Source organism: Ectopseudomonas alcaliphila, from assembly GCF_900101755.1.
Lineage (GTDB): Bacteria > Pseudomonadota > Gammaproteobacteria > Pseudomonadales > Pseudomonadaceae > Aquipseudomonas > Aquipseudomonas alcaliphila.
Genome location: NZ_FNAE01000011.1, coordinates 55475 through 99885 on the forward strand (window position 1 = coordinate 55475; position 44411 = coordinate 99885).

The 44411-nt window shown below is 63.3% G+C and carries 48 protein-coding genes and 1 rRNA gene (1 of these 49 cut by a window edge); 20 read left to right on the top strand and 29 right to left on the bottom strand.

Annotation, left to right across the window (positions count from 1 at the left end):
* The 3 genes from algC to BLR77_RS22910 all read left to right on the top strand — a co-directional run.
* Positions 1–518, top strand: the 3' end of a protein-coding gene (gene algC / locus BLR77_RS25630) for a phosphomannomutase/phosphoglucomutase (protein WP_202907462.1). Its footprint begins 877 nt before the window's first position; 518 of the gene's 1395 nt are visible here — the last part of the coding sequence; the start codon falls outside the window, past its left edge; it ends in the stop codon at positions 516–518.
* A gap of 24 nt (positions 519–542) precedes the next feature.
* Complete coding sequence (argB, locus tag BLR77_RS22905; protein ID WP_074682224.1) at positions 543–1448, top strand: acetylglutamate kinase; 906 nt, start codon at positions 543–545, stop codon at positions 1446–1448.
* 248 nt (positions 1449–1696) lie between these two features.
* The gene (locus tag BLR77_RS22910; RefSeq protein WP_074682226.1) at positions 1697–2143 is read left to right on the top strand and encodes an acyl-CoA thioesterase; all 447 of its coding nucleotides are present in this window, start codon (positions 1697–1699) and stop codon (positions 2141–2143) included.
* A gap of 1 nt (position 2144) precedes the next feature.
* Here the strand turns inward: BLR77_RS22910 and BLR77_RS22915 are convergent, their stop codons facing one another.
* Both BLR77_RS22915 and pyrE read right to left on the bottom strand, forming a co-directional pair.
* A complete protein-coding gene (locus BLR77_RS22915) occupies positions 2145–2747 on the bottom strand; it encodes a DUF4124 domain-containing protein (RefSeq protein ID WP_074682228.1) in 603 nt (200 codons plus the stop codon).
* A gap of 20 nt (positions 2748–2767) precedes the next feature.
* Positions 2768–3409: an orotate phosphoribosyltransferase gene (gene pyrE / locus BLR77_RS22920; RefSeq protein WP_013717752.1), complete on the bottom strand. Its 642-nt coding sequence runs from the start codon at positions 3407–3409 to the stop codon at positions 2768–2770.
* A gap of 80 nt (positions 3410–3489) precedes the next feature.
* Between pyrE and BLR77_RS22925 the strand changes: the two genes are divergently transcribed.
* On the top strand, positions 3490–4269 hold the full coding sequence (locus BLR77_RS22925; protein ID WP_074682230.1) for an exodeoxyribonuclease III: 780 nt from the start codon (positions 3490–3492) through the stop codon (positions 4267–4269).
* Between the two features lie 43 nt (positions 4270–4312).
* On the opposite strand, the gene BLR77_RS22930 is transcribed toward BLR77_RS22925, so the two are convergent.
* Genes BLR77_RS22930 through rph form a run of 3 tightly spaced genes read right to left on the bottom strand, consistent with a single transcriptional unit; the run spans position 4313 to position 6175 of the window.
* Positions 4313–4999, bottom strand: coding sequence for a tetratricopeptide repeat protein (locus BLR77_RS22930; RefSeq protein ID WP_238380613.1), 687 nt, complete (start codon positions 4997–4999; stop codon positions 4313–4315).
* A 57-nt stretch (positions 5000–5056) separates the two neighbouring features.
* Positions 5057–5428, bottom strand: coding sequence for a DUF4870 domain-containing protein (locus BLR77_RS22935; RefSeq protein ID WP_074682233.1), 372 nt, complete (start codon positions 5426–5428; stop codon positions 5057–5059).
* Between the two features lie 27 nt (positions 5429–5455).
* A complete protein-coding gene (rph, locus tag BLR77_RS22940) occupies positions 5456–6175 on the bottom strand; it encodes a ribonuclease PH (protein WP_074682235.1) in 720 nt (239 codons plus the stop codon).
* A 185-nt stretch (positions 6176–6360) separates the two neighbouring features.
* Here rph and BLR77_RS22945 point away from each other — a divergent pair, with 185 nt between their 5' ends.
* From BLR77_RS22945 to BLR77_RS22970, 6 genes are all read left to right on the top strand, one after another.
* Positions 6361–7224: a YicC/YloC family endoribonuclease gene (locus tag BLR77_RS22945; RefSeq protein ID WP_074682237.1), complete on the top strand. Its 864-nt coding sequence runs from the start codon at positions 6361–6363 to the stop codon at positions 7222–7224.
* Positions 7225–7372: 148 nt separating this feature from the next.
* Positions 7373–7990, top strand: a complete 618-nt coding sequence (gmk, locus tag BLR77_RS22950; RefSeq protein WP_074682238.1) for a guanylate kinase — start codon at positions 7373–7375, stop codon at positions 7988–7990.
* Between the two features lie 150 nt (positions 7991–8140).
* The gene (rpoZ, locus tag BLR77_RS22955) at positions 8141–8404 is read left to right on the top strand and encodes a DNA-directed RNA polymerase subunit omega (RefSeq protein ID WP_036998775.1); all 264 of its coding nucleotides are present in this window, start codon (positions 8141–8143) and stop codon (positions 8402–8404) included.
* Positions 8405–8467: 63 nt separating this feature from the next.
* Positions 8468–10579, top strand: a complete 2112-nt coding sequence (gene spoT / locus BLR77_RS22960; RefSeq protein ID WP_074682240.1) for a bifunctional GTP diphosphokinase/guanosine-3',5'-bis pyrophosphate 3'-pyrophosphohydrolase — start codon at positions 8468–8470, stop codon at positions 10577–10579.
* Between the two features lie 68 nt (positions 10580–10647).
* Positions 10648–11028, top strand: coding sequence for a RidA family protein (locus BLR77_RS22965; RefSeq protein WP_013717760.1), 381 nt, complete (start codon positions 10648–10650; stop codon positions 11026–11028).
* Between the two features lie 55 nt (positions 11029–11083).
* A complete protein-coding gene (locus BLR77_RS22970; protein WP_074682242.1) occupies positions 11084–11815 on the top strand; it encodes a hypothetical protein in 732 nt (243 codons plus the stop codon).
* Between the two features lie 36 nt (positions 11816–11851).
* Here BLR77_RS22970 and BLR77_RS22975 read toward each other — a convergent pair whose 3' ends face one another.
* From BLR77_RS22975 to BLR77_RS22985, 3 genes are all read right to left on the bottom strand, one after another.
* Positions 11852–12469: a LysE family translocator gene (locus BLR77_RS22975; protein ID WP_074682244.1), complete on the bottom strand. Its 618-nt coding sequence runs from the start codon at positions 12467–12469 to the stop codon at positions 11852–11854.
* A 138-nt stretch (positions 12470–12607) separates the two neighbouring features.
* Complete coding sequence (locus tag BLR77_RS22980; protein ID WP_074682246.1) at positions 12608–13408, bottom strand: AraC family transcriptional regulator; 801 nt, start codon at positions 13406–13408, stop codon at positions 12608–12610.
* 1 nt (position 13409) lies between these two features.
* On the bottom strand, positions 13410–14267 hold the full coding sequence (locus BLR77_RS22985) for an NAD-dependent epimerase/dehydratase family protein (RefSeq protein WP_074682248.1): 858 nt from the start codon (positions 14265–14267) through the stop codon (positions 13410–13412).
* Between the two features lie 98 nt (positions 14268–14365).
* Between BLR77_RS22985 and BLR77_RS22990 the strand changes: the two genes are divergently transcribed.
* The 3 genes from BLR77_RS22990 to BLR77_RS23000 all read left to right on the top strand — a co-directional run bounded on the left by BLR77_RS22990 (position 14366) and on the right by BLR77_RS23000 (position 18877).
* A complete protein-coding gene (locus tag BLR77_RS22990) occupies positions 14366–15295 on the top strand; it encodes a hydrogen peroxide-inducible genes activator (protein WP_024310059.1) in 930 nt (309 codons plus the stop codon).
* Positions 15296–15303: 8 nt separating this feature from the next.
* On the top strand, positions 15304–17379 hold the full coding sequence (gene recG, locus BLR77_RS22995) for an ATP-dependent DNA helicase RecG (RefSeq protein ID WP_074682250.1): 2076 nt from the start codon (positions 15304–15306) through the stop codon (positions 17377–17379).
* 91 nt (positions 17380–17470) lie between these two features.
* Complete coding sequence (locus BLR77_RS23000) at positions 17471–18877, top strand: aminoacyl-tRNA deacylase and HDOD domain-containing protein (protein WP_074682252.1); 1407 nt, start codon at positions 17471–17473, stop codon at positions 18875–18877.
* Positions 18878–18976: 99 nt separating this feature from the next.
* Here BLR77_RS23000 and BLR77_RS23005 read toward each other — a convergent pair whose 3' ends face one another.
* From BLR77_RS23005 to BLR77_RS23095, 19 genes are all read right to left on the bottom strand, one after another.
* Positions 18977–19729, bottom strand: coding sequence for a hypothetical protein (locus tag BLR77_RS23005; protein WP_174578069.1), 753 nt, complete (start codon positions 19727–19729; stop codon positions 18977–18979).
* Between the two features lie 81 nt (positions 19730–19810).
* Positions 19811–20206, bottom strand: a complete 396-nt coding sequence (locus tag BLR77_RS23010) for a helicase (RefSeq protein ID WP_074682256.1) — start codon at positions 20204–20206, stop codon at positions 19811–19813.
* 151 nt (positions 20207–20357) lie between these two features.
* On the bottom strand, positions 20358–20630 hold the full coding sequence (locus tag BLR77_RS23015) for an HU family DNA-binding protein (RefSeq protein WP_003242571.1): 273 nt from the start codon (positions 20628–20630) through the stop codon (positions 20358–20360).
* 188 nt (positions 20631–20818) lie between these two features.
* Positions 20819–21967 (bottom strand): NAD(P)/FAD-dependent oxidoreductase, encoded by a 1149-nt coding sequence (locus BLR77_RS23020; RefSeq protein WP_074682258.1) that lies wholly within the window; start codon positions 21965–21967, stop codon positions 20819–20821.
* 322 nt (positions 21968–22289) lie between these two features.
* A complete protein-coding gene (locus BLR77_RS23025) occupies positions 22290–23045 on the bottom strand; it encodes an outer membrane beta-barrel protein (RefSeq protein WP_074682260.1) in 756 nt (251 codons plus the stop codon).
* A gap of 250 nt (positions 23046–23295) precedes the next feature.
* Positions 23296–24636 (bottom strand): hemolysin family protein, encoded by a 1341-nt coding sequence (locus BLR77_RS23030; protein WP_074682262.1) that lies wholly within the window; start codon positions 24634–24636, stop codon positions 23296–23298.
* A 62-nt stretch (positions 24637–24698) separates the two neighbouring features.
* Entirely contained in the window at positions 24699–26018 is a 1320-nt protein-coding gene (phoR, locus tag BLR77_RS23035; RefSeq protein WP_074682264.1) for a phosphate regulon sensor histidine kinase PhoR, read from the bottom strand.
* Positions 26019–26182: 164 nt separating this feature from the next.
* Entirely contained in the window at positions 26183–26872 is a 690-nt protein-coding gene (phoB, locus tag BLR77_RS23040) for a phosphate regulon transcriptional regulator PhoB (RefSeq protein WP_072426159.1), read from the bottom strand.
* Between the two features lie 83 nt (positions 26873–26955).
* Positions 26956–27846, bottom strand: coding sequence for a 4-hydroxybenzoate octaprenyltransferase (gene ubiA / locus BLR77_RS23045; RefSeq protein WP_074682266.1), 891 nt, complete (start codon positions 27844–27846; stop codon positions 26956–26958).
* Positions 27847–28022: 176 nt separating this feature from the next.
* Entirely contained in the window at positions 28023–28574 is a 552-nt protein-coding gene (locus BLR77_RS23050; protein WP_074682268.1) for a chorismate--pyruvate lyase family protein, read from the bottom strand.
* A 247-nt stretch (positions 28575–28821) separates the two neighbouring features.
* Positions 28822–29268 (bottom strand): flagellar export chaperone FlgN, encoded by a 447-nt coding sequence (flgN, locus tag BLR77_RS23055; protein ID WP_074682270.1) that lies wholly within the window; start codon positions 29266–29268, stop codon positions 28822–28824.
* Positions 29265–29543 carry a flagellar biosynthesis anti-sigma factor FlgM gene (gene flgM, locus BLR77_RS23060; protein WP_074682272.1) on the bottom strand — a complete coding sequence of 93 codons (279 nt, stop codon included), beginning with the start codon at positions 29541–29543 and terminating at the stop codon, positions 29265–29267. The genes flgN and flgM overlap by 4 nt, the downstream gene beginning before the upstream one ends.
* Positions 29544–29621: 78 nt before the next feature.
* Complete coding sequence (locus BLR77_RS23065; protein WP_074682274.1) at positions 29622–30047, bottom strand: flagellar FliJ family protein; 426 nt, start codon at positions 30045–30047, stop codon at positions 29622–29624.
* The gene (gene fliI / locus BLR77_RS23070; protein ID WP_017676087.1) at positions 30044–31360 is read right to left on the bottom strand and encodes a flagellar protein export ATPase FliI; all 1317 of its coding nucleotides are present in this window, start codon (positions 31358–31360) and stop codon (positions 30044–30046) included. Before fliI ends, BLR77_RS23065 begins: the two co-directional genes overlap by 4 nt.
* A 16-nt stretch (positions 31361–31376) precedes the next feature.
* Positions 31377–32069: a flagellar assembly protein FliH gene (gene fliH / locus BLR77_RS23075; protein WP_074682276.1), complete on the bottom strand. Its 693-nt coding sequence runs from the start codon at positions 32067–32069 to the stop codon at positions 31377–31379.
* 1 nt (position 32070) lies between these two features.
* Complete coding sequence (locus BLR77_RS23080; RefSeq protein WP_021490730.1) at positions 32071–33135, bottom strand: FliG C-terminal domain-containing protein; 1065 nt, start codon at positions 33133–33135, stop codon at positions 32071–32073.
* Positions 33110–34795 (bottom strand): flagellar basal-body MS-ring/collar protein FliF, encoded by a 1686-nt coding sequence (fliF, locus tag BLR77_RS23085; RefSeq protein ID WP_074682278.1) that lies wholly within the window; start codon positions 34793–34795, stop codon positions 33110–33112. The genes BLR77_RS23080 and fliF overlap by 26 nt, the downstream gene beginning before the upstream one ends.
* A 19-nt stretch (positions 34796–34814) precedes the next feature.
* Positions 34815–35150, bottom strand: a complete 336-nt coding sequence (locus BLR77_RS23090; RefSeq protein WP_074682280.1) for a flagellar hook-basal body complex protein FliE — start codon at positions 35148–35150, stop codon at positions 34815–34817.
* A gap of 12 nt (positions 35151–35162) precedes the next feature.
* Entirely contained in the window at positions 35163–36572 is a 1410-nt protein-coding gene (locus BLR77_RS23095) for a sigma-54 interaction domain-containing protein (RefSeq protein ID WP_074682282.1), read from the bottom strand.
* Between the two features lie 479 nt (positions 36573–37051).
* On the opposite strand from BLR77_RS23095, the gene BLR77_RS23100 reads away from it, so the two are divergent.
* From BLR77_RS23100 to flhA, 7 genes are read left to right on the top strand one after another with little or no spacing between them, the layout of a single operon-like run.
* On the top strand, positions 37052–37891 hold the full coding sequence (locus tag BLR77_RS23100) for a FliM/FliN family flagellar motor switch protein (protein WP_074682284.1): 840 nt from the start codon (positions 37052–37054) through the stop codon (positions 37889–37891).
* Positions 37888–38259 carry a flagellar motor switch protein FliN gene (fliN, locus tag BLR77_RS23105; protein ID WP_021490734.1) on the top strand — a complete coding sequence of 124 codons (372 nt, stop codon included), beginning with the start codon at positions 37888–37890 and terminating at the stop codon, positions 38257–38259. The genes BLR77_RS23100 and fliN overlap by 4 nt, the downstream gene beginning before the upstream one ends.
* The gene (fliP, locus tag BLR77_RS23110; protein ID WP_074682286.1) at positions 38259–39011 is read left to right on the top strand and encodes a flagellar type III secretion system pore protein FliP; all 753 of its coding nucleotides are present in this window, start codon (positions 38259–38261) and stop codon (positions 39009–39011) included. Before fliN ends, fliP begins: the two co-directional genes overlap by 1 nt.
* 12 nt (positions 39012–39023) lie before the next feature.
* Positions 39024–39296, top strand: a complete 273-nt coding sequence (locus BLR77_RS23115) for a flagellar biosynthetic protein FliQ (RefSeq protein ID WP_017676096.1) — start codon at positions 39024–39026, stop codon at positions 39294–39296.
* Positions 39297–39299: 3 nt separating this feature from the next.
* A complete protein-coding gene (gene fliR / locus BLR77_RS23120) occupies positions 39300–40094 on the top strand; it encodes a flagellar biosynthetic protein FliR (protein ID WP_074682288.1) in 795 nt (264 codons plus the stop codon).
* Positions 40087–41220 (top strand): flagellar biosynthesis protein FlhB, encoded by a 1134-nt coding sequence (gene flhB, locus BLR77_RS23125; protein ID WP_074682290.1) that lies wholly within the window; start codon positions 40087–40089, stop codon positions 41218–41220. Before fliR ends, flhB begins: the two co-directional genes overlap by 8 nt.
* Positions 41221–41223: 3 nt before the next feature.
* A complete protein-coding gene (gene flhA / locus BLR77_RS23130) occupies positions 41224–43320 on the top strand; it encodes a flagellar biosynthesis protein FlhA (RefSeq protein WP_074682292.1) in 2097 nt (698 codons plus the stop codon).
* 100 nt (positions 43321–43420) lie between these two features.
* On the opposite strand, the gene BLR77_RS23135 is transcribed toward flhA, so the two are convergent.
* Positions 43421–43762 (bottom strand): PilZ domain-containing protein, encoded by a 342-nt coding sequence (locus tag BLR77_RS23135; RefSeq protein WP_074682294.1) that lies wholly within the window; start codon positions 43760–43762, stop codon positions 43421–43423.
* 346 nt (positions 43763–44108) lie between these two features.
* Positions 44109–44224, bottom strand: a 5S ribosomal RNA gene (gene rrf / locus BLR77_RS23140).
* Positions 44225–44411: the final 187 nt, after the last annotated feature.

Consider the following 44411-nt stretch of genomic DNA (forward strand, 5'->3'; position numbering starts at 1 on the left):
CGCTGATCAGCGGCTACGGTGGCCGCCCGGTGATGTGGAAGACTGGCCACTCGCTGATCAAGAAAAAGATGAAGGAAACCGGCGCCCTGCTGGCCGGCGAAATGAGCGGTCATATCTTCTTCAAGGAGCGCTGGTACGGTTTCGACGACGGCATCTACAGCGCCGCACGCCTGCTGGAGATTCTCAGCCTCGACAAGCGCAACGCCGAGCAGGTGTTCAGCGCCTTCCCCAGCGATATTTCCACACCGGAAATCAACATCAAGGTCACCGAACAGACCAAGTTCGGCATGATCGAGCGCCTGCAACGCGAAGGCCAATGGGGCGACGCGAACATCACCAGCATCGATGGCGTTCGCGTCGACTATCCCAAGGGCTGGGGCCTGATCCGTGCCTCCAACACCACACCGGTGCTGGTACTGCGCTTCGAGGCCGACACGCAGGAAGAACTGGAGCGTATCCAGAACGTCTTCCGCGCCCAACTGCTCAAGGTCGCACCTGACCTGCCACTCCCCTTTTGATCGACCTGTTCCAGGAGCCCCTGCATGACCCTCGAGCGTGACGCCGCCGCCCAGGTTGCCAAGGTACTGTCCGAAGCCCTGCCCTATATCCGCCGCTTCGTCGGCAAGACCCTGGTGATCAAGTACGGCGGCAACGCCATGGAAAGCGAGGAGCTCAAGCAGGGCTTCGCCCGCGACATCGTGCTGATGAAGGCTGTCGGCATCAATCCGGTGGTGGTGCACGGCGGCGGTCCGCAGATCGGCGATCTGCTCAAGCGCCTGTCCATCGAGAGCCACTTCATCGACGGCATGCGCGTCACCGATACCGCCACCATGGACGTGGTGGAAATGGTGCTCGGCGGTCAGGTCAACAAGAGCATCGTCAACCTGATCAACCAACACGGCGGCAGCGCCATCGGCCTGACCGGCAAGGACGCCTGCCTGATCCGCGCCAAGAAGCTCACGGTCAGCCGCCAGACCCCCGAGATGACTCAACCGGAGATCATCGACATCGGCCATGTCGGCGAGGTCATCGGGGTCAACACCGAGCTGCTGAACATGCTGGTCAAGGGCAACTTCATCCCGGTCATCGCCCCCATCGGCGTAGGGCCGGATGGCGAGTCCTACAACATCAACGCCGACCTGGTCGCTGGCAAGGTGGCCGAGGCGCTGAAAGCCGAAAAACTGATGCTGCTGACCAACATCGCCGGCCTGATGAACAAACAGGGTGAGGTGCTCACCGGCCTTACCACCGAGCAGGTCAACGACCTTATCGCCGACGGCACCATCTACGGCGGCATGCTGCCGAAAATCAAATGCGCCCTGGAGGCGGTGCAAGGTGGTGTGACCAGCTCGCACATCATCGATGGCCGCGTGCCGAATGCCGTTCTGCTGGAGATCTTCACTGACATTGGCAATGGCACCATGATCAGCAACCGCAAACGCCCTTGAACAGCGGCCGCTAGGCGGCCTTCTGACGCCTTTCTCCCGCACCGCGTGGATGCAGGAGGTAGAGCGACGCAGGAGGCCAAAGCCGAGGGTGCCCAGGGCGAGGGTTTGGCAAACATAGCGGTGCGCACAGCGCACCCAACCCGGGCCATAGAGCCGGCTTATCGCAGGCCATCCGCACACCAACTCGAACTTGCCGCAAGCCCTCTCAACAACCACGCTTACCCGGCAACCCTCATGACGGAGCGCCCGTGAGCAGCCTGCCTGAACCCAGCCAATTCACCTTCTTCCACACCTTGCGCGTGCGCTGGGCCGAAGTCGATCCGCAAAGCATCGTCTTCAACGGCCACTACCTGACCTACGCCGACGTCGCCATCACCGAATACTTCCGAGCCCTGGGCGTCGCCTACCCCAGCGATCTGGCTCGGGACGGCGGTGATTTCTTCGCCATCCGCTCCTTGCTCGAATACCGCGCCCCGGCGCGCTTCGACGATCAACTGCAAATTGGCATCCGCAGCGCTCGCCTGGGCCGCTCCAGCCTGACCTTCACCCTCGGCATCTGGCGCGACGGCGAGCTGCTGACCAGCGGTGAAATCGTTTACGTACACGCCAACAGCGCGACACGCGCCAGCGCACCGCTGCCGCAGTGGCTCAGAGAAAAAATCGAGAACTTCGAGAAGACCCTGCCGCAGGGCTGACTCAGGGTTTGCGCGGCGGCTCGCCGAACAGCTCGGCCAGGCGCGCGCGATCAGCGGCGAAACCGGCCTCGGCCTGGGTGCGCGTCTCCTTGTAGCGGGCGATGTCACGCTGCAGACGCTGCTGCTCTTCCTTGAGGTTGTTGATCTGCGCCAGCAAATGCGCCGGCACCTGGCGCCCGGCACGCTCGTGGTCGGCAGCCTGACTCTGCAGGTTGGCCTGCTGAGTGCGCACCGATTGCAGATTGCCACGAGCGACGTTGGTGACACTGTCGAGCTCGGCCAGCTTACGCTCACGGGCGCGGTCAACATCATCAAGATTGGTGTACAGCCGCAGTAACTGGGCATCGTTGCTGGCGCGGGCCTTGTCCGCCTGCATGCGGGCGAACTCTTCCGCCGTCGGCGCTGGCGGAATCACCCGCACCACACGGCCCTGGTCATTGAGCACTTCATAACCCTTGCCAATGAACTCGGGCGGCACACCCTGGCGACTGAGCACCGTCACGCCCTTGTCATCGACGTAGCGATACAGCTCGGCAGCCACCCCCGACAACGGCAGCAGCAGGCTACAGAGCAGCGTACAGCGGGTCAGGAGCGGTGCGGGCATAGGACTACCTTGTGCTAGGGCTAGATTCCGTACTCGGCGCGATAGGCCTCGACAGCCGGCAGATATTGCTTCAGTTCAGCATCCCCTGCCAGATATTCCAGTACCTGTTCGAGTGACACGATGCTCACTACGGGCATGCCGAAGTCACGCTCGACTTCCTGAATGGCGGAAAGCTCACCCTGACCCCGCTCCTGACGGTTGAGCGCGATCAATGTTCCGGCCGCCTGAGCGCCCTGACCCTGGATGATCTGCATCACTTCGCGGATCGCGGTGCCGGCGGTGATCACGTCATCGACGATCAGCACCCGTCCCTTGAGCGGCGCCCCGACCAGGGTACCGCCCTCGCCGTGGTCCTTGGCTTCCTTGCGGTTGAAGCACCAGGGCAGATCGCGCTGATGATGCTCGGCCAGCGCCACGGCAGTGGTCGCCGCCAGCGGAATGCCCTTGTAGGCCGGGCCGAACAGCACATCGAAGTCGATGCCGCTGTCGACGATGGCCGCGGCGTAGAAACGCCCCAGCTGAGCCAACGCAAGACCGCTGTCGAACAGGCCGGCATTGAAGAAATAGGGGCTGGTGCGCCCGGACTTGAGGGTGAACTGGCCAAAACGCAGAACACCGCGTTCGATGGCAAAGCGAATGAAATCGCGCTGATACGCTTGCATGAAAAGTCCCGGACGGCACGGATTTAGCTAAATGAGGTGAGCTCGGGTATCATACACGCACGTGTTTTTGGGGGCCATTTATGCGGATCATCAGTGTGAACGTGAATGGTATTCAGGCTGCGGCCGAGCGAGGTCTGCTCAGCTGGCTGCAAGCCCAGAATGCCGACGTGATCTGCCTGCAAGACACCCGTGCCTCCGCCTTTGAAATGGACGACCAAGCCTTCCAGCTGGATGGTTATTTCCTCTATGCATGCGACGGTGAAGTGCCCAGCCAAGGTGGCGTGGCGCTCTACTCGCGATTGCAACCCAAGGCGGTGATCAGCGGCCTCGGCTTCGAGATGGCCGATCGCTACGGGCGCTACCTGCAGGCCGATTTCGACAAGGTAAGTATCGCCACCCTGCTCCTGCCAAGCGGGCGGGACGGTGACGAGAGCTTGAATCAGAAATTCAAGTTCATGGACGACTTCACCCATTATCTGGACAAGCAACGCCGCAAGCGTCGTGAGTACATCTACTGCGGCTCGCTGCATGTGGCGCATCAGAAGCTGGACGTGAAGAACTGGCGTGACTGCCAGCAATCACCTGGTTTCCTGGCGCCCGAGCGCGCCTGGATGGATGAGGTGGTTGGCAATATGGGTTATGTCGATGCCCTGCGCGAAGTCAGCCGCGAAGGCGACCAGTTCAGCTGGTGGCCGGATAACGAGCAGGCGGAAATGCTCAATCTGGGTTATCGCTTCGACTACCGACTGCTTACGCCAGGCATGCGCCGTAGCGTTCGTAGCGCCCGCCTGCCACGTCAGCCGCGCTTCTCCCAGCATGCGCCGCTGATCGTCGATTACGACTGGATTCTCAGCATCTGATCGACAGGTACGAAAAAGCCGGCTTATCGCCGGCTTTTTCTTGTCACTCGCGAGCCTGTTTCAGACCATTCTCAGCCTGCTCCAACAGATCGCGCACAAGAATGTCATCGGCATAGCGCCGACTCAGATCGAGTAGATGAGACTGGGCCTGCTCGTATTCATGCAGAGCCAGGTAGTTACGCACCAAGGCGATCTCGGTAATACGCCCCGGCTCGATCTCGAAAGCCGCCCGATTGTAGACAAGCGCCTTGGGGTAATCGGAATACTGCTCACCGTTGTCACCCAGATAAAGCAGACCCAGCACGTTGTTGGCCGCCAGACCACGAGGCTCCATGGCCTGCGCCTGCTCCAGCTTGGCAGCGGCTTCAGCTACGCGCCCCTGCATGAGGTCGGCGTCAGCCATGTTCACCAGGTAATCGTAGGAGCCCTGCGGATAGTAGGCTGCAGCCTTGGCCGCGTACTCGCCTGAGCGCGGAAATTCATTCAGCTCGTAATAGCCCAGCGAGATGAAGCGAAGCGCATGAGCTTTCTCCGCATCCGTTGCGATCGGGCTATCGACTACCTTTTCGAACTTGGCAATCGCCTGCCGCGACTGCCCAGCGTCGTGCAATTGCGCAGCCTCGACCCTCAAAGCCTGCAGTTTCGCCTGCTCGGCCAGCGTCCGAGCAGCATCACCGCAGCCGACTAGCGCTGTCAGAAACAGAGCCAGCATCAACATTCGCACTTTCATCAAACTGTCCTTCCCTGGCATGGCGGAGGTCACCCCCGGCCGTCCAACTCCATTGAATTACTTGATCAGCCGCCAGCTGAACGGATAGCGATAAGACTGCCCCTCGTTGGCCTTGATCCCCGCGATAATGGTCAGCACCAGCGCGGCAATACCGAGCAGCACCAGCAGCGGGAAGCCGATGATCACCACCATCAGGATGAAGCAGACGATCGCCGCCAGTGCCACGCTGATCTGAAAGTTCAGCGCCTCCTTGCCTTGGGCATCGACGAAGGGGTCAAGGTCCTTCTTGATCTGCCAGACGATCAGCGGGCCAAGCAGATTGCCGAAGGGGAACACCAGCCCGAGAAACGCCGCGAAGTGGCAGAACATCGCCCACTGGCGGGCCTCCTGGCTGGGCGTCGGAAGCGGATTGTGCATATCGTCGTTCATGCTGGTGCTCCTTGCTCGGTTGAAGTCTCAGTCGACCAGAGCGGCCTTCTGCAGTTCAAAGATCTCGTTCATGCCCTTCTGCGCCAGCGCCAGCATGGCGTTGAACTCATCAGGCTGGAACGGCGCGCCTTCGGCGGTGCCCTGTACTTCGATGAAGCCGCCGGCGTTGGTCATGACCACGTTGAGGTCGGTCTCGGCGGCGGAGTCCTCCAGGTAATCCAGATCCAGCACTGGCTCGCCCTGATAGATGCCGACCGACACGGCAGCGATCATCTGCTTGAGCGGCTCGCCCTTGAGCGCACCACGCCTCTTCAGCACTTTCAGCGCATCGATCAGTGCCACCATGGCGCCGGTGATGGACGCGGTACGGGTACCACCGTCAGCCTGGATCACGTCGCAATCGACGTACAGGGTGTTCTCCCCCAGCTTGGTCATGTCCAGTGCAGCGCGCAGCGAACGACCGATCAGGCGCTGGATTTCCAGGGTACGACCGCCCTGTTTGCCACGACTGGCCTCACGCTGGTTACGCTCGCCGGTGGCGCGCGGCAGCATGCCGTACTCGGCAGTCAACCAGCCCTGGCCCTGGCCCTTGAGGAAGCGCGGCACACCCGACTCGACACTGACGGTGCAGATCACCTTGGTATCGCCGAACTCGACCAGCACCGAACCTTCGGCATGCTTGGTGTAGTTGCGGGTGATGCGAATCGAGCGCAACTGATCGGCGGCGCGGCCACTGGGACGTTTCATCGAGCGATACCTACTTCATTAAGTGAAAACAGCTCGCATTATAGGGGCCAGCCGCCGACAGGACACGACGATTTGCCACCGACTGACAGCAGGCAAGACCAAGAGCTGATCGCCGGCGCATGAAACAGGCGCTCTCCCTGGGCTACAATCCTGCGTTTTTCGAATCGACATCCGCGAGGTATCCCATGGTTCACAGCATGACGGCCTTTGCCCGCCACGAGCAGGCAACCGCCCACGGCACACTGAGCTGGGAGCTGCGCTCGGTCAATCACCGTTATCTCGAACCACACCTGCGCCTGCCGGAAGCCTTTCGCGATCTCGAGGGCGCAGTGCGTGAAGCACTGCGCCAGGGCTTATCGCGCGGCAAGGTGGAATGCACCCTGCGCTTCGCCGAGGAAACAGCCGGCAAGCCGCTGCAGGTCGATAGCGAACGCGCACGTCAACTGATCAATGCCGCCGAGCAGGTCGCCGCGCTGATCCAGCAACCGGCGCCCCTCAACCCGCTGGAAGTGCTGGCCTGGCCCGGCGTGCTGGTGGCCGACTCGGCCGACCCGCAAGCGCTCAACAGCGCGGCGCTGAAGCTGTTCGACCAGGCGCTGGGCGAGCTCAAGGCCGGTCGCGCCCGCGAGGGCGCCGAGCTGGCCAAGCTGCTCAACGATCGCCTCGACAGCATCCTCGACGAAGTCGCTGCCCTGCGCGAACTGGTGCCGCAAATGCTCGCCGGGCAGCGCGCCAAGATCGAAACCCGCTTCGCCGAGATGCAGGCCGAACTCGATCCACAGCGCCTGGAGCAGGAGCTGGTGCTTCTCGCGCAGAAGAGCGACGTGGCCGAGGAGCTGGATCGCCTCAGCACTCACGTCAGCGAAGTGCGTCGCGTGCTCAAGGCCGACGGCGCTGCCGGCAGGCGTCTGGACTTCCTGATGCAGGAGCTCAACCGCGAGGCCAACACCCTCGGCTCCAAGGCGTTCGACCCGCGCAGCACGCAGGCGGCCGTCAATCTGAAAGTGTTGATCGAACAGATGCGCGAGCAGGTTCAGAATATCGAGTGAAAACTGCTGCGCTAGGCTATACCGCGTTGAAATCAGGTTCGAAATGCTCATTTACAGTCGTAAACTCCGCTCTCTCACCTGATTTCGCCTTGTCTAGCCGTCGCTCGCTACGTTTCCAAGACCACCAAGATTTGCTCAGGAAGCTCTAATGGCCACCACCGGCACCCTCTACATCGTTTCCGCACCCTCCGGCGCCGGCAAGACCAGCCTGGTCAAGGCCCTGATCGACAGCGAGGCGCAGATTCGCGTCTCGGTCTCGCACACCACCCGCGCCATGCGCCCGGGCGAGGTGGACGGGGTCAACTACCACTTTGTCGACCACGCGCACTTTAGCGCCATGATCGAGCGCAGCGAGTTTCTCGAACACGCCCAGGTGTTCGACAACTTCTACGGCACCTCGCAGAAGTGGGTCGAGCAGACCCTGGCGGAAGGTTTCGACCTGATTCTGGAGATCGATTGGCAAGGCGCACAGCAAGTGCGCAAGCTGATGCCGCAGAGCAAATCCATCTTCATCCTGCCGCCGACCCAGGAGGCCCTGCGCCACCGCCTGACCAACCGCGGCCAGGACAGCGGCGAGATCATCGAACGGCGCATGCGCGAGGCCGTCAGCGAGATGAGCCACTATGTCGAGTACGACTACCTGGTGATCAACGACGACTTCGCCCACGCCTTGAGCGACCTGAAAGCGATCTTCCGCAGCAACCAGTTGTCGCAAACACAACAGCAGCAGCGCCATGCCGGGCTGCTCAGCGAACTGCTGGCATAAGAGCAGCCGCAGGCTTCAAGCCACAAGCTGCAAGTAAAAGCAAGGCCGGTTTGGCTCCTACTTGTAGCTTGAAGCTTGAAGCTGCTTTACAATATTCAGTCCGCTCGCCCGCTCGGGCCAAGCTTATCCGCACAAGTTACGAGGAACACCATGGCTCGCGTTACCGTCGAAGATTGCCTGGACAACGTTGATAACCGCTTCGAACTGGTCATGCTCGCGACCAAGCGTTCGCGCCAGCTGGCCACCGGCGGCAAAGAGCCGAAAGTGGCTTGGGAAAACGACAAGCCCACCGTAGTGGCCCTGCGCGAAATCGCTGCCGGCCTGGTGGACTACGAAGTGATCGCCCAGGAAGACATCGTCGAAGAAGAACCGCTGTTCGCTGCCTTCGAGGAAGAGGCCAACGAGCCTCTGTAAGTCGATGATGCCGGGTCGAAGTTGCGCGGCGGGGAGCCAAACTGGTCATGAGGGGAACACCCCATGGCTGGTATAGACGCTCTCGCCGACCGACTTTCGGCCTATCTCGGCCATGACCAGGTCAACCTGGTTCGCCGGGCCTACTTCTACGCCGAACAGGCGCACGATGGCCAACGCCGCCGCAGTGGCGAAGCCTACGTGACCCATCCGCTGGCCGTGGCCAGCATCCTCGCCGATATGCACATGGATCATCAGAGCCTGATGGCCGCCATGCTGCACGACGTCATCGAAGACACCGGCATCGCCAAGGAAGCGCTCAACGCGCAGTTCGGCGAAACCGTGGCCGAACTGGTCGACGGGGTCAGCAAACTGACCCAGATGAACTTCGAGACCAAGGCCGAGGCGCAGGCCGAGAACTTCCAGAAGATGGCCATGGCCATGGCCCGCGACATCCGCGTGATTCTGGTCAAGCTCGCCGACCGCCTGCACAACATGCGCACCCTCGATGCCATGCCGCATGAGAAGAGCCGGCGCATCGCCAAGGAAACCCTGGAAATCTACGCGCCCATCGCCAACCGGCTGGGCATGCACAACATGCGCGTGGAGTTCGAAGACCTGGGCTTCAAGGCCATGCACCCGATGCGCTCCGAGCGCATCCGCGCCGCCGTGCGCCGCGCTCGGGGCAACCGCAAGGAGATCGTGGCCAAGATCGAGGAATCGATCCAGATGTGCCTGCAGCGCGAAGGCATGGAAGGCGAAGTGATCGGCCGCGAGAAGCACCTCTACAGCATCTACCAGAAGATGCGCGGCAAACGTAAGGCGTTCAACGAGATCATGGATGTCTACGCCTTCCGCATCATCGTCGACAAGGTCGACACCTGCTACCGCGTGCTCGGCGCCGTACACAACCTCTACAAGCCGCTGCCCGGTCGCTTCAAGGATTACATCGCGATCCCCAAGGCCAACGGCTATCAGTCGCTGCACACCACGCTGTTCGGCATGCACGGCGTGCCCATCGAGATCCAGATCCGCACCCGCGAGATGGAAGAGATGGCCAACAACGGCATCGCCGCGCACTGGCTGTACAAGTCCAACGACGACGAAGCCCCGAAGGGCAACCACGCCCGGGCGCGGCAGTGGGTCAAAGGCGTGCTGGAGTTGCAGCAACGCGCCGGCAACTCGCTGGAATTCATCGAGAGCGTGAAGATCGACCTGTTCCCGGACGAGGTCTACGTGTTCACGCCCAAGGGCCGCATCATGGAGCTGCCGAAAGGCTCCACCGCGGTCGACTTCGCCTACGCGGTGCACACCGACGTCGGCAACACCTGCATCGCCTGCCGTATCAACCGTCGCCTGGCGCCCCTGTCGCAGGCGCTGGAAAGCGGCTCGACGGTGGAAATCGTCACCGCGCCGGGCGCCCGGCCGAATCCGGCCTGGCTCAACTTCGTGGTCACCGGCAAGGCACGCACGCATATCCGCCACGCCCTCAAGCAGCAGCGCCGCTCGGAGTCCATCAGCCTCGGCGAACGCCTGCTGAACAAGGTGCTGACCAGCTTCGATACGAACCTGGAGAAGATTTCCCCCGAGCGCGTGCAAGCAGTGCTGGGCGAGTACCGCCAGGAAGTCATCGAGGACCTGCTGGAGGACATCGGCCTGGGCAACCGCATGGCCTACGTCGTCGCCCGCCGTCTGCTGGCCGAAAGCGGCGACGAGACCCTGCCGAGCAGCGAAGGCCCGCTGGCAATTCGCGGCACCGAAGGCCTGGTGATGAGCTATGCCAAGTGCTGCACACCGATCCCGGGCGATCCCATCGTCGGCTACCTGTCTGCCGGCAAGGGCATGGTGGTGCACATGGAAAGCTGCCGGAACATCGTCGACATCCGCCACAACCCGGAAAAATGCATTCAGCTCAACTGGGCCAAGGACGTCACCGGCGAGTTCAATGTCGAGCTGCGCGTCGAGCTGGAGCACCAGCGCGGCCTGATCGCCCTGCTCGCCAGCAGCGTCAATGCCGCCGATGGCAACATCGAGAAGATCAGCATGGACGAGCGCGACGGCCGTATCAGTGTCGTGCAACTGGTGGTCAGCGTGCATGACCGCGTGCACCTAGCCCGCGTGATCAAGAAACTGCGTGCACTCAAGGGCGTGATGCGTATCACCCGAGTACGCGCCTGACACAATTCCCCTATTTCCAGTCTGTAGGCTGGGTGCTCGACCCAGCCAGTTCTCACAAGGAGCGATTCATGAGCAAGACCGTCATCACCAGCGACAAGGCCCCGGCCGCCATCGGCACCTACTCCCAGGCGATCAAGGCTGGCAACACCGTCTACATGTCCGGCCAGATTCCGCTGGACCCGGTGAGCATGGAGCTGGTCGAAGGTTTCGAAGCACAGACCGTGCAGGTGTTCGAGAACCTCAAGGCCGTGGCTGAAGCCGCCGGCGGCTCGTTCAAGGACATCGTCAAGCTGAACATCTTCCTCACCGACCTGTCGCACTTCGCCAAGGTCAACGAGGTCATGGGCCGCTACTTCGAACAGCCCTACCCGGCACGTGCCGCCATTGGCGTTGCCGCCCTGCCGCGCGGCGCGCAGGTGGAAATGGACGCTATTCTGGTCATCGAGTAAGTCGTTCGAGCGGGGCGTCACGCCCCGCTCTCCCTTCCCCGGCATGGAGATCGCCATGCGTCTGCTTCCTCTGCTGCTATGCGGCGCCCTGCTGAGCGGCTGCGCCAGCACGCCGAACAACGACCCGAGCGGTACCTGGATCAACCAGGCAGCCATCGATGCCGCCCGCGAAAGCGGTCGCCTGCGCGAAGCTTTACTCGCCTATGGGCCCAACCTCGAATGGCATATCGATCCTGAACGTCAGCAGGCCAGCTACAGCAACGGCTTCGAACTGGCCGAAGGCAGGCTGCAGAGCGCCGGCGAGGGACGCTGGCAGGTGACCTTCTACGGCGACTACAAGGAACAACTGGCCGTACAGAACGGCGAGCTGGTGCAGATTGCCAGCGGTTACTGGCCCGAGCAGCACTTCACTCGCGTCAACAGCACGGGCGAGCCCATGCCGCTGGGTAGCAGCTTCGAACAGGCGCTATATCGTGACTACCTGGGTGGCGACTGGCTGATCGAGGAAGGCCAGGGTCAGGGCGGCCTGGTACGCTTCAACAGCGACGGCCAGGTGCAAGGCCTGCCCGGCGCGGAACGCTTCGCCCTTTGCCTGGCGGGCGACTGCGCCGCCATGAGTGGCGAACACGACAGCCTCTGGCTGCAAGCTGGCGACCAGGGCAGCCCCTGGTTGTTCGTTCACGAGGGCAATCAGCTACGCATTTTTGCAGCGCAGAACCGCGCTCAGTTCGACGAGATGCCCGAGTACCAGCCCGGCCCGCAGCGCTGGTTGCTCAAGCGCCGCTGACCAGGATGCGCCGCTCCGGGCAGGAGCGGCGCCACACTACAGAGCGCCCAGCAACAGCCAGCCGCCCAGCGCCAGCAACAAGCCGCCGCAGCCGCGATCCAGCCAGCGCACCCTACGCTGCAACCAGCTGCGCCAACGCGCCTGATCGAGCAGGCGCACCAGCGCCAGATCCCAGAACAGCACCACCAGGGTCATCCACAGCATCGCCAGGCCCAACCCCCATGCCGGCATCGCCGACTCGCGCAGTACCCCGAACAGCCCGGCGTAGAACAGCGGTAATTTGGGGTTGAGGCTGCTGGCCAGAAGCCCCTGACGCATGCCCTTCCACACCCCGCCCAGCCTCAGCTGATCACCCTGCGGCAGGACCAGATCCCGCCGCGAGGCCAGCGCCTGCAGGCCGATCCAGGCGAAATACAGCCCGCCGACAACCTGCAGTCCGCGCCACAGCCAACTGCCCTCGGCGGGCAACAACGCCATGACGAACAACACCAGCAGCATGCTCAGCAGATTGGCCAGGGCAATGCCGCAGGCACAACCGTCGGCCTGCCGCCGGCCTTTGGTCAGCGCGGAGCGAATCAACAGAAAGAAGTCCGGCCCCGGCGAAAGCAGGGCCGCGAAATGAGTACCGGCAACCAGCAGAAACAGCGCGAACATGGAACCTCCTTTTGGCGGAGGCAGTGTCGGCAAAGGCAGATATCGCTGTATTGGAAAAAACTCAGAGTCAGCAGCGACGCAATCGCTGCCGCGTAAATCGGTGCGCACCGATTTGACTTCGCGCACAGCCCAGCAGAATCAGGCCTGTGCCAAGGCGCGAAAACGTCCTGGGGTGACGCCGGTGAAGCGGCGGAAGACGCCGTTGAAATGCGCCTGGTCATAGAAGCCCAGGCCCAGTGCGACATCGGCCAGGGCCTGGCCTTGCAACAACCTGCGCTTGGCTTCACGCACCCGGCGCTGCAGCTGATAGGTATGCGGTGGCACGCCATAGGCACGACGGAACGCGTCGATCAGGTGGCGTGGGTGACGCTGCACCAAGGCCCCCAAGTGCTCGAGGCGGACAGCCTCGGCGTAATGCGCTTCCAGATAATCACGCAGGTAGGCCGTCACGCCGCCATCGCGACAGGCCGGCCTGGCCTCGCGCAAACCGCCATGACGGACGAATACCAGCTCCAACAACGCCAGCAGTTCGCTCTCCAGCGCCAGCGCATCGCCACGCTCGAACTCGCCAGCCAGCTGCGCAAGACCTGCCGCGACGCGGCCGTCGTCATCCGGGTTGAGAGCGCGAAAGCCACTGGGCAGACGCTTGCGCCCGAGCAGAGCAGGTAACCGCGATTCCTCCACATACAGCATGCGGTAAACCAGGCGTGGCGACTCGGCATGCCCGGTGTGCGGCTCCTCGGGATTCATCAGCGACAGCGTACCGGCCGGCAGTGCGTGGCGCTGGCCACGGCACTGATAACCGCCGACGCCCTGGAGGATGGCACCGATGGCAAAAGCATCGTGACTGTGCCGGCCGAACGCCTGCCCGGAGAAGTCGGCATGAAACAGCTCAACCCCCGGCAGCCACGACTTGGCCAGCAGACGATTAGCGTCCATCTCAGCGCCCGGCGAGGATCGCCGCATAGCCCTCGCGGTAGCTCGGATACTGCGGCGCCCAGCCCAGCGCACGGGCGCGGGCATTGCTGCAACGCTTGCTGCCGGCGCGGCGTACGCGTTGCTCGTCGCTCCAGTGGCTTACGCCCAGCTGCTCACGCAGCCAGCTCACCACCTCGTGCAGTGGCGCCGGTTCATCGTCGACGCCCAGGTAGCAATCGGCCAATGGCACACCTGCGGCATCCGCCTGCAATAGCGTTGCGAACAGGCCGGCAGCATCATCGACATGGATACGGTTGCCATACAGCGGCGGCGTCTCGCTGACGCGATAGCCGCCGCGCACCTGGCTCAGCAACCATTCACGGCCGGGACCATAGAGACCGGTCAAGCGCACCGTGGTCGCCGGCAGGCCGCTGTCGAGCGCGACACGTTCGGCCTCGCGCATGATCACGGCAGAGAAGCTCTGCGCTGCGGCCACAGAGTCCTCGTCGACACACTCACCCTCCTGCTGCCCATACACCCCGCTGCTGGAGGCAAACAGGATGCGGCGCGGTCGCTGGCCATGCTGAGCCAGCCAGTTCAGCACACGGCGCAGCCCCTCGACATAGGCGGCGCGATAGCCGGCCTCATCGTGCTCGGTGGCCGCAGCGCAGTACACCAGGTAATCCAGCGGCCCCTGCGGCCAACCCGGCGGGCAGGCGTCGCTATGCAGATCGCCGGCCAACGGCTCGATGGCGGTCGGTAGCGCGGCCACGTTGCGGCGCATTCCCACCACGCGCCAGCCTTGTTCGGCCATACGCAGGCCGAGACGGGTACCGACGTCTCCACACCCGGCAATCAGCAGGCTGTTGCATCCCGACATGCTTTTCTCCAAGACATTTATGCAAAGGCGCAGTTTAGCCCGGTTGGTTCATCTGTTTGCAAAGGCTATGCTTGTCGGCAATTTAATGGATAAACACTATGACCCTCACCGAACTGCGGTACATCGTCACCCTCGCCCAGGAACAGCACTTCGGCCGCGCCGCCGAGCGCTGCCATGTCAGCCAGCCGACCCTGTCGGTCGGCGTGAAGAAGCTGGAGGACGAGCTCGGCGTACTGATCTTCGAGCGCAGCAAGAGCGCCGTGCGCCTGACTCCAGTCGGTGAGGGTATCGTCACCCAGGCGCAGAAGGTGCTGGAGCAGGCCCAGGGCATTCGTGAGTTGGCTCAGGCCGGCAAGAACCAGCTGACTGCACCGCTGAAGATCGGCGCCATCTACACCGTCGGTCCTTATCTGTTCCCGCATCTGATTCCGCAGTTGCACCGGGTTGCCCCGGACATGCCGCTGTACATCGAGGAAAACTTCACCCATATCCTGCGCGACAAACTGCGCACCGGTGAACTCGACGCCATCATCATCGCCCTGCCCTTCCAGGAGGCCGATGTACTGACCAAGCCGCTGTACGACGAGCCTTTCTACGCCCTGTTGCCCGCCGGTCACCCCTGGGCAGCGATGGAGACCATCGACACCAAGCTGCTCAACGACAAGAGCCTGCTATTGCTCGGCGAAGGCCACTGCTTCCGCGACCAGGTGCTGGAAGCCTGCCCGACCCTGCGCAAGGGCGGTGACGACCACGGCAAGCACACCACGGTGGAATCCAGCTCGCTGGAGACTATCCGCCATATGGTCGCCTCCGGTCTTGGCGTATCGATCCTGCCGTTCTCGGCAGTGGACAGCCACCACTACGCGCCGGGCGTGATCGAAGTGCGTCCGCTCAGTGCGCCGGTACCGTTCCGCACCGTGGCGATCGCCTGGCGCGCCAGCTTCCCGCGCCCCAACGCCATCGAGGTGCTGGCCGACTCCATCCGCCTCTGCTCGGTCGCCCGCAGCCCGCAGACCAAGGCCGTCTGAGGCTAGAAGTGAGCGAACTGGCAGCTGTCTCCGTCACCGCGCTCAAGGGCGTGGGCGCCGCGCTGGCCGAGAAACTGGCCAAGGTCGGCCTGGAAAACCTGCAAGACGTCCTCTTTCACCTGCCGCTGCGCTATCAGGATCGCACCCGCATCACGCCCATCGGCGCATTGCGCCCGGGGCAGGATGCCGTGGTCGAGGGCATCGTTGCCGGTGCCGACGTGGTCATGGGGCGGCGCCGCAGCCTGCTGGTGCGCCTGCAGGACGGCAGCGGCACGCTGAGCCTGCGCTTCTTCCACTTCAGCCAGGCGCAGAAGGAAGGCCTGAAACGCGGCACGGCGCTGCGCTGCTACGGCGAAGTGCGCCCTGGCGCTACCGGCCTGGAGATCTACCATCCGGAATACCGCGCGCAGAGCGGCGACGAACCGGCCCCGGTGGAGCAGAGCCTGACGCCCATCTACCCGACCACCGAGGGTCTGACCCAGCAACGTCTGCGCCAGCTCAGCCAGCAAGCACTGGCGCGCCTCGGCCCACGCAGCCTGCCAGACTGGCTGCCCGATGAGCTGGCCCGCGACTATCGCCTGGCGCCGCTGGACGAGGCTATCCGCTACCTGCACCGACCGCCGCCGGACGCCGATGTCGAAGAGCTCGCCGAGGGCCGCCACTGGGCCCAGCATCGCCTGGCCTTCGAAGAGCTGCTGACCCATCAATTGTCCCTGCAGCGCCTGCGCGAACAGGTGCGTGCGCAGCAGGCGCCGGCCCTGCCGCCAGCGAAGCAGCTGCCACAGCAATACCTCGCCAACCTCGGCTTTGCCCCGACTGGCGCGCAACAGCGCGTCGGCGCCGAGATCGCCTACGACCTGGCGCAGAGCGAGCCCATGCTGCGCCTGGTGCAGGGCGACGTTGGTGCCGGCAAGACCGTGGTCGCCGCCCTGGCCGCCCTGCAGGCGCTGGAGGCCGGTTATCAGGTGGCGCTGATGGCGCCGACCGAGATCCTTGCCGAGCAGCACTTTCTCAACTTCAGCAAATGGCTGGCACCGCTCGGCCTGGACGTCGCCTGGCTGGCCGGCAAGCTCAAGGGCAAGGCCCGCGCAGCCGCGCTGGAGCAGATCGCCGCCGGCTGCCCGATGGTGGTCGGCACCCATGCCCTGTTCCAGGGCGAAGTGAAGTTCAAGCGCCTGGCCCTGGTGATCATCGACGAGCAGCACCGCTTCGGCGTGCAGCAGCGCCTGGCGCTACGGCAGAAAGGCATCGACGGGCGCCTCAGCCCGCATCAGCTGATCATGACCGCCACGCCCATCCCGCGCACCCTGGCGATGAGCGCCTACGCCGACCTGGACACCTCGATCCTCGACGAACTGCCGCCGGGGCGCACCCCGGTCAATACCCTGGTGATCGCCGACAGCCGCCGCATCGAAGTGGTCGAGCGCGTACGCAATGCCTGCCAGCAGGGGCGCCAGGCCTATTGGGTGTGCACCCTGATCGAGGAATCCGAAGAGCTCACCTGCCAGGCCGCCGAGACCAGCTTCGAGGAGCTTTCCGCGGCACTGGGCGAGCTGCGCGTCGGCCTGATCCACGGGCGCATGAAGCCGGCCGAAAAGGCGGCAGTGATGGATGAGTTCAAGCAGGGCAAGCTGCAATTGCTGGTGGCCACCACGGTGATCGAGGTCGGTGTCGACGTGCCCAACGCCAGCCTGATGATCATCGAGAACCCCGAACGCCTGGGCCTGGCCCAGTTGCACCAGCTACGTGGCCGGGTCGGCCGTGGCAGCGCCGCCAGCCATTGCGTGCTGCTTTACCATGCGCCGCTGTCGCAACTGGGCCGCGAACGCCTGGCGATCATGCGCGAAACCACCGACGGCTTCGTCATCGCCGAGAAGGATCTCGAACTGCGCGGCCCCGGTGAAATGCTCGGCACCCGGCAGACCGGTCTGCTGCAATTCAAGGTCGCCGATCTGATGCGCGATGCCGACCTGTTACCCGCCGTGCGCGATGCCGCGCAAGCTCTTCTGGAACATTGGCCGCAACATGTGGCTCCATTGCTGGAACGCTGGTTGCGTCACGGCCAGCAATACGGTCAAGTGTGAACCTGTTCACAGGACAACCGTCGCCACGAACCTTTGCGCAAATCCTCGCTGGTTATACTCCGAGGCACATGCGCCAACGCTGGATATCGATATGACTGAAGCCGCCCTCGCCGCCAACGCCTCTGCGCAGCCGCCCGCCGTGATCGTGCAACTGCTGGAAAAACTCGCCATACCCTATCAGGTATGCGCTGAGCGCCCGGATCAGCCAAGCGAGGCACGTCTGCAGGCCGTGCTGGTGGACGATGCCATCGGTGCCCTGCTGGTGCTCTATCCGCGTAGCCATATGCTGGATCTGTCGCGCCTGGCCGAACTGACCGGGCGCCAGCTCACGGCGGTCAAGCCGGAACGCCTTGAGCGCATGCTCGGCAAGCACAATCTGGCCGCCCTGCCGGGTTTACCGCCCCTGACCAGCTCGCCCTGCCTGTACGAAGAGCGTCTGCTGCAGGTGCCCAGTCTGCTGATCGAGTCCGGCCAGCCCGGTGTCTTGCTGGAAATCCCCACCGAAGCCTTCAAGGCGCTGCTGAGCAAGGCCAGCGCTGCGCGTTTCGGTGAGCCGGTCAGCGCGATCAAACCGAACCTTGATCGCCCGCATGATGACCGCGCGGAAATCACCCAGGCCGTGCAGGCCTTCACTGCGCGCCGCATCCAGCAGCGCCTGGAAGAGACCATCGAGATTCCACCGCTGGCGGAAACCGCACAGAAGATCATCAAGCTGCGTGTCGACCCCAATGCCACCGTCGATGACATCACCGGCGTGGTCGAGACCGATCCTGCGCTGGCCGCCCAGGTAGTCAGTTGGGCAGCCTCGCCCTACTACGCGGCGCCCGGCAAGATCCGCTCGGTGGAAGATGCCATCGTACGTGTGCTGGGCTTCGACCTGGTGATCAACCTGGCGCTCGGCCTCGCACTGGGCAAGACTTTGAGCCTGCCCAAGGATCAGCCGCAGCACGCCACCCCTTACTGGCAGCAAGCGATCTATACCGCTGCAGTGATCGAGGGCCTGACCCGCGCCATGCCGCGCGCACAGCGCCCGGAAGCCGGCCTGACCTACCTGGCCGGTCTGCTGCACAACTTCGGTTACCTGGTCCTGGCGCACGTGTTCCCACCGCACTTCTCGTTGATCTGCCGTCACCTGGAGGTCAACCCGCACCTGCCTGCCGGGCATATCGAGCAGCACCTGCTGGGTATCACCCGCGAGCAGATCGGTGCCTGGCTGATGCGCCACTGGGATATGCCGGAAGAGCTGTCCAGCGCCCTGCGCTTTCAGCACGACCCGTCTTATGCCGGCGACAGCGCGGCCTTCCCCAACCTGGTGTGCCTGGCGGTCAGCCTGCTGCGCAACCGGGGTATCGGTGCCGGGCCGCAGAGCGAGATTCCTGATGAGCTGTTCGACGCCCTGGGGCTGACCCGGGAAAAAGCCGAGGACGCGGTGAGCAAGGTACTCAGTGCCGAGGTCGCCCTGCGTGAACTGGCAGCGCAGTTCCAACAGCCGCACTGAGCGGCTGCGGCTCAGGTTCCTGCGCCCTCCCCCTGAGGCCTGCCTTCCTGCCTGCCGTCTTGCGTAGTTGCTCGCGAGCGGCCGGCGCTCCGGGCCGCCCTACTGCTTGCCCACGGCCTTGCGTAGCTGCTCGCGGCGTTCGGCGAATAGCTGCGGCACCACTTCCAGGCTGATGGCCAGCAGCTGGCTGACGCTGGGATGCTCGTACAGAGCCACATACTCGGCAAGCTGATCACTGGGCATCTGCCGATAGGCATAGAACATGAAGGTTTCCACCGCCTGCTCGCTGGATTGGCGAATGGCGTCCGCCTGTTTTTGCGTCTGCGCCTGCAGTTCGGTCTCGCTGAGATTTTCGCCCCGTGCTCTTAGCGCCAACAAGGCCTGGGTCTTGCCGACTTCGTAACGCAGCAGGCTGGCCAGTTCGGTGGTGCGCGCGGCAGCGTCGAGACGCTTCACCAGATCAAGGCGCGCGCCTCGTGGCGGCTGCTCCTGCAGGCGCTGGCGGTATTCGGCCAGGCCTTCGAGTTGCTCACCGACCGCCCGCTCGGCGGCGGTGAAGCGCTGCGCCAGCGGGCTATCGAGACGCTCACGGGCCTGCTCGCCTTGCGCCGCATCGAAGCGGGCCCCGACGCGCTTGGCCAGGTCCAGACAAAAGACTTCGCCAGCGAACAACTGAGCGAGTCGCTTCTGCTGGGCTTCATCCTGGCCACGCTGCAGCAACGGCGCGCTCTGTTCGCAGAGCAGATGAATACCGGCGAGCTCGAACAGTGGTAACAGGGCTTTGGCAGACGCTGACTCGGCCCGCGCCGTGGTGGCGGCCAGCAACAGCAGGGGTAGCAGGAAAAGACGCATGGTCAGGCTTTCCACAGGAACGTCCTGGCAGCCTAACCAAAGCGCAGCGTCGCGGCCAGCCGCGACGCGCAGCGGTGCCGATCAGGCGGCCTTTTTCGGGGCCTCGGCCTTTTTCTTCGGCATCAGATACTTGGTCAGACCCTGGAACCACATGACCAGCGCCGGGTTGCCCTGGATCTGGATGTCCTTGTTCTGGATGCCCTGCATGAAGGCCAGCTGCTTGTTCTTTGCCGTCATGGTTTCGAAGCCGTAGGCGGCGTCCTTGAAGCCGATGGCGAAGGCAGGGTCCTTGGCGGTGCCGCGCTTGCTGGTCACGCGCTGACCGGCCACGATGAAATGGCGGGCGACCTTGCCATCCAGCGTATGCAGTTGGAAGACCATATCGCGACCTTCGAGCTGCTGGCGGAACGCCGGATTTTCACGGCTGGCCTTAGCCATGAGGCGGCCCAGCATCCACAGAAGAAAACGGAATTTCATGCACTGGCACTCGTGATCGAAGATGATGGCCGCGCATTGTAGTGGTTTTCTTGCAGGACTACAGCCTGTCTAAAGCATGGCTGTATCGGCGAATTTCGCAGCTTGGCTGCGTAGGGGGAACCCGGAGCCGAGCGGCTCCGGGTTAACGAGCTCAGTTGACCGCGTCTTTCAGGGACTTGCCCGGTTTGAAGGCGACGGTGTTGCTGGCCTTGATCTTCACCGGCTGGCCGGTTTGCGGGTTTTTCCCGGTGCGGGCGCCACGGTGGCGCTGGACGAAGGTACCGAAGCCAACCAGGGTCACACTGTCCTTGCGGTTCAGTGCACCGGTGATTTCTTCCAGTACGGCGTTGAGTACACGATTGGCCTGATCCTTGGTCAGATCAGCCTTTTCGGCGATGGCGGCGGCGAGTTCCGGTTTACGCATAGATGCCTCTTTGACGGTTTTTTGTTGTTGTGTCCGTGCTGTCCTTCCAGAACAGCGCCCAAGGCGCCGCAACAGCTCTGCGCTGCGGCAGACCTTTGGGAGAATGGCATGCCGCATCGCACTGCGCCAGTCTCGTCGGACAGTTTAACCAGGCAATTTCGTGGCGTATCCGACAGAACGGCAGGCAATCATGCCAGCAGCGCCGGCAACTCCTTGTTCAGTGCCAGTTTCTCCTGCACGGCAGCGCCGGTCAGCGCATAACCGAGCAGCGCTCCGGAAGCCTCGCGGCAGAGCGCCTTGATGTCGCTGCCGCTGCCTTCGACCGTCCATTCGCCCTGGCTGCCACGCGGTGGCGGCGAGACCACCAGCGGGCACACCGGCGTCTTTACCGTCACCGGCATCGGCCCATAGCTGACCGCCGTCGGTTCACCGGCCAGGGTCTTGGCCAGCGCCCGGGCGCAGGCCATCAGCGGCATGACGTAGAGCAGGTTGAGGCCATCGACCTCGGCGCAGTCACCCAGGGCGTAGATGTTGGCGTGCGAGGTACGCAGTTGGCGGTCGACCATCACCCCACGGTTGATGTCGAGACCGGCTGCCGCAGCGAGCGCGGTGCGCGGGCGCAGGCCGACGGCCGAGACCACCGCGTCGCACGGAATCAGGCGGCCATCGGACAGCGTCGCCTGCAGCGCATCGCCTTGGCGGTCGAGGCTGGCCAGCACCGGGCCAAGATGGAAACGCACGCCCAGGCCTTCCAGGCCGGCTTGCACGGCAGAGGCCGCTGCCGGATGCAACAGGCCGGGCATCACCTGTTCGCAGGGTGCCAGCAACTCGACCTCATAGCCGCCGGCACTGAGGTCATTGGCGAACTCGCAGCCAATCAGGCCGGCGCCGAGGATCAGCACGCGACGTTTGCCGGCCACGGCGCTGCGAAAACGCGCGTAGTCCTCCAGATCATTGATCGGGAACACCGCGTCCTGGGCATCACCCTCCACCGGTACGCGAATCGGCTCGGCGCCCCAGGCCAGCACCAGATCGCGGTAGGGCACGGCTTCCTCGCCGATCCACAAGCGCTTGTGGCCAGGGTCGATGCCGGTGATGTGGGTATGGGTGCGAATCTCCGCATTGAGCTGCTCGGCCATGGCGCCGGCTTCGGCCATGGCCAGACCGTCGGCATCCTTGTTCTTGCCGAAGCCGGTAGAGAGCATCGGCTTGGAATAGGAGCGGCCGTCGTCAGCGGTGATCAGCAGCAAGGGCGTCTGCGTGTCGAGCTTGCGCCACTCCTTGGCCAGGTTGTAACCCGCCAGGCCGGTCCCGATGATGACGACTGGTGCACTCATGCTGTGATTCCTCGCTACACAAACGACGCGACGGCCCGCTGACCGTCACCATTGATCCAGAAGGGTTCAGGTGCGCCCGATTACATCGAGGCGCCCTTCTCCACACCTGCCCCAAGGCTGACACGTCTTCTGGGGAAAGGGGCGGGATCACACCCTACTGGATCGGGCGACAGCTGGCCAGAAGCGACTCGGCAGGCCAACCAGAGGTTGGGTGTCGCGCCGCAGCGGGAAGAAACTCGCTCGTGCTTACGCCTTTGCAGCGCAGCGGGGATCTGTATCGAGAAAAAACCGCCCGACAGCGCGGGCGGTTCGTTGGGCGGTCTTAGAACGCCAGGCCAACGCGCAGGCCTACCTGTTCCTGCTTGAGCTTGCTGCGCTCGGCGACGGCACTGTTGCTGTCGAGCTCATAGCGGGTCTGGGTGTAGTACAGGCTGGTGCTGATCGGCAGGTTGTTGATGCCCTTGTTCCACAGCATGGTCAGCTCACCGTAGGGATTGACCTTGTCCTTGAGGTCCACGGAGTCGCTGTCGCCATCGACCTTCAGGCGCGCTTCGGAATTGATGGAGTAGCGTGCCCCCACTTCCAGGCGCAGGGTGTAGTCCGGGGTCAGGTAGTTGTAGCCGAGGCCGGCCTTGGCGAAGGGCGATTTGCTGGTCAGCTTGACGTTGCTGTCGAACGGACCGACGTCGTCCTGCTCGATACGGCCCCAGTCGTAACCACCACCGACGATCACGTCGACGTAGTTGTTGGTGCTCAACGCGGCGCGCAGGCCGAGGTCGATATCGGCACGTGCGGACTTGTATTCCACATCGTCCTTGTCACGGTATTGGCCTTCGATGCCCGCCTGGTAGATGAAGCCTTCCTGCCCGGTCAGCTTGTTACCGAAGTGGTAGAACAGACCGCCCTGATTGAGGCGCTCCTTGTCGCTTTCATCGTCCACGGTGAGCTTGTACTGGTTGTGCGAAGCGATGACACCGAAGGTCGAGATGGGGTCGGTGACCGAGTCTGCATAGGCCTGCGAGGCGCCCGCCAGGCACAGGGCGAGTGTTGCTTTGGGGGTTATGCTGGACAGCTGCATGACGATTTCCTTGGCAATGAGTGGATAACGCCGCTCACCGGGAGGTGGGACGCAAGTACCTAGACTGCCTCTGCCAGGAGGGATTCGACTAACCCGACGAACGGTAATAGTCCTTGCTGCACAAGGATTTGCGGAGCTTTTCTGAGAGCGAAGCTGACCGATCGATCATAAGCGAAACGCTGATTTCGACGCAGGCCAGAGGAGATGCGGCCTGACCGGGTAGCGAGCCCCCGGCCAGGCGCACGAAAAATCAATCCAGCTTGACCACCTTGGCCATGATCACCTTGGGCCCCTTCATCTTCTTGACGATGATGCGCAGGCCATCGGTTTCCAGCACTTCCTCTTCGTCAGGCATGCGCTTGAGGGTCTCGTAGATCAGCCCGGCGAGGGTCTCGGCCTCGATATGGTCGAGGTCGACGCCCAGCAGTCGCTCGACCTTGGCCAGCGGCGTGTCGCCACGCACCAGCAACTTGCCCGGCTGGTAGGCGAGGATGCCGCGCTCGGCCTTGCGGTGTTCGTCCTGAATATCGCCCACCAGGGCTTCGAGCACGTCTTCCATGGTCAGGTAGCCGATCACCTTGCCGTCGGCCTCCTCGACCAGGGCGAAATGCGCGCCGCCCTGGCGGAACTGCTCCAGCAGCTGCGACAGCGGCATGTGCCGGCTGACGCGCTCGAGCGGGTGCATCAGATCGGCCAGTTTCAGCGCCGATGGCAACATCTCCAGCAGCGACAGGTGCAGCAGCAGATCCTTGATGTGCAGCACGCCGACGAACTCGCCCTTGCTCTCGTCGAAGATCGGGTAGCGGCTGTACTTGTGGCGGCGGAAGGTGGTGAACACCTGATCCAGACTGGCGTTGAGCTCGAGAAAGATCAGGTCTTCGCGCGAGTTGGCCCAGTCCACCACCTCCAGTTCGCCCAGTTCGACCGCCGAAGCCAGCACGCGCAGGTCCTGGTCGTTGTCACTGGTGGCGCGGCTGGAGTGCAGGATCAGCTTGAGCTCTTCACGACTGTAATGATGCTCGTGGTGCGGCCCCGGCTCGCCTTGCCCGGCGATGCGCAGGATGGCGTTGGCGCTGGCGTTGAGCACGAAGATCGCCGGGTACATCAGCCAGTAGAAGGCGTACAGCGGCGCGGCCGTCCACAGCGACAGCAGCTCGGGCTTGCGGATCGCCCAGGACTTGGGCGCCAGCTCGCCGATGACGATGTGCAGGTAGGAGATGATCGAGAATGCAGTGAAGAAGGCGATGCCGTGAATCAGCTTGGGCGACTCCACGCCAATCGCTACCAGCAGCGGCGTAAGCAGCTCGGCGAAGGCCGGCTCACCGACCCAGCCAAGCCCCAGCGATGCCAGGGTGATACCCAGCTGACAGGCTGACAGATAGGCGTCCATCTGGTTGTGCACGGTGCGCAGTATATGTCCGCGCCAGCCATGGGCCTCGGCTAGGGCGTCGACCTTGGTCGCGCGCAGACGCACGATGGCGAACTCCGCGGCGACGAAGAAGCCATTGAGCAAAACCAGGAACAGGGCGAACAGCATGAGGCCGAAGTCGGCGAAGTAGGCAGAAACGGGGAGACTCGTGGAGGGGTCCATGAAGGTTCGGGATGGCCAGTGATCGCTAGAGGTTGGAGCTTCGCCGCGTCGAATGCAAGCACTCAGCGCGCGCGCTGCACCACCTGCGCCGGGGCGAAATGACAGGTGAAGGTGCTGCCCTTGCCAGGCACGCTGCTGATCTCCAGATTGCCACGGTGACGCAGCAGCACATGCTTGACGATGGCCAGCCCCAGCCCGGTACCACCGGTATTGCTGGCGCGGCTGGAGTCGACGCGATAGAAGCGCTCGGTCAGGCGCGGCACGTGCTTGGCCTCGATGCCCATGCCGGTATCGCTGACCGACAGGTGTGCGCCCTTCTCGTCAGACCACCAGCGAATACGGATGTCGCCTCCGGCCGGGGTGTACTTCACCGCATTGAACACCAGGTTGGAGAAGGCACTGCGCAATTCCGCTTCGCTACCCTTGAGCTTGAGGTGCGGATCGGCCTCCAGGCTGATGCGGTGCAGTTGATCGCCGGACAGTGCCTGGGCATCGTTCTTGATCGACAGTAGCATCAGGTCGGCCGCCACCGGCTGGTTGTCCGACGGATAGTCGGTGGCTTCCAGCTTGGCTAACAGGAGTAGATCGTTGAGCAGGGTCTGCATGCGCGCGCCCTGTTGCTGCATCTGCTGCAGCGCCCGCAGCCAGCGCGGATTGACCGCCTCGACGTTGTCCAGCAGGGTTTCCAGATAACCGGCAATCACCGTCAGCGGCGTGCGTAGCTCGTGGGAGACGTTGGCAACGAAGTCCTTGCGCATCTGTTCCAGCTGATACAGACGGGTGACGTCACGCACCAGCAGCAGGTGCTCACGATTGCCATAGCGGGTGATATTGAACTGCAAGCGGCGACGGTCATTGATCGGCGACGGAATCTCCAGGGCATCGGCATAGTTGCCGCGCTCGAAGTAGTCCTTGAAACGCGGGTCGCGCACCAGGTTGGCCAGCTGCTGGCCGCTGTCTTGCGGGGTTTTCAGGCCCAGCAGCGTCTCCGCTGCGCGGTTCCACCATTCCAGGTTGCCCTGGCTGTCGAGCATCACCACGGCGTCCTTGAGGGCGGCAGTGGACTCCTGCACGCGGTCGATCACCGCCTGCAGGCGGCCACGCGCCTTCTGATTACGGCGTTGCAGATGGTAGATGCTGTCGAACACCTCGCCCCACAGGCCGTAACCATCAGGCGGTGGCTCGTCGGTTTTGTGCTCGCGCAGCCATTTGTGCAGACGCAGCAGTTGACTCAGGGTCCAGCCCAGATGAATGGCCAGACCGCAGGCCAGCACCCAGGCGTATTCACCGGTGATGAAACCGAGCAGCAGGCAGGCGCTAACCAGCAGCAACAGGCGGCGCACCACGGCGCCACGCCAGTCTTGATTCACGATGGAGCGCATCCTTGTCAGAAGAGCGAACCCGCAGAAGCTGCTTTACGATCTCGCGAGCTAGAGCCATGCAAGGCGAAAGCAGGTGAGGAAGCGGAGTGTACTTTTGTACATGAGCATTCCGAATCTGTTTTCAACGCAGCAGGGCCGACGCGCAGCAGATCGTAAACAGCTTCTCAACCCTTGGTGGAGAAACGATACCCAGTCCCGCGCACGGTTTGTACCAGGTTTTCGTAAACATCACCGAGCGCCTTGCGCAGACGGCGGATATGCACGTCGACGGTACGCTCCTCGACGTAGACGTTGCCGCCCCAGACCTGGTCGAGCAACTGGCCGCGAGTGTAGGCACGCTCCTGGTGGGTCATGAAGAACTGCAGCAGACGATATTCGGTCGGGCCCATCTCGGCCGGTTTGCCGTCGATGGTCACGCGGTGGCTGATGGGGTCGAGCAGCAGGCCACCGACCTCGATCGGCGCCTCGCTGTCGCTGGGCCCAGCACGGCGCAGCACGGCCTTGAGGCGGGCCACCAGCTCACGCGGAGAGAACGGCTTGGTGATGTAGTCGTCGGCGCCGACTTCCAGGCCCTGGATCTTGTTGTCCTCTTCACCCTTGGCGGTGAGCATGATGATCGGGATATCGCTGGTCAGCTCGTCGCGCTTGAGGCGCCGGGCCAGTTCGATGCCGCTGGTGCCGGGCAGCATCCAGTCGAGCAGGATCAGATCGGGTTTGCGGTCGACGATCACGGCGTGGGCCTGCTGGGTATTCTCCGCCTCCAGGCACTCGTAACCGGCCATCTCCAGGGCCACCGCAATCATCTCGCGGATCGGAGCTTCGTCATCGACGATCAGGATGTTCTTGCCAACCATGGTCCTGCCTCGGTTCGTTCAACTGTCTGCGCCGCATTAGATAACGGAATTATTGCAGCGATATGACAGGTGCGCGGCAGCGCTTAACGCAATGCGTAGTCCAGCACGATCCCGACGAAGATCGCCAGCCCCGCCCAGTGGTTGTGCAGGAAGGCGTTGAAGCAGGCCATCGGCTTGCGATTGCGGGTCTTGTGATATTCCCAGACGAAGCAGGCAGCGGCCACCAGCAGACCGGCGTGGAACCAGATCCCCAGCTCGAAGCGGGCACCGGCCAGCAGCAGGCAGAGCAGCGCCAGCCCCTGCAGGATGGCGATGATCAGCCGGTCGGCATCGCCGAACAGGATGGCGGTGGACCTGACCCCGATCTTCAGATCGTCTTCACGGTCGGCCATGGCGTAGTAGGTGTCGTAGGCCACCGTCCACAGCAGATTGGCGATGTACAGCAGCCAGGCTTCCGGCGGCAGGCTGCCGGTTTCGGCGGTGAAGGCCATCGGCATGCCCCAGGAGAATGCCGCGCCGAGCACCACCTGCGGGTAGAAGGTGTAGCGCTTCATGAAGGGGTAGCAGGCAGCCAGCGCCAGGCCGCCGAAAGACAGCCAGATGGTGGTGGCATTGGTGAACAGCACCAGCAGGAAGCTCAGCGCCACCAACACGGCGAACAGCACCAGCGCCTCGCGCGGCCTGATCTTGCCACTGGCCAGCGGGCGCGCCCTGGTGCGACTGACGTGACCGTCGAAGTCACGGTCGGCGTAGTCGTTGATCACGCAGCCGGCGGCACGCATCAGGATCACGCCGACGACGAAGATGAACAGGTTCTTCGCGCTCGGCACGCCTTCGGCCGCCACCCACAGCGCCCACAAGGTCGGCCACAACAGCAGATAGATGCCGATGGGCTTGTCCAGGCGCATCAGTTGAATGAAATCCCAGGCGCGCGGGTGCAGGCGGGTGGTCGATTGCAACAGGCGGGTGTACATCGAAGCGTCTCCGTGCAGGTTGCGCGGATTATACGAGGGTTGGTGGCGTAGGGTGGATCGGGGCGCGTAGTCGAGGCTTTTTTCATCCACCGTTACAGGCGCGAGATGCGGCGGCGCCTTCAGCCCGTGAAGCGTCGCACGGATGGCTGGTGGCAAACGCTTCGCAGTTTTCCACCCTACGCCTCGATACCCGCCGCCTGCCAAAATTGCGGCAGAAACACCTCGGCCACCAATACACCAAGCGCACCACGGCTGAAGCACGAGCGCCGCGCCCACAGACGCTCTTCACGCACCGCTTCCGGCAGCCAGGCCGCCGGATATCGGCAGGCCTGCAACTCACCGCGATCGAAGGCCCGGTCACTGAACAGCAGCTCACCCAGCGAGCGACTGCCCAGCTCGGCCAGATTCAGCCCCGAGCCCTCCAGCGCACTGCGCGCAGCAACGCTACGGGCGAATACCCAGGGTTGACCGTGCCCCCGTAGGTACACCTCACGCACCCAGCCCTGGCTGCCGTCGGCCACGCCAAGCAGCGCACACTCGTCAACGCGCAGGCGCTGCCAGCCTTCCTGCAGCGGCGTTACCGAGAAGCCGTCAGCGGACAGCGCGGTCAAGCGCCGGGTCAGCGAATCCTCGTTGAACAGCCAGTCGCGCACGCCGGCAGAAGGCTGTGGATGCAGCTGGGCATTGGTCAGCCAGCGCGGCGGATGAGCGAGAGCGGCGTGAGGCACGGCGAGAAATCACCACAGATCGGAAGCGCGCGAGTCTAGCACGGTGCGCCAGGCGCTTTGAGACCGGGACATAGCTGTAGAGTGGGTCGGGCGGCGGTCCGCTTCAACCCAACAACGATGATCCGCGTGGGCTAAAGCCCACCCTATAAGGCAGCCCGCGCTTGAGGCCGGTAGCGGTGGGCTTCAGCCCACCAACAACGTTCAGCTTGGACTAATGCGGATCGCCGCCCCTAAAAGGCCAACCCCCTCAATACGGCTGCGGCGCATACAGCTGCGCCGAGCCCGGCTCGCCGAGCAGCTGTTCGAGGATTTCGTGGTGCATGGCCAGCAGCTTGCCGTTGCGTTCGTTGAGCCGCTTGCACTGGCCGGCCAGTTGGCCGAGCTGCTCCCATGTGTGAACAAGGTGATTGCGCTGGGCCTGTGGATAACGCACCAGCAGCTTCTGCATGGCGCTATTGCCGCTGCCCAGCTGGAAGGCAGCCAGCACCTTGCTGCGGCGTTCCGCCCTGGCCTTGGCCTGGTCGACCAGCGGCAGGATCTGCTCGTTGAGCAGATCGATCTGCTGGCTGTCGCGCTTGAGCAACTGCTGATACAGCTCCTGCATCAGCCCGCGCAGCACCAGATAGTCGGCGCAGTCCTGCTCCAGGTCCTGCTCGACGACCAGCAGCAGCTGTTGCTCACGCGCGGTGGTCACGCATCGCTACCGCTGTGATAGGTCAGCATGCTGCCGGCCAACACGGCCGGATCGCTGTTCAGTTCGCCGCGGGCCAGCGCCGCCTTGAGCTGGGCAACCTTGTCCAGGTCGACTTCGGGCAGGCTGCGCAAGGCGTCTTGCAGCTGCTCCAGACGCGGCTCCCGGCTGACACTCGCACGGGCATTGCCGCTCGATTGCGCACGGGCGCTCTGTACCTGTGCCGGAGCGTCGCTGGGCGGGTTAAGGCCGGGCTTGAGATGCCTGCTGATTTCCATGATTCGAATCCAACTCGCGTGGTGTTATGGCCTAAGAGCGACCGGGCACGACAAGAACTTAAACGCGTCGGGTAAAAATTAACTGACCTGGGTTCGCCACCAGGCCTGCGCGGCCAGGCCATCCTGGATCTTCTGCTCCTGGCGGGCAAGCAGATCCTGCCACTCGCCCATCTTGCCCTCAAGGAACTGGGTGATGACCTTCTCGCTGCGCATCGCCGCCAGCAGCTCGCCCTGAATGCGCGCCAGGGTCTCCTCGGCCAGCGCCAGTTCGCGGCGCTGCAGTTCGACCATCTTGTACAGCGTCGCCTTGTAGCGCTGCTGGTTGTCGCGCTGCAGCGGCGTGGTCATCGGTACGCTGAAACCGCACAGGCGGCTGAGCCCGGTGATGTTGTTGCGGTAGCGCTGACACAGGTTCTGCTGATAGCTGACCCGCCCGAGCATCTGCTGCACACGGTTGCCACGCAGGCTGGCCAGGCGACCGAGCACTTCCAGCTGTTCTTTCATTTGATGATGCTCTGCAAGGTGGCGATGCTGGCGCCGAGCTCGGCGCCACTGCCGACCTCCTGACGCAGGAAGCGTTCGAGGCTGGGCGCCAGCTGCACGGCGCGGTCGGTCTTGGCGTCCATGCCCGGCGTGTAGCCGCCGAGCGGGATCAGCTCCTTGATCTTCTCGAAGGTGCTGTAGAACTCCTTGAACTGCCGCCCGGCGGCCAGATGTGCCGCTTCACCGACCTGACTCATGCAGCGGCTGACCGAGGCGGAGATGTCGATGGCCGGGTAGTGGCCGACGTCGGCCAGGCGTCGTGACAAGACGATATGGCCGTCGAGAATCGCCCGCGCGCAATCGACGATCGGGTCCTGATGATCGTCGCCTTCGGCCAGCACGGTGTAGATGGCACTCAGGCTGCCGCTGCCGCTCTCGCCGTTGCCGGCGCTTTCCACCAACTCTGGCAGCATGCCGAATACAGACGGCGGATAGCCTTTGGTCGCCGGCGGCTCACCGAGGGCCAGGGCGATCTCGCGCTGGGCCATGGCATAGCGGGTCAGCGAGTCGACCAGCAGCAGCACGTCCTGGCCCTGATCACGAAAATAGGCGGCGATGCTGTGGCACAGCTCGGTGGCCTTCAGGCGCATCAGCGGTGATTCATTGGCCGGTGCCACGACCACTACGGCCTTGCGCAGCCCTTCTTCGCCGAGGGAATGCAGGATGAATTCCTGCACCTCACGCCCGCGCTCACCGATCAGCCCGACCACCACCACATCGGCCTTGGTCTGCCGGGTGATCATCCCCAGCAGCACGCTCTTGCCCACCCCAGAGCCGGCGAACAGGCCGACGCGCTGGCCCTTGCCGAGGGTCAGCAGACCATTGATGGCGCGCACGCCGACGTCCAGCGCGGCCTCCACCGGACGACGGCGCAGCGGGTTGACCCTGGGCAGCTCGACCGGCAACGGGTCGCGCCCGCTGAGCTTGCCGCGCTCATCCAGCGGCTCGCCGAGGCCGTTGACCACGCGCCCTAACCAGGACTCGTCGATCTGCAGCAGCGCTTCGTCCTTGGCCGGGAACACCCGCGAGCCGGCGGCCAGGCCGACCGGCTTCTTGAACGGCATCAGGTAGGTGATATCGCGGTTGAAGCCGACCACCTGAGCATCCAGCAGGCTGCCGTCGGCCTGCTCGACGCGACAGCGCTGGCCGGTGCTGCGCTGGCAGCCGAGGCTCTCCAGCAGCATGCCGGAGACCCGAACCAGGCGCCCGGCCACCTTGGCCAGTTGCACACCATCGAGCGAGCGCAGCGCTTCGTCGAGTTTGTAGTCGAGCATCAGATTCTGCTCCCGCTCAGGCTTCGGTCAGGTGCAGATGTTCGGCCAGGGTGTCGATGCAGGCATCCAGACGCTGCTGGCAACCCACGTCGGCTTCGGCCTGCGGCGTGACCACGCGGCACTCGCCCAACGCCAGGCGCTCGTCGGCCACCAGCTTCCAGTTCGCCGCGCGCTCCGGCGCCAGCGCCTTGATCCGCGCGTATTCCTCGGGGCTGAGTAGCACCTGCACATCCTCGGGCTCGCCCGGCATGCTGGTCAGGGCTTCCTCGACCAGCGCCAGCAACTGAGTCGGATGCAGTGTCAGCTCACAGCGGATCACCTGCTGCGACACCTTCTTGACCAGCTCGAGCAGCTCCTGACGGCGCTTGTGCTCCAGCTCGCCAAGGTACTGTTCGACCTTCTCGCTGATCTGCTGCAGTGGCTGGGCGGCCAGTTCGAATTCGCGGCGGCCTTCACTGCGGCCCTCCTCGCGTCCGAGCTTGAGCCCCTCGTCGCGGCCCTGCTCGAAGCCGGCCTGACGCCCGGCTTCCTCGCCTTGCTGCAGGCCATCCTGGTAACCCTTCTCGATGCCCTGCTGAAAGCCATCGGCCATGGCCCGCTGCAGGCCGGCGGCATCGCCGCTCCAGTCCACTGCAGGCTGGCTGCTGCGCGGGGGGAAGCGATAGGCGCGCCACGGGCGGGCGTCGCCGCTGATCACCTTGACCGTCATCTCATTCCACCGTCTGTTCGCGGAACAGCTGCACCTGCAGCTCGCCGCTGGCCGACATTTCGCGGACCACGGCCATGATGTCCTTGCGCACCTGCTCGACGCGGCTCAACGGCACCGGGCCCTGGCGCCGGTTGATCGACTCCATCTGCTGCGCCTGGCGCTTGGGCATGGCGCCAGTGATGGCACGTACCAGTTCGGGCTCGGCGCCCTTGAGGGCGACCACCCACTCTTCCAGCGGCACGGCTTCGAGCAGCGCCTGCAGCACGTCCTGGTTCTGCCGCGAGAGGATGAAGAAGTCGTACATTTCATCCTCGATGCGCTCGACCAGCTGATCGTCATGGGCGCGCAGCAACTCGAACATCTGCCCGCGATCACCCTTGAAGCGGTTCATGATGTCCGCCGCCTGCTTGACCCCGCGCACCTGCGAACCCTGCGTGCTGAGCACCGCCAGGCTGCGTTCGATCAACTGCTCCAGCTCGGCGATGACGTCGCTGTTGACCTCGTTGAGGTTGGCGATGCGATACAGCAGCTCGTCCTGACGCTCCTTGGGCATGCATTCGAGCACTTCGCTGGCCATGCCCGGCGGCAGAAAGGCGAGGAACACCGCCTGCATCTGCGCGTGCTCCTTGGCGATCAGCGCGGCGAACTGCTTGGGGTCGAGCCACTCCATCTTGGCCATCTTGGCGCGGATTTCCTCGCCGTAGATGCTGTCGAGCAGCGAGCGGGTGATTTCGCTGCCCAGCGCCTTGCTGAGCATGCCGTCGAGGTAGCCGCGCGAGGCGCCCTTGATGCTGCTCTGCTCCTTGTAGTCCTCGAAGAAGCGGCCGATGACATCGGAAACCATCGGTTGCTTGACGTTGGACAGCCGCGCCATCGCCTGACTGATGCTGACGATTTCCTCGCGCGAGAAGTGCTTGAGCACCCCGGCAGAAATCTCGTCACCCATGCTCAGCATGAGAATGGCGGCCTGCTCGGACGTGCTCAGCGAACGCTTCTGCACGCGCAGGCGCATTTCCTTGGCGGTGGAGCCGCCGCGGCCGTCAGGCTGGGTTGAGGTCTCGTTCATTACGCCCTATCCACTGTTTGATGACTTCCGAGACACGCTCGGGATCGTTCTTGGCCAGCATCTGCAGGTGTTCGATCTGTAGCTCCAGGCCCGAGCCGGGCGCCGGCAGGCGAATCTCCGACAGGGGGCTGAGTTCGCCGAGCACGGTAGCGCCCGGCGCATCGTCGCCAACACGCGCCAGCAGGCGTTCGGCTGCGCGTTCGGCGTGCAGCGCCAGCTGGTCGTCGCCCTCGACCGCCACAGGCACACCCGGCTGGCTGCGCTGGCTCAGGCTGCGCACCGCAGGGCGCACCACCATCAGCAACAGCAGCAGGCTGATCAGGGCGAACACGCCGAGCTTGGCCAGGTCATGCACCTTGGCGTTTTCCCACCAGGGCAGCAGCTCGGATCCGGCACTGCCGATAGCGGCATCGGTGAAGGGGAAGACGCTCAGCGTCAGCAGATCACCGCGCGCCTGATTGAAGCCCACCGCGCTCTTGACCATCGCCGTAAGCTCCTCGCGCGCCTCGGGCGTCCAGCCACCCTCTGGCGCCACGGCGGCATTGAGCACCACGGCGATGCTCTGCTGACGCAGGCTGAAGGGCGCATGTTTGACGTGCGTGACGCTCTGGTCGTAATCCAGCTGGCGGTTGGACTCCTTGCGCAGCGAGGTCGCCGCCTGGTTGGCATTCTCCGCCTGAGCCCCCGCTTGCGCCTGATCGGCAGGCGGCTCCGGCGCGGGCTGCGGCGGACGGTTGGCCAGCGAGCCGGGGACGCCGAGGGCCAACTGGTCGAGCACGCTCTCGTCGCGCAGCACTTCGTTACGCAGACGCGGCGTCTCGCCGTAGGACTGGAAGGTCTCTTCCTTCTGACTGAAATCGATATCGGCAGACACGCTGATACGGTAGTTGCCGCCACCGAGCACAGGCGCCAGCACCGCCTCGGCGTTAGCTACCGCCTTGCTCTGGTAGTCGTCGACCACCTGCCAGTTCTGCACCGGGCCGCCCAGCGTGTCGATACCGCGCGACAGCAGTGCGCCGTACTGGTCGACGACCTGGACATTGCCGGCATCGAGCTGCGGCACGCTGCCCGCCACCAGATTGACGATGGCGCTGACCTGCTCCGGCGCCAACTTGTAGCCAGGCGCCAGCTGCAGCATCACCGAAGCCTTGCCCGGCTCGCGCTTGCCGACCACGAAGGAACTGCTCTCCTGCAGCGCCAGGTGCACGCGGGCGCCTTCCACCCCCTTGAGCGCCATCACCGTGCGCGCCAACTCGCCCTCAAGGCTGCGCTTGAGGCGCACATCCTGGACGAACTGGCTGGTGCCCAGCGGCTCGTCCTTGTCGAACAGCTCGTAGCCGGCCGGCACCTTGACCTGCACGCCCTTGGCCGCCAGCAACATCCGCGCGCGGCCAAGCTGATCCTCGCGCACCAACACCTGACCGCTCTGCGGATGCAGGCGGTAGCTGATCGCGTCGCCGTCGAGCACCTGCATCACCTCGGCGGCCGGATAGGCCTCGCCACTGCCATACAGTGGACGGAACGAGCCCTGGTCGCGCCAGAGGTAGAACACCACACCAACCGCCAGCAACGCGGCGATCAGCGCGAGGCCGATCAGGGTCATGCGTGGATCGAGTTTCAGCCCGTGTTCAGGCAGCTTGCTTCTTATGGTCTGCAGCACGCGTCAGTCCCCGATCCGCTTACAGCGGCAGCTTCATGATGTCGTCGAAAGCGCTGGATAGCTTGTTGCGCACCTGCATCAACGCGCTGAACGAAACGCTGGCTTTCTGGCTCTCGATCATCGCCCCCACCAGGTCATCGCTCTGCCCGCTGTCGACCGCAGCCATCAGCTCGCCGGAGCGATGCTGCTGCGCATCCACCGCGCGTACCGCATTGTCGAAAGCCGCGGCAAAACCCGGCTCACCGGGCTGCATGGCAAAGGCCTGCGCCGGCTTGATCGGCATCGCTTCGCTGAGGTTCTTCAGCTGCTCCATACGGCCCAGCAGGTCCTGCTGCACCTGGCTAATCGGATTCATCCTTTGCTTCTCCTAGACGGGAATCTGAACGCCCTGCTCGCGCATGGCGTTGAGGCGATAACGCAGTGCGCGCGGGGTCATGCCAAGGCTTTCGGCAGCCTTGGTCTTGTGTCCGCCGAAACGGCGGATGGTGTCGATCACGTGTTGGTACTCGGCCCACTTGCCGCTCGCGCGCAAGGCTGCCTTGCCGCCTTCGAGCGCCTGCGGCTGCAGGCGTGGCGCCTGTTCTGGCGCACTGCTCAGCGGTACGCTTAGGCCCAGGTCCTGAGCCTGGATGTACAGGCCATTGCGCAGAATCAGCGCGCGCTGCAGGCAGTTCTCCAGCTCGCGCACATTGCCCGGCCAGTCATGCGCCAGCAGCGCGCTGCAGGCATCTTCGGTGAGCAGTTCATGGCGTGCGTCCTGCGGGGCGTACTGACGGATGAAGCGGCGCGCCAGAGCCAGCACGTCCTCCTTGCGCTCACGCAGCGGGCTGATATGCAGCGGCAGTACATCGAGACGGAACATCAGGTCGGCGCGGAAACGGCCCTCTGCCACTTCCTGCTGCAGATCACGGTTGGTCGCGGCGATGATGCGCACGTCCAGAGCAATTTCCCGGCGCCCGCCAAGACGCTCGACGCGCTGCTCCTGCAGCACGCGCAACAGCTTGGCCTGCAGGCCAAGCGGCAGCTCACCGATCTCGTCGAGCAACAATGTGCCGCCATTGGCCAACTCGAACTTGCCGGGCTGAGCACTCACGGCACCGGTGAAGGCACCCTTTTCATGGCCGAAGAGAATGGATTCGAGCATCTGCTCGGGGATCGCCGCGCAGTTCACGGCGATGAAGGGCGCGTCATCCTGCGCGGAAAAGCGGTGGATGTAGCGGGCCATCAGCTCCTTGCCGGTGCCGGTTTCGCCGGTGATCAGAATGGGCGCACGGGTCATGGCCACGCGCTGGGCCATGGCCAGCAGACGGCGCCCGGCCTGCGAGCAGGAAACGAATCCCTCTTCGCCAGCGCTGGCCGATTCCTGACGGCGCAGCAACGCACTGAGCTGGGCTTCGCTGAAAGGTGCCAGGAGGTAGTCGACACAGCCCAGTTCGAGCAATGCCGCAGCTTTCTCCTGGTCGGCGTATTCCACGACCGGCACCACACCCACGCGACCAACCTGGCGCAGGATGGCACCTACCTGTGCATAAAGGGTGTTGCCCGCCAGGCTGCTGACGAACACCAGCACCAGGCTGGCACTTTCCAGTGCCCGCGGGTCCAGCTCCAGGCAGCTGGCGAAGCGGCGTACCTGAAAGCCCTGGCGTAGCAGACCACCGGTCAACAGGCGCTCGCTGGCCGCATCGGCCTGACCGATCACCACTATATGTTGCTGCCCCAGCTGTTCATTGAACAACTCGTCGCAGGCGTAACTTACCGTTTGAGTTGAATGCTTCAAGGTAAATCACCCGATGTCTTTCATGAGCCCGGCGGCGGCATTCGACCCTGTGTGCAAAACTGCCAAACAGATGACAGATTTTTTTCACGTGGCCCCTTAATCTTTCGAAACTTTCCGTCGCTTATATGAGTCAACTTCGGCAGCACTTGGCGGCGTGCCATATATACGCGCAACGGATCACGGCGCGAATGTTAACAAGCGCACAGAAAATCGCCGAATTACTTGTTGTTATTTCCTATCAATGCTGGCAAGCCGCTATCAAAAACAGCATTTGATATCTATTGATTTAATTTCTCGCCCTCCCTCAGCCTAGACTCCTCCTCGTCATCACGGGCCTGCGCGCTTTTCCCGGATGAATTCGACGCCATGGCCAAGGCATTGCTGCCACAGCCCGCCGGCATATCAAAACGTCCTCTGCACGCCCATCGAATGCACTCGATGGTGCACGCGCAGTTACAACCAGGAATACAGCCCACAACATGACCGGGATTAAAAAAGTCCTTCATGGCGTGCCCGCCGACAGTCTGACCCGGTTGAAACCGCAGAAACTTGGCCGGCATTACCACAAGATTCCCCACTATATTCGCGAGCTCTCCAGCAAGTATCCACGGATCATCAGTGACTACTTTCTGCGTAACTATCGGATCAATCTCGAACTGCTGCGAGTCGATGTTCACGAGCATGTGGATAAAGATGCCGAGTGCCTGTATCGCTCGACGCTGGGCAAGGTTGGTTTCGCCATGGACCGTGCGCTGCTGACCGAAGCGCTGGAGTGCTACTACGGCGGCACCTGCCTGCCCAACCATGAAGCGCCGCCAGTGAGTACCTCGGAGCAGCGCATGCGTACGCGCCTGGGTCTGGACGTGACCCAGTTGTTCGCCCGTTCGATTCTCGCCGGGCAGACCTTCGGCAAGCTCGAGCCTTACGACAGCACCTATGAAGAAGCGGCCTGGGAGTACGTGGCGGAGTTCCAGTTCACCAGCCATATCACCGGCAGCCAGGCCTCGATCTTCATTTATCTGGATACACAACTGGTCGATGAGCTGACCAGCCGCCTTACGACCCCGGCCCCGGTGCCCCAGGGCGGCAACTCGCTCAATCAGATTCGCCAGTTGCCGGTGCGCCTGGACTGCGTGGTGGCCAGCCTGCAGATGCCACTGTCGCAAGTGCTTGCCCTGCGCCCCGGCGACATCCTGCCGATGCGCCTGCTGGAGCGCTGCGATGTACAGATCAACCAGCAGAAGCTGTTTCGCGGCGCCATCTTCGAAGACGACGGCTCCTTGTTCCTGACTTCTCTTGAGAGCGTGAAGACCCCATGAGCAGCCCCATTTCCGATAACGATTTCGATAGCCTGATCAACGACGCCGGCCTCAACCTCGATGAGGCCGTCAGCGACTCCGTCCCGGAGCAAGCGCCTGCCAGCCTGCCGCAGCAGGACCTGAGCTTCTTCGGCAAGATCCCGGTCAACGTCACCCTGGAAGTCGCCTCCACCGAGATCACCCTCAAGGAGCTGATGGACGTCGACGCCGGCAGCGTGATCGCCCTCGACAAGCTGGCCGGCGAACCGCTGGACGTGAAGGTCAACGGCGCGCTGTTCGCCAAGGCCGAAGTGGTGGTGATGAACGGCAACTACGGCCTGCGCATCGTCGAGCTGTCCGGTAGCGGCCTCAGCGGGCTGGGCGTGTGATGCTGCGCCGTCTGCTGCAATCCGGCCTGCTGCTGGCGGCGCTGTGCTGCCCGTTGCTGGCCCAGGCGGCCGGCGGCGACATCACCCTGTTCAACTTCAACGACACCGAAGATGGCCAGACCCTGAGCGTCAAGCTGCAGATCCTGCTGATCATGACGCTGCTGGGCTTTCTCCCGGCCATGTTGATGATGATGACCTGCTTCACCCGCTTCATCATCGTCCTGGCCATCCTGCGCCAGGCCATCGGCTTGCAGCAGAGCCCGCCCAACCCGGTACTGATCGGCATCGCCCTGTGCCTCACGCTGCTGGTGATGCGCCCGGTATGGCAGGAGATGTACACCGAGGCCTACGTACCCTTCGAGGCGGACCAGATCAGCCTCGAGCAGGGTCTGGGCGAAGGCAAGCGCATCATCAGCCAGTTCATGCTGGCGCAGACCAGCAAGAACTCGCTGGAAACCCTGGTCGCCCTGGCCGGTGAGGAAATGCCCGAGGACCTGACCCAACTGGACTTCTCCCTGCTGCTGCCAGCCTTCGTGCTCAGCGAGCTGAAGACCGCCTTTCAGCTCGGCTTCATGATCTTCGTGCCCTTTCTGGTGATCGACCTGGTGGTGGCCAGCGTACTGATGGCGATGGGCATGATGATGCTATCGCCGATGATGATCTCGCTGCCGTTCAAGTTGATGATCTTCGTCCTGGTCGATGGCTGGACGCTGCTGGTCGGCACCCTCACCACCAGTATTCAGCCCTATTAGCGAGGCTTCGCGATGCTCACGCCCGAACACGCCGCCGAGCTGGTGGCTCATGCGGTCTATATCACCGGCATCATCGTCTGCGTGCTGGTGGTGCCGAGCCTGCTCGGCGGCCTGCTGGTGAGCATTTTCCAGGCGGCCACGCAGATCAACGAACAGATGCTCAGCTTCCTCCCGCGCCTGCTGATCACTTTGGCGATGCTGCTGTTCGCTGGCCACTGGATCCTGCGCACGCTGGGGGATCTGTTCATCGAAACCTTCAAGCAGGCCGGTCATCTGGTGGGCTGACGCATGTCCGAACCCGTGCTGCATGCCAGCCAGTATCTGACCAGCCTGCAGGCTTACTGGTGGCCGTTCTGCCGCATCGTTGCCCTGCTCAGCATGGCGCCGCTGTTCAACCACAAGGCGGTGTCGGTACGCGTGCGTATCCTCCTCGCCCTGGCCCTGACGGTCGCCCTGGGCGCGGCGCTGCCGGACATGCCGCAGATCGATCCGCTGTCACTGAAGGGCCTGATGACCGCACTGGAGCAGATTGCTTTCGGCGTGCTGTTGGGTCTGACCCTGCAACTGGTGTTCACCATCTTCATGCTGGTCGGTGAGGTGGTGTCGACGCAGATGGGCATGAGCATGGCGCGCTACAACGACCCGGTTAACGGCGTGTCGTCGTCTTCGATCATCTACCAGCTGTACTTCATTCTGCTGGTGCTGCTGTTCTTCGCCATCGACGGCCACCTGGTCACCATCAGTGTGCTGTACCAGAGCTTCCTGTTCTGGCCGGTCGGCAGCGGCCTGCATTACCTGGGCGCGCAGAGCTTCGTTCAGGCGTTCGCCTGGGTATTGGCCGCAGCCGTGCTGGTCACCTTGCCCGTGGTGTTCTGCCTGACCCTGGTGCAGTTCTGCTTCGGCTTGCTCAACCGCATTTCGCCGGCCATGAACCTGTTCTCCCTGGGCTTTCCCATCAGCATTCTGATGGGGCTGCTGTGCATCTATCTGACCCTGCCCAACCTGCCCGACAGCTACCTGCACCTGACCCGCGAGCTGCTCAACGGCATCGGCGTGATTCTGCGCGAGGGCGGCGATGTCTGAGCAGAACAGCGGCCAGGAGAAAACGGAAGAAGCCTCCGCGCACAAACTGAAAAAGAGCAAGGATGATGGCCAGGTCGCGCGCTCCAAGGATCTGTCGACCACCATCTCATTGATCGCCACCCTGTTCATTCTCAAGCTCAGCGCCGGACTTTTTATGGAGGGGCTCAGCGACAGCTTCCGCCTGTCGTACATCCAGTTCGGCCACAGCGAGATCGGCCTGGATGATCTCGACACCCTGCTTGGCTACAACATGCTGGTGTTCATCAAACTGCTATCACCGCTGCTGCTCACTTCCGTACTGGTGGTGGCGCTGTCGCTGGTGCCGGGCGGCTGGGTGTTTTCCGCGAAAAACTTTGCGCCGAAACTCAGCAAGCTCAATCCCATCACCGGCCTCGGCCGGATCTTCTCGGCGCAGAACTGGAGTGAACTGCTCAAATCGATACTCAAGGTGCTGGTGCTGCTCGGCGTCGGCTACGTTCTGGTGCGCGCGGCCCTACCGGACCTGGTCGCCCTGCAGCGCAGCAGCGTGCTCGAGGCGATCTCGGCAGCGCTGGACCTGACCTTCAATCTGACCCTGTGCCTGATGCTGATCTTCGTGGTGTTCTCCTTCATCGACATCCCGCTGCAGCGCTACTTCTTCCTCAAGAAGATGCGCATGACCAAGCAGGAGCGCAAGGAGGAGCACAAGAACCAGGAGGGCCGCCCGGAGGTCAAGGCGCGCATCAAGCAGCTGCAACGGCAGATGTTGCAAAGGCAGATCAGCAAGGTGATCAAGAACGCCGACGTGGTCATCGTCAACCCGACGCACTATGCCGTAGCGCTCAAGTACGACACCAAGAAGGCCGCCGCGCCCTTCGTGCTGGCCAAGGGCGTCGATGAAACCGCGCTGTACATGCGTCAGATGGCCGCCAAGCACGCACTCGAAGTAGTGGAGATTCCACCGCTGGCACGCGCCATCTACTTCACCACCCAGATCAACCAGCAGATCCCGGCGCCGCTGTATACCGCCGTGGCCCATGTGCTGACCTACATCCTGCAGCTCAAGGCCTGGCGCCAGGGCCGCAGAAGCAAGCCAGAACTGGCGAGCAACCTCCCGATTCCCGACAGCTTGGCCAACAGGGGCTGATTCATGAACCTACTGCAGCAACTCGCGCCCACCTTCCGCAGCGGCCGCATCGGTATTCCGGTGCTGATCCTGTCGATCCTGGCCATGGTCATCCTGCCGCTGCCACCGGTGCTGCTCGATGCCCTGTTCACCTTCAACATCGCCATGGCCATCCTGGTGCTGCTGGTCAGTGTGTCGTCGAAAAGTCCGCTGGATTTTTCCCTGTTTCCCACGGTGATCCTGATCACCACATTGCTGCGCCTGTGCCTGAACGTCGCCTCCACGCGCGTGGTGCTGCTCGAGGGCCACACCGGTACGGGGGCCGCGGGCAAGGTCATCGAATCGTTCGGTGAGGTGGTCATCGGCGGCAACTTCATTGTCGGCCTGGTGGTGTTCGTGATCCTGATGATCATCAACTTCATCGTCATCACCAAGGGCGGCGAGCGTATCTCCGAGGTCACCGCACGCTTCACCCTCGATGCATTGCCGGGCAAGCAGATGGCCATCGACGCCGACCTCAATGCCGGCCTGATCGAACAGCACGAAGCCAAGCGCCGCCGCGCGGAAGTGGCCAAGGAAGCCGACTTCTATGGGGCCATGGACGGCGCCTCGAAGTTCGTCCGTGGCGATGCCATCGCTGGCATCCTGATCCTCCTGATCAACCTGTTCGGCGGCTTCGCCATCGGCCTGTTCGTCTATGACCTGGGCGCAGGCCAGGCTTTCCAGCAGTACGCCCTGCTGACCATCGGTGATGGTCTGGTGGCGCAGATACCGGCACTGCTGCTGTCCACTGCGGCGGCGATCATCGTCACGCGGATCAACGAATCCTCGGACATCACCCAGCAGGTGAACCGCCAGTTGCTGGCCCAACCGGCACTGCTGTACACCGTGGCCGGTATTCTGTTCACCCTGGCGCTGGTGCCAGGCATGCCGCACCTGGCCTTCATCAGCTTCGCCGCACTGGTGGCGTTCATCGCCTGGATGGTGTCGCGCAATGGCCCGCCCACTGAAGCCGCCAGCCTCGAACAGGTCGAGGCATTGGGCAAGGCGATGGAACAGGAACGCGCGCAGAACATGGTGTGGGAGGACATCCCGCTGGTCGAGCGTCTGTCCGTGTCGCTGGGCTACAAATTGGTCGGCCTGGTCAACGAAGCCGCCGGCGCACCTCTGACCCAGCGCGTGCGCGGCGTACGTCAGACCCTGTCGGAAAGCCTGGGCTTCCTGCTGCCGGAAGTGCATATCCGCGACAGCCTGCGCCTGAAGGCGTCGCAGTACAGCATTCAGATCAATGGCGAGAAGATCGACAGCGCCGAGCTGCATGCAGATCGCATGATGGCCATCCCCTCCCCGGAGCTCTATGGCGAGATCGACGGCATTCTCGGCGTAGACCCGGCCTATCGCATGCAGGTGGTGTGGATCCAGCCAGAAGACAAGGCGCGTGCGCTGAATCTCGGCTACCAGGTGATCGACTGTGCCAGCGTCATCGCCACGCACCTGAACAAGGTCGTCCGTGAGCATCTGCCCGATGTGTTCAAGCACGACGATGTCGACCATCTGATGCAGCGTCTTCAGGTGCAGGCACCAAAACTGGCCGAGAGCCTGAAGAATCAGCTCAGCTACACCCAGCAGCACCGCGTCTACCGCCAGTTGCTGCAGGAGCAGGTGCCGCTCAAGGATATCGTCACCATCGCTACCACCCTGCTGGAGGCCAGCGAATCGACCAAGGACCCGGTATTGCTGGCCTCGGACGTGCGCTACGCGCTGCGCCGCAGTATCGTCGGCATGATCGCAGGCGAGCGTCAGGAGCTGTCGGTGTTCATTCTCGAGAATGCACTGGAGAACACCCTGCTCAATGCCCTGGCCATCGCCCAGCAGGCCGGCCCGGTGAGCCTGGACAACATCCCGGTGGAACCAAGTCTGCTCAACCAGTTGCAGAACACCATGCCGGTGGTGAAGGAGAAACTGCGCAAGGACGGACACCCGCCAATCCTTACCGTGATGCCGCAGCTACGCCCGCTACTGGCGCGTTACGCCCGGGTATTCAGCCCCGGCCTGCATGTACTGTCACAGAACGAGATCCCGGAAAGAGTCGGCGTCAATATCCTCGGCACACTGGGTTGATCAGCAAAGGTTTCAACACACTGGTGGATGCGTGCTGCGCATCCACCACGCCGACCTCGCAAGTAGATTGCCACGCCATCGCCCCGCCATCCGCTCCCGCCTAAGCCTTTTCCTTGCGCACTTTGCGCATGCCTTCGATCAGCCGGACGTACTCGGCCGTCTCATCCTGCAAGGCCAGCCCGGCTTCGAAGAAGCCCGTGCGGGTATTCTCCTGCGACCACTGACAGACCATGTTCACATCCACCTGGCGCATCTCTCCCTGACGATCGCGCATGCGCACGCGCAGCTTCAGTTCACTTCCGGGCTCCACCGGCGTATCGCTCAGCAGTTTCATCCCGCACTCGGAAACATCGCCTGCGTAGCCGATCAGCGTGTCGTTTTCTCGATCGCTGATCTTGATGCGGAAGGTAGAGCGGAAGGTGATACGACTCGATTGACGCATAGGAGAATGCCTTAGTGCTCGCCACGTCTGGTTGGATCGCAAGGATCAGGAGTTATCAATCGAGAACCTTCTGAAGGAAGTCGCGCATTGATGGCCTGTGACTCATCAGAACAAGACGACCATAGCGAGCAGATACTTAAGCTAGAGGCGAGTGCTGAGGCTGAGAATTTGTAGGAGCGAGCTCTGCTCGTGAAGGCGTCAGCGGATCAACCGTAGGGTGCGCCGCGCGCACCGGCATGTCGGCGCCTTGAGCGGTGCGCGCAGCGCACCCTACACAACGCGTTGTTTTCCGCGCCCCAAAGAAGAAACCCCAGACCGCGTTAGCGATCTGGGGTTTCGTATAGGAGCTTGACGATGACCTACTCTCACATGGTGAAGCACCACACTACCATCGGCGATGCGTCGTTTCACTACTGAGTTCGGGATGGGATCAGGTGGTTCCAACGCTCTATGGTCGTCAAGCAATTCGGTTGGGATGTCGTCGTGAGACGCTATCCCTTGGATACGTGATAGATGATTTGTAGTTCTTGCAAATTTTCGGCTTTCTGTCGACTTCACCATCGACACCCTCTGTCTCCGGCTGATGCCTTCGCAGATTGTTTGGGTGTTATATGGTCAAGCCTCACGGGCAATTAGTATTGGTTAGCTC

Bases quoted from the DNA above. Each gene is read 5' to 3' on its own strand.
- BLR77_RS23090 (WP_074682280.1), bottom strand. From the start codon at position 35,150: ATGAATCCGATTAGCCAGGTGCAGCAGGACCTGCTGGGCCGTATGGAG.
- fliH (WP_074682276.1), bottom strand. From the start codon at position 32,069: ATGACGGTCAAGGTGATCAGCGGCGACGCCCGCCCGTGGCGCGCCTAT.
- phoB (WP_072426159.1), bottom strand. From the start codon at position 26,872: ATGGTTGGCAAGAACATCCTGATCGTCGATGACGAAGCTCCGATCCGC.
- spoT (WP_074682240.1), top strand. From the start codon at position 8,468: ATGGCTGGTATAGACGCTCTCGCCGACCGACTTTCGGCCTATCTCGGC.
- fliP (WP_074682286.1), top strand. From the start codon at position 38,259: ATGCTGCGCCGTCTGCTGCAATCCGGCCTGCTGCTGGCGGCGCTGTGC.
- phoR (WP_074682264.1), bottom strand. From the start codon at position 26,018: ATGCGCTCCATCGTGAATCAAGACTGGCGTGGCGCCGTGGTGCGCCGC.
- BLR77_RS23000 (WP_074682252.1), top strand. From the start codon at position 17,471: ATGACTGAAGCCGCCCTCGCCGCCAACGCCTCTGCGCAGCCGCCCGCC.
- BLR77_RS22915 (WP_074682228.1), bottom strand. From the start codon at position 2,747: ATGCCCGCACCGCTCCTGACCCGCTGTACGCTGCTCTGTAGCCTGCTG.
- BLR77_RS22945 (WP_074682237.1), top strand. From the start codon at position 6,361: ATGGTTCACAGCATGACGGCCTTTGCCCGCCACGAGCAGGCAACCGCC.
- BLR77_RS22935 (WP_074682233.1), bottom strand. From the start codon at position 5,428: ATGAACGACGATATGCACAATCCGCTTCCGACGCCCAGCCAGGAGGCC.
- BLR77_RS22925 (WP_074682230.1), top strand. From the start codon at position 3,490: ATGCGGATCATCAGTGTGAACGTGAATGGTATTCAGGCTGCGGCCGAG.
- fliR (WP_074682288.1), top strand. From the start codon at position 39,300: ATGTCCGAACCCGTGCTGCATGCCAGCCAGTATCTGACCAGCCTGCAG.
- flgM (WP_074682272.1), bottom strand. From the start codon at position 29,543: ATGGAAATCAGCAGGCATCTCAAGCCCGGCCTTAACCCGCCCAGCGAC.
- BLR77_RS23020 (WP_074682258.1), bottom strand. From the start codon at position 21,967: ATGAGTGCACCAGTCGTCATCATCGGGACCGGCCTGGCGGGTTACAAC.
- BLR77_RS23015 (WP_003242571.1), bottom strand. From the start codon at position 20,630: ATGCGTAAACCGGAACTCGCCGCCGCCATCGCCGAAAAGGCTGATCTG.
- BLR77_RS22990 (WP_024310059.1), top strand. From the start codon at position 14,366: ATGACCCTCACCGAACTGCGGTACATCGTCACCCTCGCCCAGGAACAG.
- ubiA (WP_074682266.1), bottom strand. From the start codon at position 27,846: ATGTACACCCGCCTGTTGCAATCGACCACCCGCCTGCACCCGCGCGCC.
- BLR77_RS22985 (WP_074682248.1), bottom strand. From the start codon at position 14,267: ATGTCGGGATGCAACAGCCTGCTGATTGCCGGGTGTGGAGACGTCGGT.
- flhA (WP_074682292.1), top strand. From the start codon at position 41,224: ATGAACCTACTGCAGCAACTCGCGCCCACCTTCCGCAGCGGCCGCATC.
- BLR77_RS23065 (WP_074682274.1), bottom strand. From the start codon at position 30,047: ATGAAAGAACAGCTGGAAGTGCTCGGTCGCCTGGCCAGCCTGCGTGGC.
- BLR77_RS23010 (WP_074682256.1), bottom strand. From the start codon at position 20,206: ATGAAATTCCGTTTTCTTCTGTGGATGCTGGGCCGCCTCATGGCTAAG.
- BLR77_RS23025 (WP_074682260.1), bottom strand. From the start codon at position 23,045: ATGCAGCTGTCCAGCATAACCCCCAAAGCAACACTCGCCCTGTGCCTG.
- BLR77_RS23135 (WP_074682294.1), bottom strand. From the start codon at position 43,762: ATGCGTCAATCGAGTCGTATCACCTTCCGCTCTACCTTCCGCATCAAG.
- BLR77_RS22980 (WP_074682246.1), bottom strand. From the start codon at position 13,408: ATGGACGCTAATCGTCTGCTGGCCAAGTCGTGGCTGCCGGGGGTTGAG.
- BLR77_RS22965 (WP_013717760.1), top strand. From the start codon at position 10,648: ATGAGCAAGACCGTCATCACCAGCGACAAGGCCCCGGCCGCCATCGGC.
- flhB (WP_074682290.1), top strand. From the start codon at position 40,087: ATGTCTGAGCAGAACAGCGGCCAGGAGAAAACGGAAGAAGCCTCCGCG.
- BLR77_RS23005 (WP_174578069.1), bottom strand. From the start codon at position 19,729: ATGCGTCTTTTCCTGCTACCCCTGCTGTTGCTGGCCGCCACCACGGCG.
- gmk (WP_074682238.1), top strand. From the start codon at position 7,373: ATGGCCACCACCGGCACCCTCTACATCGTTTCCGCACCCTCCGGCGCC.
- rph (WP_074682235.1), bottom strand. From the start codon at position 6,175: ATGAAACGTCCCAGTGGCCGCGCCGCCGATCAGTTGCGCTCGATTCGC.
- BLR77_RS23080 (WP_021490730.1), bottom strand. From the start codon at position 33,135: ATGAACGAGACCTCAACCCAGCCTGACGGCCGCGGCGGCTCCACCGCC.
- fliI (WP_017676087.1), bottom strand. From the start codon at position 31,360: ATGCTCGACTACAAACTCGACGAAGCGCTGCGCTCGCTCGATGGTGTG.
- argB (WP_074682224.1), top strand. From the start codon at position 543: ATGACCCTCGAGCGTGACGCCGCCGCCCAGGTTGCCAAGGTACTGTCC.
- BLR77_RS23100 (WP_074682284.1), top strand. From the start codon at position 37,052: ATGACCGGGATTAAAAAAGTCCTTCATGGCGTGCCCGCCGACAGTCTG.
- BLR77_RS22930 (WP_238380613.1), bottom strand. From the start codon at position 4,999: ATGAAAGTGCGAATGTTGATGCTGGCTCTGTTTCTGACAGCGCTAGTC.
- pyrE (WP_013717752.1), bottom strand. From the start codon at position 3,409: ATGCAAGCGTATCAGCGCGATTTCATTCGCTTTGCCATCGAACGCGGT.
- BLR77_RS23030 (WP_074682262.1), bottom strand. From the start codon at position 24,636: ATGGACCCCTCCACGAGTCTCCCCGTTTCTGCCTACTTCGCCGACTTC.
- rpoZ (WP_036998775.1), top strand. From the start codon at position 8,141: ATGGCTCGCGTTACCGTCGAAGATTGCCTGGACAACGTTGATAACCGC.
- fliN (WP_021490734.1), top strand. From the start codon at position 37,888: ATGAGCAGCCCCATTTCCGATAACGATTTCGATAGCCTGATCAACGAC.
- BLR77_RS22975 (WP_074682244.1), bottom strand. From the start codon at position 12,469: ATGTTCGCGCTGTTTCTGCTGGTTGCCGGTACTCATTTCGCGGCCCTG.
- BLR77_RS22970 (WP_074682242.1), top strand. From the start codon at position 11,084: ATGCGTCTGCTTCCTCTGCTGCTATGCGGCGCCCTGCTGAGCGGCTGC.
- BLR77_RS23115 (WP_017676096.1), top strand. From the start codon at position 39,024: ATGCTCACGCCCGAACACGCCGCCGAGCTGGTGGCTCATGCGGTCTAT.